The organism is Rhodococcus sp. GB-02, assembly GCF_053470465.1.
In genome coordinates this window covers 1-57,542 of sequence record NZ_JBPUKE010000005.1, presented here as the reverse complement: position 1 = coordinate 57,542, position 57,542 = coordinate 1, and the positions used below count along the sequence as shown (strand labels likewise).

The window sequence follows — 57,542 nt, the reverse complement described above, 5'->3', positions numbered from 1 at the left end:
GCCGCGACGGCATCGAGGTCAGAGAGCGGGGCAGCGGGGTCGGAGTTCAATCGTGCGAGCACGGTGTAGTACTCGCTGATCTTGGCGAGGGCACCTTCTCCTGCTTGCTGTTCAGGTGATTTTCCCGATCCAGGGGGGCCGGTAAAGGTCGGGCCGCTGCTGGTGTTGAGGGTGCCGGGCTCCGGGCTGAGGATGCTGCAGCTTGCGGTCAGGCAGGCCGCCGCAGTGAGGGTGAGCATGGCTGCGATGCGGCGGTTCATGATGCGGCTCCGATGCGGTAGTCGGTGGTGGTGTCGAGCTGTCTGAGGAGTTCGTTGGTCTCCGGGTGTGCGTCGACTTGCAGTTCGTCGAGTTCGCTTTTGAGGGTGTCGATGAGGGTTTGGGTGGTTTCGATGTCCCCGGAGAAGTGGGTGGCGATGATGGCCGCTCGCCAGCAGCCTTCGTGAGCACTGTCGACCGCGAGGCCGGCCCGGGCTGCCTTCCCTGCGGCATCGAGGTCCTGGGTGACCTGTTCGCCGCGGATGTAGCGGCCGGCAAGCTCTTCTGCGACGTCGGTGATCGCGGAGATCATTTCCTGCTTTATGTGATCTGCCCACCGGTAGGCAATCGGGTCGTCGCTGGTGAAGGGCTGACCGGTCACCAGCGCGAGTGCGGATTCAAGGCGTTCGGTTGTCGTCGTCGCAGGGTGAGCGTCGACGAGCTGGTTCCAGTAGTCCCAGTCTGTGGTCACTGAAGGGTGGAGGCGAAGTGGCGTTCGGCCGGTTCGGTCTCCGGACTTGATGAGCGCTGCGTCCCCGGTGTCGGTATCTCCCATCCAGCTGCGCAGTCGTGTGACGGCTTGGTTGCGGCGGCTACGGAGCCGCGCGTTTGCCGTCTTCGCTTCTTCGGCAGTGCTGGCCGCGTTGACGAGTTCGACGTCGTGCGGCCACATCTTTGCGGTGAGCTCACTTGCGGGCACTCCGCCGTCGCTGAATGCCAGTAGAGCTGCGATTTCGGTGAGGCTTCGCGAGTTCTCGCGGTCCGTCGAGCCCGGAGTAAGTGGCGCGAGGGTGGGTTCTCCGAGGACGCGAATCCAAATGTGTGGAGCCGCGGGAAACTCGGGATGGGACGCAACAATCTCGGTTTCGGTCTCAGCCGCAGAGTCGGTGTCTATGTCGATGTCACCGACTGTCTCGGAGTTGATTTCCTCAAATACGTTGTCGTCGTTCCGAACTACGGTGAAAGCCGCAGGGTCGGTACTGGTGATGAGATTCTGAGTCGTGATCTCGCAGTCGAGACGTGCCCCCGCCCAACCGAAGTCCGCGGCCTCCGGTTCGACAGCTGGGGAAGAATCATGGGCGGTGGTGGCATACAGACTGACAATGCTCTCGTAGCTGCCTTCGTCGAGTGTGGTGACAGTGAGCTGTGCTGATGCGATACCTGGGCGGACCAGTGTTGCAGTCCCGTCGTCGGCGACATCCAATGTCCAGTCGGAGCGAGTGTTCGAGTTCTGCGTTGTGACTGCGGCGAACGCGATCCGCGGGGCGTTCTGGGCGATCGAGGTCAGGATTTCTGTTTGTTCAGCTGTCAACGGGTCGGAGATGAGGACGATTTCCGGAGCAGTCAGCTCGCTGGTCTCGTACACGCTCCGTGCATGCGCAATGGATGCAACCTCGTTCTCGTCGAGGATGCCGGCGTCACGTTCGAAGTGGCGAGCCAAGCGCGCCAACACCTGATCCGTGTTGTCCGAGTGCGTAATACGGCCAGTGTTCACCGCACCAGGGAGGTCGCCGCAATATCCAACGACGTTGAGATGAAGGGAATCGGCCAGCGGCGATACGGCAAGCTCAACGGCCATCGCGCGAAGTACACCTTCGGTGGCGGTTGGCGTGCCGGTGATGGAGAGATGCCCGATTTCCTCCAAATTGAGCATCAGCTCTCGTCCATCGTCGCTCGTTCCCATCGCAGTCAGGGCTGGGTATGGGCTGACGTCGATGTCCGGAACCGAACGAGGGAACGCCCGTGGGTCGACCATCCACGTGTCGTCGTCTGATTGCATCCATGGCTGAGGCAGAGAGATCTCCTCGAGCAATCCGAGCTCGATCGTGTCGTCACCGATGAAAACGGCAAGGAGACTGGGGATGGAGATCTCGTTCGTTCGGCAGTACTGCGCGAGGTTCCGCAGTGCAGTGTCGACATGGGCCGTGGTCAGCGGATCGACGGCGGCAGTCAATGCCTGTTCGGCAAGAATCGCTTCCTTTGCAGGCAGGGCGATGCGCTCGCCGCGGCGGCGGCGATGCTGTTGTTGCCGACGGCGTAGCGCGAGGTGACCGGTCAGGCCGGCGGCGGCGAGCGCGGAGATACCGAGGGCGATGTAGACGACGTCGGACGAGCTGGAGGAGTCGTCTTCTACCTCGGCGCCGATAACGGATGCTTCGGCATCAGGAGCCATATTCGCAGGCATCTGAGGCTCGACGGGGTCGAGTTGCCAGTTCGGTGTCGCTGCAACTTCGGGGAGCGGTTCCGGTGCCGCGTCGGGCACCTGCGCCTGGGGAGCTGGCCCCGGCGCCTCAACCGGCGCAGGTACGGCCGCCGGCTGGGGGGCTGCCTCCGCTGCCGGCACGGGTGTTTGGGCGGACGCGGATGGAATGATCAATTGCTGTCCGACTGTGATCAGGTCACCGGCTGGCGACCCGTCCGCAGTGGTGATCTCAGAGAAACGCAAAGGATCGCCGAGCTCTCGATCGGCGATGTCCCAGAGTGTGTCTCCAGCTTGGACGGTGTAGGCCCCTTGTACGACGTCCTGCACTGCCGCAGGGAGTTGCAGCGTCATTCCCTCTGCGAGGAATCCCGCTTCGGGCACAACGTCTTTGTTCAGTTCGAGCAGTTCGGTGAACAGCCTCCCGTCGCCGAGGTGAGTTTGGGCGAGTCCCCACAGTGTGTCTCCGCGGACGGTGGTCACGGTCGGGCCGGCGGGTTGAACTGCGGGCCGTGCAGCGCGCGGGTCCACCTGAGTGTGGGCGGGGCCGCTCGGGTCTTGCTGTGCGGCGATCGGTGCGTAGGGCGCGGGTGATGCGCTGTCCGCTGGTTGCGAGAGTGCAGGTGTAGCGGTTGCGGTGCCGGCTGTCAGCAGAAGCAGTGCACCACTGACGAGGAAAGTCGCCGTTTTCTGTTGCGACCCGAGAAGCCGGATCTTCGGCGCCTTGACGCCCCGGAGTGTGGCTGCGAGCTCGACAAGGATCGGGAGGGTGAATGTCGCCCATGCGGCCCAGCCGACGAGGGGCAGAAGTGCGACGAGGAGGCTGCCGTCGTCGGGGCTCGAGAGCAGACTTTCGAAATCCGAAAAGGGTATGTCGAGAGGATTTCCACGCAATGCCCACAGTGCTGCGGGGATACCGGCCACGAGCAGAAGCAGAATCAGGAGGTACCCGAGTCCTGCGAGGCGGGATCGAACTGTGCGAGCACTCATGGCCGGTACACCTCCCCTGCGTTGGTGCGGTTGAGGTTCACGGTTGCACTACCCGTGATCAGTTTCGACGGAAGGGGCAAAAGCTTGTTGTCGTAGACGATGCGGGTGGTGATCAGCAATGTGCGAGGCCCGGTGGGGATGACCTCGCCCTCGACACCGGCGTCGGCGAGGTAGCGTTTCGCGGCCGCCACTGCGCGTACGGGGTCGACAACCGTATCGATCCCTCGCGCACTGAGCGATCCGACGATTTGCTGTCCGGACGCGCGGGCGGCGTCTTCGGCGACGTTGTCCGCGCGTTGGGCTGCGGTGTGCATTCCACCGCCGTCGACGATGAGTCCCCACACGAAGAATATGAGGATGGGAGCGAGTATCACGGTCATCAGCGTCACGGCGCCCTTGTCGTGTTCCTCGGGGAGCCTGGAAGTGAGTCGCTTACGCAGTGCAGTAATCATCTGGTGCGCTCCCGGAAGGTGTCGATGGGTGAGATTGCAGTGACCTCGATAGTTCGTCCTCCACTGACGCCGGGCCATCCGAGGGCGTCGTAAGAGACTTCACAACTGACGGTGACTTCGACGGTGGCGGATACTCCTGGGCGAGTGCGAAACCCGGTGGTATCAGCGCTGACGTTCATCGTCGTGCATTTGAGTCCTTGACCATCCATGGAGTCCAGGGCCGCTTGGTATGCGAGGGGGTTGGCTTGAGCGGCGGTACGTGAGAGCGATGCTGCTCGGGCGGCTTCTCCCGCAGCGTGCTCGACCTTTTGATGCGCCTGACGGTTGATGCCGTACGCGTACATCCAACCGAGGAGGACGAGGAGGACGATGATCGCGAGGCACAACTCGATGGTCACATCTCCTCGATCGTTTGAGCGGGCGCGAGCGATCCACTGGCTCAGCTTCATCCGACACCTCCGGGATTGGTCACGCGCTCAGTGGGTTTGGTGTGGTCGACGGTGATGGCGAATTCCAGCCCCGGTACGAGGGACGGGGACTTTCCGGTGATCGTGACCGTGGTCTCGCGGAGTGTCTTGTTCACCGACACGACCGGCGCTTGAAGGTCACCCGATCCGGATTTCGCGATGCACGCGTTCGCTGCGGCGAGGCCGAGCGCCTGGTTCCCTTGCTGAGAACGCGTGGCTTGCAATGCTTTTTCGGCGCAGGTGTTGGCGACGTCCCGTCCGTGGAAGAACAGGGCGGTTTGCAGCATCACGGAGAACATCATCAGGAAAGCGACCATTGCGATGACGGTGACGAGCGTGGTGGGGCCCCGGTCGTCGTGGCGCCACCGGTCGATCAGCTGTTCCAGTGTCATGGCTGTCCGTTTCTCTGCGGTCCGGTTGGCAGGGGTGGGCTAGGTGGCGAGCCCTTTTTGGGCTGCGGTACTGCGGTTGGTGTCGACGCGATTGCGCGCGAACATGGCAGTCCACATCGCGGCAACGACGAGGGCTATGGAGAGAGGGAATGCGGCCGCAAGTATGCCGAGCTGGACTGCGCCCGAGGTCTTCTCGTCCGTGATTACACGGAAACTCCCGAGCGTCAACGTGGGAACGACGAGCGCCCCAACCATGGGCGGCAGATAGAACTTCGCCCCGTCATCCAAGATGTAGAAGGCACCGAACACCAGGAGATAGCTCGTCACTGCCAATACGATGATCGTGATAATCATTGGCCTTCTCCTTCACCCCTCGGGGCTTGTAGGTCTGTGAATTCTGTTCGTATGACGCAGATCCAAATCACTCGTTCAGCAACGAACAATCACGACGGAAGGTGGCGTAGTGATAAACGTAGGAAGCGCCCCCCGCGAGTGCGACGACACCGACTGCGGCCACGGCTCCCCAAAACGGGCCCAATACGCAGAAAGAAAGTGCCAGCACCATAACTGACCACCCCGCCCACAAAATCACTTCCTCCAGCGGTGTCCCACCACCAAGGATGATGAGGAGCAGCATTCCGAACAGCAAGAGAATCGCTACCGCTGTCAATATCGTCATCACAGCATTTCCTCCCGTCCCCTGCGGTTACTGCCTGAGGTCGTGCATCGATAGCGCCGAGCACTGAAGAGCGACGTTGCACTCCATGTCCTCAGCGCTATCGATAGGCCCATGGTTTTGTTCTCCAGCATCCGAACTGCGCTCGGCAGTTTCAGTCGGGGATGGAGTCCGCGCGGGACTGGATCTTCTGGACGACTACGGCGCCGGCAGCGATCGCCGCGACGGCGAAGATTCCGGCGAGGATGACGTACTCGAGGGTGGAGGGGCCGCGGTCCGAATTTTTACCGCCTGCACGCTGCAGGAGGCTGCCTGCGAGTGCGGCGACGAACATCATCGTGAGTGTGAGGTAGGAGGTGATGGCGGCGCGGGTTGCGCGTCGGGTGGTGGTGATGGCTTTGGTGGTCATGGCGTGCTCCTTATTGGTGTGCTGGATGTGTAGCAGTTGTCCTGGACTGGATGAGTCCGGTCGATGGGTCCTTCTTTGTTTTGCCTGTTCAGAGGGCACTCCTTTCTTGTTGTTGGTTAGCCGCTGATGACGGTCACGGCCGGGATCAGGAGTAGTGCCATGAACAGGCCGGCGAGGCCGGCGAGGGGCATGGCGAGCTTCTCTGTTGCCTCGACGGCGGCGGACTGTTCAGCGGAGGTTTGTGCGGAGCGCAGGCTGGCGGCTTTGGCTCGCAGTGAGGTGTAGACGCTGGCGCCTTTGTCGCCTGTCATCGTCATGATGTCTGCGAGGTCGCCGAGTTCTGCGAGTCCGAGCTGCTGCGAGACGCGGGTGAGAGCACTCCAGGGCGCTTCGCCGGAGCGGCCGGCTTCGTACAGTTCCTCGTCGAGTCGTAGGAACACCCAGCTGTCTCCGACTTGGGCGGCGATCTCGAGGGATTGCGTGGATCCGATTCCGCCACGTCGGCATAGCGCGACGAGGTCGATGTAGGAGCTGAGGGCTTGTGCGAATTCGGCGCGAGCGGCAGCGGCGCGGCGCCGAATGTCGATGTCGGGAATCATGAAGAGGAAGACGGCGGTCGCGAGTGAGAGGATCGCCGGCATCGACCATGCCAATCCCAATCCGAACGCGGTCAGAACCAGATTCAGTATCGGGAAGATCAACAGACCGAAGAATGCCGCGACAAGTTTTTCGCCGAGGACGTGCGCCGGATCTTTGTGCAGCAGTGAGAGGTCCGATGTGGGGAGGGTGAGGAATCGACTGTCTTGTAGGTAGGGGTGTACGCGCAGGCCGAGCTTGTTGGCGAGCCCGTCGACGAGTGATGTCCCTGCTGTGCTTGCCTTCTCCGGCGCGGGTCCGGACATCCTGGACATCACGTCGGTGAGGGCAGGTTGGGCTCGCAGGAAGTACAGGGCCACGAGATAGATGCCGATTGTGCCGACGCTGGTATAGACGATGATCGTCATGGTGATACTCATCGCTGCGCTCCTACAAGGTCAGTGCGTTCGACGCGGTCATTGGTTCCGATGAACCGCGGGTAGGTCGGCGGCTTGGTGGCTTGCTTCATCCAGTACAGATCCGCAGCGAAGAGCGTCAGCAGGATCAGTAGGACGATCTGCATGCCGCCTGAACGGTATGGCTCCATGAAATTCGTGAAGGCGAAAGCTGCAGCAAGGACGGCGATGGTGATGATGGTGACCCATTTGGCTTGTGTTCGAGTCGATTTGCGGTCCGCTTCGATGCGCCGGCGGCGGGCGACGGTATCGCCCACGTCTTCGGCGAGGCCTTCGAGAACATTGGCCAGACCGACACCACGCAGTTGCATGGCAAGGAGGAGGGCGCCGCAGATCTTGTCTCCGACGCTGTCGTTGAGGTCGGATGCAAATCGTGTGACCGCTTCGGCCGGTGGGACATTGTTGCGGAGCCTGTTGATGAAGGCAGTGATCTCGTCTTTGAGCGTTTCCGGGATAGGAGTCGAGATGATGGTGTGTTCGATTCCGGAACCAGCTCGCATGCTGCTCGACAAGTTGCGCGTCCATTCGTCCATCGCGGCCAGACGGCGGATCTGGTGTTCCGCTTCCGGTCGGCTCAGGAGGTAGGGCAGACCCACGAGAAGGGCCGGGACGAGGAAGAGCGTGAAGAGCCATCCACTCAGGTAGTAGACGCTGGCACCTGCCACGATCCCTACCGCCAGGAGCATTTGGGTGGTCCCGGATATCTTTACTCTTTCGCCCTTACGTGGACGCTGCCGAGTGGGGGCTGTGGGATCGCGGCGGTCCCTCCACCCCAGGACAAGGCAGCCGACTCCCGCGCACAGAAGCAGGACGAGGAAAACGCCGATTTGCTGGTACATCATGCAGCTCCTTCGTCGTCGAAGAGTTCACGTTCTTCGTCGAAACTCCGAAGAGTGTCGGAGGGGAGGTTCAGTCTCTTGAATCCGCCGGCGAGAAGCTTGCGTAGCAGCGGCTGTGGGATGGTACCGAATACCCCTGTGCCGTCGGAGTATCCGCGGTAGATGGTGGAAAAGCTGGGTAGCTTGTCGTCGCCAGGTTCGACGTAGACGACTTCGGAGACGTACCGGACTGCGGTTGTGGTGCCTTCGCGGTTGACCCTGACCTTCGTCGCCAACTGAACGATCACGTCGACGTGTTCTGCCAGCTGCCGTTCGATGTATTCCGCGGTGGCGTTCATCGGGGGCTCTTGGGCGAGGTTGGCGAGTCGGTCGATGACGCCGCGTGCGGTGTAGGCGTGGGTAGTGAAAAGGCCACCATTGGCTGTTTGGAGCGCCTTGACCAGGGCGAGGATCTCGTGTCCGGCGATTTCGCCGACTACGAGGTAGTCGAGTCCCTGGCGGACGAACTCATAGAGAATTGCGCTCAGGCTGAAGCCGCCGGCGAGCTGTCCGTCTGGACCGCGTTCGCCGCCGCCCATGATCATTTCGGCGTCGACGACGAAGTCTCGCCGGCCGGGCAGTTCGTCGAGGAAGAGTTCTCGTTCGGTTTCGGCCACTCCGATTCGTGTGTGAACGGGGAGTGCGTTGGCGAGAGCGCGGGCGAATGTCGTTTTGCCGAAACCCATTCCGCCGCCGACGCCTGTCGACGCTCCGCCTCGCATGGCGCATCCGAGGATGTGCGCAAGTTCCGGAGGCATCATGTGGTGATCGAGCGATAGTTGCTCGAGGGTGATGTTGGTCAGGCGGTGGATGCGGATCGCGACGGAGGGCCGGATGGTGGTGTACCCCAGGACCGAAAGTCGATGGTTGCCTTGCATGTTGAGTCGAAGCGAGGGATTGATTCTGGAGAAGGGCCTGCCACCGTTATCGGCCCTGGATGCGAGAAGGCTCATCCACTCGAGAAGTTCGTCGCCGCTGTCGACGACGGAAGCTCGGTATTCGTAGTGCCCGTCGGGGTATTTGACGTATACGGCGTCACCGTTGAGGTAGATGTCGGTGATGTCGGGTTCTTCGACGAGATCTTGGAGGGGCCCGAGGCGGAACTGAGCGTCGAAGATCGCCTTGATGAGGGCATGTTCTTGGTCGAGGTTGAAGGCTTCGCCGCCGGAGCGGATCGTCTGTTGGACGTGGTTTTTCACCAATCCGGTGATTGTTTCTCGGCCGTATTCGCGTTCTTCGTCTTCGGTGAACGGCACGACGAGTTTGGTGTTCTTCGGATCGTTGAGCTCTCGGTCACGCTTGGTGCGGTGTTCGCGCAGTAGCTCGGCCGCTTCTCGCTGCAGGGCGCGGACGAGTTGTCGGTCGACCGCGATTTTCGGGGGCGTACTCCGCCGCGACCGCACGGCCTCGCCCGGAGGACTATGGCGTGGTGCTGGAGGTAGGTCGTGAAGGTGGTTGGTGCGGAAGAAATCAGCGGTCTCTGCCGACACCGGGGTTACTGGTTCGGGGGAAGCCGAGTGCTGATCCACGGAAGGAAGCGTCGCGGAGAAGAACGGGAGATCGGTGATGTTCTTGTGCGTACTCTGTGCTGTCTCGTCAGTTGTCATCGTCGGTCTCCTGTCACGGCGAGGCTGGACTTCCAGTCGGCCTGGTGGGTGGCCGCGAACTTTTCGATCTTGGGCCACGTGGTTCGGTGCAGCGCATGGAGATACAGCGATCGGCGGCGGCGCCACTTGGTCAGCACCTCGCCGTCGGAGAAGACCTTCGCGTCCTTCGAATCCGGGATGACGGCGATGACATCGAGTCCCGTGACCTTGGCTACTTCGTCGGCGTTGTATGGAGATTCACCGATGAGGATGAGTCCGAGGCTTGCCGTGGACTGTGTCGCTGACAGTTGTTGACGCAATCCGTTGATCGAAGCGCGCAGTGCCGCCAGCGCCGGACGGGTCGTGCGGGTAACGATGGCAATGGTCGTGGCGCTGACGATCATCTCGACCGGTGAGCCGTGTTGTCCGATCCGGCCGGCGTCGACGATGACGTTGGCATCGTCGACGGCAAGTCCTGCGAGATGGATTCCGAGTGGACTCCAGACACCGCGCATTGCATCGACTTGAGCGGAATGTAGAAGGCCAGGGAGGACAGAGACCGTGGTGTCGGGGAAGGTGATCACCTCGGAGGCCAGCGCTGATTTGAGGCGTCCGTGGCGGTTGGCGTCGACGAGGTTGATCAATGATTTGTCGTGGTATCGGCCGCCGAGGAGATATCCGGCCAGCACGGGCGAGGATCCGATTGGATCAGCTTCGACCAAGAGCGTGTTCTTACTTGGTGAATTCAAGGCCAGAGCGAGTGCTGTCGTGGAGACTCCTGGTGCCCCGGATGCAGAGATGAGTGCGAGGTACATGGGAAATCACCGCACTCGGTTGTCGAGGACGATGGACACGCGCTTGGTCGCAGCCCGCGCGGCGACCCAGTTTGCTTCGGCTTCCGGGACCAGGAGGTTGAGAGTGGTTTCGCCCGCTTCCGCGATCGTGGTCGTCGAGTAGACCTGCGCCTTTGTGTTGATAGGTCCAGTAACCGGCGGGTCATCGCCTTCTCGGGGTGTGTCTACGACGCGGATCATGTCTCCGGGGAGAATTGCTTCCGACGGTAGGTGTGGGTATCCCACGGTGATGCCGACCATCGTCAAGCCTTCTCCGGGCACCACCTGGTCGGTGACGGCCGCGGGCATCAGCACTGTTCCTGCCGGCAATCGAGTGCCGGCACTCATTCCGATGACACGACCTCGTTCACCCGCCGAGAGGGCACCCAGGTCGGCGTCGACGTTGACGGTTTTCACCGTGAGGTCCTTCGATTCGATGATTTGGCCCTGTTGGACGTCGCGCGCGAGGACGAGGACGTCGGTCGTGGCGCGCATCGCGCTGACTGCGGCGAGCATGCCGATGACGGCGACGACGACAAGGGCGACGCCGATTGCAAGGTAGATCGGGCGTCTGCGCACTCGCGCGCGGGTAGTCAGGTCGGGTGGGCTATCCGGGTCTGCGCCGTTGTGTGCTGGTTGTTTGTCACCGGACGAGCGGATGGAATCGATCTTTTTGGTCAGTAGGGATGCCATGTGTGGTGGTCCTTCACAGTGGACGAGTGGACAGGGTGGGCAGGTCGTACGGGGACAGTAGGTCGGGACCTGGACTGGCTGGCGCCAACTGCGCTGCAGAACGGTTTGCCTCGGCTTTTCGGTGGCGGTACGTTCGCCGCAATCCCTGTCAATCTTGGTGACAAATCTAAAAGCCAATCTGGATGGCATATTAGAAGGGTTGCGGCATGGTGTCTAGCGATGGACGGACCAATCCGATGAGCCGCAACGTCCTGCGCGGCTTCGATAAAGACGCATTCGCAGCTGCCCGAAAGGCAGCTCGGATGTCCCGTGGCGATGTCGCCCGCCTGGCGGACACGACCGCCGCGACCATCCGCAACTGGGAGATCGGCGCCGTGTCTCCTCAGATAGATTTCCTGGCCAGAGCCACGAAGGCGTTGAACATCCAAGTCGGCGACGTCGTCGTCACGGATCCGGAGCAGCGCTTTCTCAGTGACTATCGATGCTTGGTCGGACTTACCCAACCCCAGCTCGGCAAAGTGTGCGGGTTGACGACCACGACGATCACGCGCATCGAACGCGGTGAGATCGCCCTCACCGACAAGATCCAGACTGCTTTGGCGGAGGCGTTGGGGATTTCTGGGGAACAGGTGAATCGGGCGTATCTGAAGGCCAAGCGGCGACCTCCTGGAACGCCTGCTTGAGCCTCGCCGTAAACGTGGCATGGCTATCCCCCTCTGGAGCAACTCCGAGGGTCTCCCCACCCCGGTGTTGACTCGCCTCCCTGCTGGTTTCACTCTCCTGCCTGCCACGCAGCTGTGAGTCTTTCGCGAAACAGCACAGCAGGTTTGTGTGACCGGCGCGAGTCTGGCCGGTACCACTAAAGAGTGTTACCTGCGAGTATTGACTTTTCGCCGTAGGTCAGATTTTGGGTGTTTGTCCCGTTACAGATACTCACGAAAGGTCATGCATGGATACCGTTCGACCGCCCAACCTGGGCGATTACCTGCGCGCGTTGCGCACCAGATCCACACCGCAGCACCCGGACGGTCTGACAAGGACCGAATTCGCGGCGAATATTTTCTGGAGCGTGAGCCATATCACGCAGATCGAACGTAACGAATCGCCGAACCCTTCAGTCAAATTTCTGGAAGCGACATCACGGGAACTCGGACTCGATCCGGCCCAGCGCCGACACCTGTACAACCTTGCTCGCCGCACTCAAACGGAACGGGAAACATCGACCACCCCGTGGACGATCGAGCAATACCGATCACTCATCACACCCGAGATGCGCACGGTCATCACAGCGCTCAATCCACATCTGGTGGCTTATCTGGATGAGCGATGGAATGTCATCGAATGCAACGCTGCCTATGATCGCGCCTTTTCAGGCCTTCTCCACGACGGCAATGTTTTGCGCTGGTTCTTCTCCACACCGCAGTCCAAGCAAGTCATGGTGGAGTGGGAAGCCGAAACGACCTTGACGGTGAACTGGTTCCGCGCATTGATGGGACGCTATTACAACCCTGAATGGGCGATCGAAACCCTGGAAGAACTGAGCAAGTTCCCTGCATTTCGGCGCCTGTGGGACAAAGAGGATGTTCGATTCGGCCGACACCAGCCATTCATGCATCTGCGCGATGCCGACACCGGCGAGGAATATCGCGTTCACGTCCAGGTACACACGGAAATGCGTGGTGACTACCCCGTACAGATGTACCTAGGCGTGCGAATCCCGGGAACCGAATAGCTGCTCAAACCTCTACAACCAGCCTGTTTCAACCATCGTCACGAAGGCCGCAATGGTCTCGTTCACGGGCTGCGGGTGGGTCCAATTGGCGGCGTGACCTGCGCCAGGAATGGTGAGGACTGGAACTGCGAGCGGTAAATGGTCGTACAACTGTTTTGCTTTGACCGCAGGCGCGGACATGTCGTGTTCGCCACGGATGATCAACGCCGGCACCTCGATAGCACTCAACCGGTCGACGACATCGTCGCGTTCGATCAAGCACTCTGCGGCCGGCCGAATCGCTCGACGATCGCTAGTCGTCCATTTCTCGATCCACGGCGCCCACGACTCTCGCGAGTCACCACCGATCAATTGCGGTGCCAGAGCTTCGACAAGCGGTTCGATCGGGGCATCGCTGCACCACTGATCGAACATGGCCTTGTATCCGGCTTTCTCGCCATCGGTGCAGGCAGATGCTTCGGTGTCGAGTAGCAGGAGCGCTTGGACTCTCTCGGGAGCGAGCAAAGCCGTCCGTAGCGCGGTGTAACCGCCCTGCGACATTCCGCCGACGATTGCTGTCTCGATCTCGAGATCGTCGAGGACCGCCAGGGAGTCTCGAGCCAAATCCCAATACGTGAATGCGGCGCCGTGATCGGTTGTTCGTCCGTGCCTGCGCGAGTCCCAGGCAACCACCCTGACATTGCCGGCGAGGGCATCGATCTGCGGGGCGAACATCGACGAATCCATGAAGAATCCATGCCCGAGCAGCAGGACGGGCCCCTCTCCCCCACTGTCGGTGTAATAGATATCGGCGTCGGGCGTTCTCACGTTCGGCACGAACCCGATACTAGGGGTGACCTTTTCCGACCGGGGATTCGAGTCCGCTCACGTGCATACACGGGAGCGGTAGATTTTCAGGCTCCGTGGGAAGATCCAGGGCCTCTGCGGGGCGGCGTAGAAGGCGAGGCTTCGGCTAGTCCGGACCGCCGGTAAGTCCGTCGAACACGTCGACTATCCGTGTTCGCAGATTGGGTGAGCCCACATCAACCGAATGAAGTTGAGCCCCGCCAATGAATGTCGCGCACACCTGATCAGATAGTCGGTAGCTTGCGGGACGGTCGCTTATCTCGCCTGACTCTATGGAGCGGACAACCAATTCATCAATGCTCTTGTGCCACTTCATATATGCAGTTTTCCCGCCCGTAACGGATGGTTCGACAGTGAGAAGTAACCCAGCACGCAGGATGGGATCGGCATCGATACGGTGCGCCATCTCGCTGCAGAACCGCACCAGCTGGCGGTAGGGGGACCTATCACCAGCCTCTCCGAGAGCCACGTACTCGTCATTCACCATATCTGACCATCGTTCGATAACCTGTTGTGCCAGTTCCTCTTTGGAAGAGAAATGGAAATATATTGCACCTTTGGTCAGGTTCCCATTTTCGATGATGGTGTTGATACTTGCCGCGGCAAATCCACAAGCATCGAACTGACGTGCGGCGGCGTCGACGATTTTCTCGCGAGTAATCCCCGCCCGTTTCTGCCGTCGCCTTCCTTTGACCGCGCCCCCGACGACGGATGGGCTGGGTGAACCGAAATGACCTGGACTCATCGGCTCTGATTGGACGACGGTTTCACGCATTCCCTCTCACTTTCAGCAGTGTCTTCTCGCTACATCCTGCAGAAACAACGGAAGCATTTGCAATCTGCCTATTGTCAGCGTTAGTGCGCGATTGTGCAGATCGGAGGCCTGACTGATCCGATTCTGTCCTCGCGACCCATTCTCCGATTGCAGTCAGAATCCAACTTCTGGACACCTCTCGGTCGACGGCCACCACCGATGTCAGCGCTTCGAATGCCAGCGTGACGGCGACCGAAAAATCAGGATGCGGAGTGTCCATTGCTTCCAGTGCGATGTCGTTGGCTGCGGAGAGCGCGAGGTGCAGGGCGTCTGCTGAGATCACCGCAGGGTCTTCTACCAGCGCTGTTGTGGATTGGTATGCCGATATCCAGACCTGTGGGTCTAGCGGATGCTGTGCTGCGGCGCGGCACATACGGGCAGCTTGCTCCAGTTCGGACATGACCGGCTCGGTCAGGATGGGCGCGAGCCTGCCAGTCAACCCCCATTGCGAGTCGAGGAGATCGGCGAACCAGTGCCAGCGCATTGATTCCGGTGCGTCATCGAGAGCAAGCTCGACCGTTCCGGCAGCAAGACACATAACAGCGTCGCCGGGTGTCATGGTGTTGAGCGCGGAGGCGAATGTCGTGTTCATGAGCAGGTCCCGTCTGGGGTCTCGGGTCGAGACCGGAGATGTCTGTATATGAATGGAACGTGATGCGATTTGTAATCCGCTGTCAAGAAACGCTTTTCAGCGTCCAAGGGAGATCTTGCCGAGATGTAGTACTTCAGCCGGTGTCGGCAATGTCGATCGGGCGCAAATATCCCTGCGGTTGACTGCCACGGTTTACCTCTCGCCGCAGCTGGCCATCCGCCGGGTCGTATGTGAATGCCCTCCCGCCGGCCCCTGAGAAGAAGAGACCGCGCCGCCGCGAGGCGCGTGCGGGCGCCGATGGCGAGCGCAGCATTGCATCGTCTACATGTTGATTTGGCTTGATGGATCGATCAATCAGAGTGGGACGCAGTATGTCTCGGCTGGATTTGTGGCGGGAAATGCCGCCAGGGCCTACACCGGGGCACCGCGTACTCAGAGTGCGCAGCATGTGGCGCGGCGGGCGGAGTGGTGCCGCGCCATTCCTATGTCCCGACCGAGAACCAGACAACTGGACTCGTCCGACCCTCCGGTTGAGCGCGGCGGACGCGCGAGCGCTCGATGTCGCATCTTCCGGCAATTCCTCGTCGAGCGAGATCGGTTCCAGGTCCCGACCCGACAGGGGCTCGACAGGAGACAGTTCGTCGGATTCTTCGCGAACACCAAGGACTTCAGCGGCCGTTTCCTGTGGGCCACTCTCTTCTGTCGATGAATCGCTGTTAGCCGCTGCATCACGTGCAAGTGCGCGCCGGTAGCGGCTCAATTCGGTGACTGCCGAGTCGTATTTGATGGAAAGCCGTGCCGCGAGCTCGGAAGGAGACCAACCTTGTTCGAACGCAATGCGCACGATCTCGCGTCGCTCGCAGAGGCGTAGCGGCAACTGCTCCCCACCGAGCCGGCGGATCACGACTGCCTCGTCAACGGGAACACCTCCCCCACCGTGTCGCGGTTGAACTCGTTCCTGACTCCGCGCCTTGGGGTTGTCGATTTCGTCGTCGTCCCACCCGAGCGGCGGTACGACGCCATCCGCGCGTGATCGGTCACGAATTTCGGCATCCGGGCCCGGGTGCATGGACAGCTCGTCGTAGATGCCGGCGATCGCCTTCCATAGCTCACTGGGGATGAGGCTCTTGGTCGGCATGCCAGTGACGACGTCGATGTCGACGCCGAGACGAGCTGCCAGGAGACCGTCTCCATAGCCCATTGCGTTCAGTGCACGCAGACGTCGGTGCGCTCCCACAGCCGGCGTGAGATCGCGGCCGCGGCTGGGGTGGAAGGTGATTGAAAGGACGGCGTCGACGACACGTCGTGGTGCTGACGTCGTGGAAGTCTTGCGCAACGCCCGGATGATTTCGACGGGCAGTGATGCAAGTTGAGCGATCAGCTCGGTTGTCATTCCGGCGCACATCAGAGCGTTGACGTGGTAGCGAACGTCTGCGAGGTCGACTGATGTATCGACGTGACGGGCAGGTGTCCAAGCCCGCCCGTCACGTCCCCTGAACCCGATTGTCGCGATGTCTGGAACCACCCGTCGTCGCGACTGGGTGTAGTAGACCGGGCGGGGATTCCGGCTGTATTCAGTCTAGCTACCGACGCTTGGCGTGCAGAGGAACGGCAGCCGCGTCGGCTGCTGGAGATTTCGGACGTGCGTTGTGGTGCTGCGGTGCTGGTGGTCATCGGAAGCTCTTTTCCGTTAGCGGCTGGTCAGGCCGCATGTACGTGTGAACAGTTCGTACTCGAGCGCACCGGGTGGTCGAGAACAGCGAATGCTCGCTGGTTGAGGCCGTTCTGGTATTTATCACTGGAATCTAAACCCGGTATGCAACGATGGTATCTACATCTTCAATAGGATGTCCAGCGATGAACGGACAATCCAGGTGAGACTGCCTTTGAACGGCTTCCAGCCGAAGGCCCTCGAAAAGGCTCGAACCGCGGCCAAGATCAGCCGTGGCGATCTCTCCCGCGCAATCGGCGTGGACCCGACCACCGTTCACAATTGGGAAACCGAACGATCGCAACCGTCGCCTGACCATCTGGCGCGTGCCGCTGAGCAACTCGGCATCCCTCTTGATCAACTGATCGTCGTGCCAGAGAAGAACAGGACGATCGCTGACCTGCGCAATCTCGCGGGAATGACCCAGAAGGATATCGCCGGCCGCACGGGCCTGAGCACCACGACGATCGGCAGGATCGAGCGCGGCGAAGGGACTCTCGCCGATCGCCACGCCACCGCACTGGGCGAGGCTCTGCATGTGGAGATCCAGACGATCCGTGCCGCGTTCATCCGAGCTCGAACCAGACCTCTCCGCCCTCTTCCCAAGACCAGCTAGCGCGCATCCCGGACCTGCGAGTTTCCTCACCCTTGATCACCCACTCGCAGCCGCTGCTGACGACGACGATCAACTGCCTGGCGTAAGCCGCTGACCGCCAGGGCTACCGCTACCGCAAGCACTGCAGCGACGACGATGAGCCGGCGGAGATCGAGGCCAGCGCCTTCCGCGCCAGGAAGAGCCAGCAAGGGCGATTCCGTTGCGGCGATGATCATGTTGTGTTCGAGAAGCCAGGCCGTGACCCTTGCCGACATGGCCGGAATGGCGCCGACGACGATCCCGAAGATCAGTGGGGCTGCCATCAGCAGGGACATCTGATCCGCGTCAGACAGTCCTGCCGCGTTCGCCGTACCTGGGGTGGGCCGCTGGGGTTCTGACTGGCTCTCGAACATGACCGATCTCCTCGTGTCGCCGGAATTGGGCTTCTACGAGTAGGAAGATCCGGTCGAGACGTCCTGTGTGACACGCGTCGGCAAACAAATTTCGGACCCTGGGCGGCGCACGTGACGGGCGGGTGATTGACACGCGTGCGGTCTTCGTCAGATGCGGGGAAGTATCACTGAAACTTCATTTTGAATCTTCAATAATTACACCCAAAGTGATATTATTGGTGCATGAAAGGTGATGATCGCTTCCTCGCGCTGGCTGACCTCGCCCAGGACCAGTGGGGCATGTTTACCTCAGCGCAGGCCGCCGAGTCGGGCGTTAGTGCGCAACACCTCAAGCGGTTGGCAGACCGATTCATCCTCACCCGCATCAGACATGGCGTGTACCGGCTGACAGGGACGCCGATTCACCCCACCGATCACGTGCGCGCCCAGTGGCTTGCACTCGACCCGACACGCTCGGCGACAGAGCGCATCGGCAGTGCCGATCCCCGCGGGGTCGCCTCTCATCGAACGGCTGCCGACTTGAGACAACTCGGCGACATCGATGCTGACATTGCAGAGTTCACCGTTCCGCGCCGGCGCAACACACGTAGCGACGGAGTCCGTTTCCACGTCGCCACACTGGACCCCACGCACTGGTCTCTACTCGACGGCCTGCCCGTCACGACGACAGCAAGGACGATCGTCGACCTCGCATCTTCTCGAACAGACGGTGGACACCTCGCTGGCGTGGTGTGGGATGCATTGCGCACCGATCAGGTCTCGCGGGGACAGTTGGAGTCCGAACTGCGCCCATTTGCGTACCTCTACGGCGCACCCCTCGGTGACGGAGCAGGGTTGATCGCCGCCCTCATCGACGATGTCGCCGCCTCGGACCTGAGGTCCGCACCGACCGATACGAGAGCCTCTCGCCAGGAGGAAGCCGCTGGCGAGGTCGGGCACGGTCCCGGCGTCCTGAATATTCTGCGTGATCCCGCCCTGCCCGCCGCACTTCGCGCGCTGCGTAAACAAGGAATCGTATAGTGGCACAACACTATCCGTCGGCAGCAGCATTTCACCGGGCACTGCTGGCGCGCCTGGGAAGCCAGGCAAAAACATCCGGTCGCACGACTGAGGAACTTCAACGCGAGTACTTCACCCAGCGGTTCCTGGCGAGGGTGTTCTCGTCACCTGATTCGCGGTGGATCCTCACCGGAGGCGGTGGGATGCTCGTTCGCATCCCTGGGGCCCGTCACAGCCAAGACGTCGATCTGCTTCATCCCGGAACAGACATCATCGGTGCCGTCGACGAACTACGAGCTCTCAGCGTCCGCCCGGACCTGGACCGGTTCACTTTCGAGATCGAGGCGAAAGGATCACTGACCGGCGTCAGTCGGGGTGCTCAATTGAAAGCAACCGTTTATCTCGGTACTACGCGCGTAGGAAACTTTCCGATCGACATTGCGATCGAACGCACCTTGATCGGACCGGTGGAGCGACTGCAGCCGCGCCCCGCCGTCGAGATCGCAGACGTCTCGACGCTGCCGGCCTTCACGGTCGTACCTATCGCTGACCAGATCGCTGACAAACTGTGCGCGATGTACGAACTTCACGGGCCTCAGAAGGTCACTCCCTCAACGCGATTCCGTGATCTCGTTGATCTGCTACTCATCATCACCTCATGCACGGTCGACGCCGAAGACACTGTGAACGCACTACGGGCCCAACAAACCCGCCGCGTGCTCACACTCCCCCACACGCTTGCATCTCCCGGGCCGAGCTGGGCCGCCGGCTATCGTGCACTCGCGTCGAAGACATCGTTGAAATCCGAGCTTCATACGCTCGACGACGCACTCGCCGAGCTCAGCCGTGCACTGTCTCCATTGCTGTCGGGGCGGAGATCCACAGGGACATGGGACCCCGCCGCGCGGCAGTGGGTGCCGGCCGAGCTCGACTGAGGTCACACCAGTTCAGGTACCTGAACAGGCTTGCGGATCGAGACGTAGGAACTGTCCGGAATCGCAAGATCGCCCACCTCGTCGGTGTCACTGCGCCAGGTCAACGAGAGCAACGAGTCTTCGATGATGTCGGGCTCGGGTTCGGTGTCGACAACGACCCACTCGTCGGTGTCCTCCATCAACAACAGATCACCCAGTGCCACGTCAGCGGCGCGAACATCCTGGACAGGTCCGTATTGGTCCTCGTGTTCGTCTCCACTGGCGAATGCATAGTCCGATTCCTCGCTTAGAGCCGCATCATCGACCGCCTCCTTGACGACGGTGAGTCTGGTTCGGGTCTGGTCGAGGTTCGACTGTTCTGTTCGGATTGCAGGATCGGCCAGTTTGTCGAGAAACGCCGCCGCAGCTGCGGGATCGTTTTTCGCGAGCGTCGGCCTGCGGTAGGTGTCGAGGTCGACGAAGTCCGCCATCGCTGGTCGCTTCGTCGGAGTTTCGGGCGCCCCCAACAGACCCAACAATGCGGTCGGCGATGCGATTCGGCGATCGGTATCGCGGTTCATCCGTGCTCGCTTGAGTACCGGGTCGAGGTCCGGTCGGTCACTGGCAAGGACCCAGTCAGCGGCGACGTAGTCGAAATAGGTCAGAGGTGCGGGTTCTGACGTTTCGTCGGAGGCGTCGATGTCCGGGAGAGATTCCGGAGGAACGATCAGCAACCGCGGGTGTCTGGTCACCGGTGGCCGGAGCCTGTCGAGGAGATCGGCGTCCGGAGTACCGTCACGGGTCTTTCGTGGATCCGGCACGCGGTAGCACTGGATTTCGAGCGGCTGATAGTTGTCGGTGACAGTGGTGCCTCGCCCGCGGCACTTGCGCGGAACGCTCGTGCCGATCGTCGGAGACTGCCACATCATGGTGGCCGCTTGAGGTGAGAGCCGTCCCATGGAGATGCGCATCGCGAAGTTGTCGCGCATGTCGCCGAGGAAGTAGATCGCGTCGGGACGCTGAGTACCGAAGACCAGATGCACTCGCGAGGTACGCGCTTTGCGTGCCATCGACGCCAGCATGGCGAGCACCGGTGGTTGTCTCGGGCCGCCTTTCGGTTTGACCGAGGTGTACCAGTCTTCGACATTGCCGCGGAATTCCGCCCACTCGTCGAGGAACACCAGCACCGGTTCGAAATCCGCTTCCGTTGCCTCGCCGGTGACGATCTTCTGGTAGCGGTACTCCATCAAGTCGCGTGCACGATGCACCATCGCAACTTGCTGCTCGATGGTCGTGGCGACCACTTGGACGTTGGGCCAGTCCTGGAAGCCGAGGAATTCGACATATTTTCCATCGAGCACCCAGATCGGCCATCCGCGGCGCGAGAAGTTGACCAACAGGTTGTGTGCCGTCACTGTCTTGCCGCTACCGGGAGGTCCGATCAGCATCAGATTCGGATCGATCGCGGGGCGCCACACCACCTCGTTGCCGTCTTCGTCGACCCCGTAGGGGATCTCCACCGAGTCGTAGCTGGCCAACAAATCGACATCCGGGTCGATGTCCGGGGCGGGCAGCCAAACGCTGTCGGGGAACGCAGCACGTTGCTCGAACGTGACCTCGTCCGTGTGATGGTTCCACTTTGCACGCCAGCGTCCGGGGAACATCGCATTGATCGCGCGTTCGACACGAGTGCGATAGCCATCAGACACGAGCTTCGATCCGATTTCGTGCCGCACCATCATGGAGGTGACTTCACCGGTCTTGGTATCGACATCAATCGCAGTCACTGTTGCGGTCGGTCCCAGCAGTTGCCCGACATAGCGTTTTGCACGCGCCACCGCTTCACTGTCAGAGGGCTCTCGTTCCGGCTCCGCTGCGGGTGTGAAGATCAACCGCCGACGGTTGGGATCGTGCTCGGCGAGCGCAAAGAACCCCCACCCCTGGTCTTCGAAAACCTCGCAAATGTCGTCGAACCATGTGTCGTCGTTCAGCGGCTGCGCCGACGTGTAATACACGGTGAGTTTTCCCGGCACGCCCGGAGTCCCTCCGCTCCACTTCGATACCGACAACACCGCCCGCGTCGCTTCCGGGATGCCCATGACGGGGCAGAGTCGTTCGATTACTTCGTCGACCTCGACATCGCGCAGTTGTTTTTTCTTCCCCGCGACTCCGGCGTACACCGCGCCTATCGACAGTCCTGCGGCCGCCGGAATGGACAAGGCGGCATACCCGAACAGCGGCGCCCCGGCGCCGACACCCACCGCCGCGCTTCCGAGACAGAAGCTGTCGCGAACCCAAGTCCGCGACCGCGCCGGCAGTGAACTTATGCGAGGGGTACGAGCGAATCTGGCGGGAGCCTTTTCCTGCGCAGGACTCGTCATCGCCGACCCCCGATCACCCGACGGCGATCGAATCCGGTCTGCATCTGCATGGCGCTCCTCCTGTGGTCGGCCAACCGCGCGCACGCGCAGTTGCCTCGAATGGTTCTTCTACTCACAGGAAGATCCCGCCAACCCGAGCTGAGTGACATCGCGGCCGAAGAAATCTCTCTCCACTTTCACTCAAGCCGGAACAGCTACGTGTAAATCCGACACCGCCCCGCATCAGATGCACCACGAGTGAGATGTTCATGGGAGGCATCCCATGGCACTCCCACGGCAACTCCCCTTCGCGGAACTCGTAGAACAACTCGCGCTCACATCAATCGCGAAATGACACCGTCACCCCTTGACACGTGGGTTACGCTCCGAACAGCGCAACGAAGTGAGCATGGATCGGAGCGACCCCCGCGTAGGGGATAAATTCTCTCCCCGGCAACTACACCGATTCGCGCTGCTCAGCAGGTTGCGGGGCTCCGGAACGAAGATCCGAGCCGTCCATCTATCCCACGCCTCAGCCAACAGACAATCTGAAAAGAACCTTCTCCCGTGGGCGTCCCAAGCCCGTCCCCTTAGCCAATCAACGGCCACGCACCTGTTGTTCAACAGCCTGCGATGTGTCCGGTCGCGAGCCGTTTCGCGCGAGTCTCACCCACACAAGTTCGAGCAGATTCCCGCATCGCAAGTTTCGGCACACAAGTGGGGAACGTCCCCGCCGGTCCTGCAGATGCCTTTCGACCCTGACCCAGGGTCGACGGGTCGCGCCTAGGGTTCCCGGGCAATGGCTTCAGGTCAGGTCCGCTTGCGGCTCGCGATCTCGTCGGAGAGCCGCTGCACATGGGCGGCGTCCGCGTCCCTGGCAAGGGCGACGTAGTGGTCCATGACGGCCGGCCGGTAGCGCAAGGGCAACGTCTGTCCTGGGGCGAGTCGTGTCAGCTCGGTGATCGTGAGGTCTTCGTCTGCGATACCGCGGAACGAGATGCCGTCGGCTGTCTCCACGTCGAACATCAGGACCACGCGTGGATTGCTGTTGACCTCCCGCCAGTCGACGAGAACGCCGAGCGCAAGCGCCCCCGTCCGCAGTTCCGCATTGCGCTTGCGTGCATCACTGCTCATGAGCGGGTTCGGGGCGACGCCCGGAAAGTCGGGCCCGACGCCGAGCGATTCCCGACTCAGGTCAGGCCTGAGCTTCGACATCACATCGTCGAGCGTCATCTTCGAATCGTTGCGCTTCTTCTTCCAACCGAACATCCTGACCCCTCCCTCACAGCGGCGCCGGAATCTCGGCCTGGAGCTTCGGCGCTCGGTGCGATCGTAACGGCCGGCATTGCCCGAATCAGACAGATGCCCGACGCAAAAACATGCCGATGCCGACTCGTTGGATCCAGCGCGGCGATCTGCGGTGGTCTCCAGGTGGCGGGGTTCGACGCTGATGTTCGGATCCGAGCACTGGCCGTTATTGCCAACGATCATTCGAGCTGGTCAACGTACATTGCTGGCGAGATCCTGCAATCCGAAAGTCGTCATGAGCCCGACCTCGCGGAGATCGCGTGGTCGAGCTGTGGCAACAACACCGGGGCGAACGGATCGAGCAGTGATTTCCTCTCCGGATCGCAGCCAGAGCGTTAGTGCGGGAGGGGAGCCAGCATTACCCGCGCGGATTTGAAGCGATGCAACAGCTGCGCCGTCAGTTTGAGATGTCGGGGCCTAGTGTCCTGCGCCGGTAGTAAGTTTCCGATATGGCTCTCGGAAACGAGTTGGTCGCTCGCATCGAGCGGACCGTGGACTTCTACGGTCCCGGCCGTCCGATTCCGGCAGACGAGCTTCACGTGCGATTGCATGCACTCGACATCGTCCCCGACAAAGACTTCACCGAGTTCGTGGGACGTTGGGGCGGATGCTTCGTGGGCGTGTCAGTGCACGCATGGGACAACGCCGAGCTTATCGGTCGTGAGACATGCATCGAGCTGACCATGGGGGCGCGTGACGCATACGGCGCCCTCATCGACGGGGTGGTGTTCGCTGACGACGGGTCGGGGAATCCGATCTGGATCGCTGCGGACGGAAGCGTGCGCTTGGTCGACCATGACAACGCGAACACAGTTGTTCGACTGGCTGCCAGTTTCCGCACGCTGTTGGAGGAGAACGTCGACGACTGACTCACGAAGGCATCCGCGCGATTCCGGCTGCCCCTCGTCGCCCTCGCAGGCTGCATGTCCGCGGTGGTCGCCCCAACGACCGTACCTGTCACCGAGATGATCGAAGGCGTTGCGGCTGGGGCCGGCCTACGGATACACGCATGTCGCCCCCTCGACGGGGCACTAGTTCATCGGACGGCTACTGCGCTTACACGCCAGACGCCGATTTTGACGGCACTCATGTAGACGGCGAAGGTGTTTTTGCTCAGTTCTTTTCCATCAGGTCCGGTGGCAGTTTGTGTCACTGCGAGCACACGGGAAACTTTGGCTGGTTGATCAGCAGGGTGTTCGTCGCCGGCAATGCTCGCTGTGGCAATGACGATCGCGTGGTCGTCTGCCCAGTTCTGCCATTGCTTACCGGTGATCGGTGCAAGCGCAATGAATGAGTCGGCATTCGCGGCGTAGTACCTCTCGTCGAGAAGTGGCGCCGCCCGTTGAGCTGCCGCGGATTGGTTTACGTCCTTGCCTGGGGCGTAAGAGAGCATGGTGCGAGCGACGGCGAGCATGACCGATTCTGCATCGTTCTCGTTGGCTCCGGCCAGTGTGTCGGGGAGCGCTGGAGGCGGAGTGGTGGTCAGGGCTGGAGGGGCGGTCGGAGGCGACGGAACTGTCGTCGGCGCCGAGCCGGATTGGCTACCTTCAGCGAGGACGTCTGTCGATGGGAGTGTGGGTACCGTCCACGAGCTGTCGGCCTCGGCACTCGTTTCCACCGGATGATCTTCGGGTTCGTCGCTTCCTCCGCACGCTGTCAGTACCAACGCGGCAGATGTGAGAGCAGCAAGAGCGAGCGAGCGATTGCGAGTAATCATTATGAAGGTTCCTATCCGAATCGTTTGACGTACATCTCTTCGCCGGCCCAGCCGGAGAGCGGCATGATCGAGACGCTTTTCCCCGATTCCGGGGCGTTGAGCAACATGTCCTGACCGTTTTCGGTGCCGTAGAAAATGCCGACGTGATGGGTGTCGCCGCCTGCGCCGAAGTAGATCAGGTCACCTGGGCGCTTCTGGTCGAACGGAATGTCTTGGCCGCGGGAGTCGTACAGCTGGCCGGGGTTGGAATGACTTCCGGTGAAGTGAGGGAGCAAAATTTGGCCACCGGAGGCTTGGTAAACCGCGTACAACGTCAAGCCTGAGCAGTCGAAGCCGACCTTGTTCGAATCGCCGTTCGCATCTCCTGCCCCGCCACCATCACTGATGCCTTTCGTTGGACCGTTCTGATCTCCGCCTCCCCACGCGTACGTTGTTCCGATCCATTGGGAGGCCGCAGCGATCACGTTCGCTCCGAACGGCCCACCCGGCTTGAACTGAGGTCCACCGGGGTTCGAGGTCCCAGGCGCGCAGGCGCCGCCGTCGATGATCGTTGTTGCGGCGCCACCCTTGACGATGTCTGCCAGCTCCTGCGGCGTCAGGTCTTTACCTGAACCTTTGAACTGCGAAGCTAGTTGCCGAGCGAGCGTTTCGTCGTCGGCGTATGCCTCCGGGTGAGCCGATCCCTGCACGGTTTGGGCGGCGACGGTGACTGGCATGGATTGCCAGCCCGAAACTTTGAGCAACGCGTCAAAGAATTTGACGTTCGCCGTTACGGGGTTCATCAGGTCTTCCGCGGTGCCCCAGATGCCGACTTGTTGTTGGTATTGATTGACCGAGAGGTGGTCGCTTCCGACGCCGTCGTGGGGATATTGCAGCGACTCGGGCACGTTGGAGCTGGCGAGCATTCGGTAGGTCGATTCCTGGCTCATGGTGGCCAAGGCAACTACGATTCCTTGATCAGGAACGCCCATGGACTCGCCTATGGCGACAGCTTGTTTCGCCAGCGCCGTTTGGCTTGCGTTGAGACCGCCCGTGCCGGCGGGGGTGGATTTCGCCACCAACTCTGCATCGGGCTGAGTTGGGGCGGAGGCTGCTGCAGGGGAGGCGGTTCCTCGTTGCTTGAGCCAGGGAACCGGGTCGACTCCACCGCCCATCGACCATTGTCCTGGGTAGATACCAAAGTGCAGGTGCGGACCGCTGGATTGTCCTTCGCTGCCGACTTTGCCGATGAGTTGGCCTGCGGTGACCTTGTCGCCGGCTTTGACGAGCACTCCTGCTGCGGTCATGTGCCCGTAGAGAGATTCGACGGTCTGCCCGTCGATGGTGTGCCGGATGCGGATCCAGTGTCCGTAGCCCGAGGCCGGTCCAGCGACGACGACTTCACCGTCTCCTGCAGCGTAGAAGGGGGTATCCAGCGGGGCCGCGTAATCTTGTCCGTCATGCATTTCGCCTTCTCGCATGCCGAACGGCGAGCTGATCGTGTACGTACCTTCGGCCATCGGAACTGCCAGAGATCCGGGTTTCAGACCTACCAACGATCCGTCTGCACGAATGTCGGTACCGGTCGGCTGACCGCAGGTGGTGTCCTCACCGGTGAGGGACAAGATGACGAGAATCGGCGCCATCAGCACGACCATGCACACGATCGGCACGGAGATGAGGATCCACCACCACTTCTTCGACGAACTTTCCGAATCGGGGGACGGTGGTGCGGCGAGGAGCGTCATCAGCGAGGCCGCCGGGTCAGCGAGCTCGGCTGCGGGGTCCTCGCGTTACCCGCTCCTGCTTGAGCTGCCGCCGCCATCAGTCCGGCAGTTCTGGAGCCGGATCCGGTGGGAATGTTGACGGCGGGAACAACTGGAGCGGCGGGCGGACGTACCGGCGCGGCGGTCGGCTTCGGCGCCTTCGGGGCGCGGGTGGGAGTGGTGGGCAACAGCAGCGGCGCACCGGAATCGGTGGTGAATTCGCGGAAGGACCGACCGTCTGGTGCAACAGTTTTCGAAGCTGAACTGCGAACTCGTCCACGCTCCGGAGCAAGACCCGACGGCGCCGTGCCAATCGACTTCTTGATGCCCGGTTTGTCTGCGACAGCCGATTTCGAAAGTCGACTGCGCACCGCGGCCGCCGCGCTATCCGCACCGGTTCCACGGCTCGGTGAGCTCGTAGAGGACCGTGAACCCGAGGACTGTGAACGGGCCATCGTGGCCGGGTCGGAGAGATTGTCGATCGACTTCTTGGCCTTCTTCGCTCCGGAGACTGCTTTCGTGCCCGCCCAGACTGCGGCGGCGACGCCTCCCGTTACCGCAGTCGACGTCGCTGTGCCAGCTACTGAGCCAACGGCCTTGGTTGATGTAGTCGCTTTCTTCGCGATCTTGCCTGCGCCCTGGACCGCGGCCTTGCCGCCACGGTAGATCTGCCGGCCCTGCGCAGCCATCAACGCGATATCTCGACCCGACGTAGGGGTAGATCTGGTGATGGATGTCGGTGCGGCATCGGGTCGCTTCGCCAAAATCGACGCCAGACTGTCCGACATCCGTTGCAGACCCTTGATCGCGCGACGGAAGAGGAGGAGTGCGACGATCAGGAAGATGTCGACGAAGAAGACGGTGCGGATGAGATTCGATTCGTCTGAAGCGAAAAGGTCTTGGACGACGAGCACGTATCCGACCAGGAAAACTATGGAAAACATCATCTGCAGCAGCGACATCGCGACGTTGGCGATCGTGCGCCAAAACTGTCCACGCATCGACGGTGCGATGGCAACAACGATGCCAGGGATGGATTTGATGGCGTTGCCGATCGAAACCCCTGCAGCGAGAACCAACCTGCCCGCCAGGTAGATCGCGAAGAGCATCAGCAGAGTGCCGGCGAAGATCAAGAAGAGCAGACCCATCGCTTGACCAGGGCCAGGATTGTCGGCGTATTGCTTCATCGGACCGTCATCGCCATCACACGCCGCGATCGCGTCTTTGATGCGATCTTCAGGCTTGTCATCCGGATTGAGCAGATCCAGGGCCGCCCCCGCGCCGGGAAGAATGTCACCAACCTTCTCTTGCACCTTGTCCATGACCCCGGGCCCGTCCGGGGTCGCGGCGTAAGCCTCGTCGAATTCCTTGACGCACTTGCCGTTGTTGTCCGGCGCATCAAGCACGACCCCGAAGTTGATCAGCTGAGTGGGCTGGCGCAGGAAGGTATCTACGAGGGTCGATTTGATGGTGTCGATCTGCTGATCGGCGTTGCCGCTGGTATTTCCACCGTTCGCCAGTCCCGACGCGACTTCGAGTCCGGCATCGCGTGCAGCGAAGACCAGGCCGTCGTTACCGACGACCCGGTCGAGGGGGTTGGCGAGAAATCCGACGGCCGCGGCCGCGATGACACACGACATGAGCAGTTCGTAGATGCCCGTGGAGAAGCGCCCGCGTACGAACCACACGGCCACGCTGAATCCGGCGATGGTCAACATCAGTGGGGTGAGCGCGAATTGGTCGGTGATCGAGGTGACGGAGTCTGCGATGGTGCGGACCGGCGTGAGAATCATTTCGATCCAGTCGAAGGACAACGCGTAAGTGATGAACCAGATCGCCGTCGCCATCATGAATCGGAAGACCTCGTATTCGAGGGTGATGATGTACGCCCAGATCATTCTCCAACCGCCGCCCATTGAGGCGTTGCCCTTGTCGATCGAGAGGAAGTAGCTCCAGGCGTCGATTCCGTGCGTGTCCTTGAGCGCCATCCATGCGAAGAACGGTGATGCACCTCCTCCTCCGCTGGGGTCCGCAGCCGCGGGCGTAGCGAAAATCAGCAAAAGTGCACCAAGAGCGTGCCATCCCGCGGCCACCCGAATGAGCAGGCGGCTCCACCAGCGTGACCACAGCCAGCGAGAGATCGGTTTGCTCACGTACATGATGACGACCAACCAGGATTCGGGAATCCACGCTTGGGCGATCCGGCTGGCGGAGTGCAGGAGCCAACGCAGTGAGTGTGTGACCGCGGCGCGGACGCTGAAGTACTCGCGGGCTTCGGGACTGCCCTCGACAGCGTCCTGGTCGAGGGGGTGCGCCGCGGTCGAGGTCATGCCTTCACCAGCTTCTTGTTGTCTTTCGGGGTAGTCAGCGCGGCTTCACGGCGCGATTCGGTGGCGGGGAGAAGAGTTTTGATGCGGCCGACGTTTCCGCTGCCGTCTCGCATGTAGCCCTCGCCTCGGCGGTGCGGCTCGACGTAGCCGTCTTTTCCCGTGACCGGCGCTGTCTGCTCCGTGAGCTCTTTGACCAGGTCTTGGTTCTCTGGGTCCAGGCCCAGCCACTCGATCGCGCGCTTGGCGAGGCCTTCGTCGGTGTGGCGATGAACAAATCGGGTTTTGATGAGGCCGCGAAGTTTCGGCGTCCCGAACGCGCAGTCCTGATCACCTAATCCCACTGCTGCAGAGGACTTTCGGCCTTGAAGTACGAAATCTTCGACAATGTCGATACCGTCGTCGGCGTTGAGAAGGTGATGAGCTTCGTCGACGAGGAACAGCGCCATCTGGTCGGCGTCGGCGAAGCACTGACCGCGGGCGATCTTCGCGATGAGTGTGTAGACGGCGTGACCGAATCGCTTCTCGAGCGGCAGATTGTCGTACAGGTGCTGCTTCTCTGTCTGCAGCTGGGTGGGGAGCTCCACGCGGTGGGTGCGGAAGATGATCGCCGGCGCGGTGATCGGCAATGCCGGAAGGTCTTTCGCGAAGAGCGCTGCGGCATAGGTCAACCGGGCGTAGACGTTCATCTCCTCGCCGAGGTCGTAGGCACCGTCGATCAGGCAGTCGGCGGAGAGGAGGTGCTCGGTGAGCTCGCCAAGCCCTGCGTAGGGGTGCTTCGCGCGATAGGACGGTTCGAGCACCTTGGCCAGCGCCTTGCCGTGCGTTGATGTCGGCTGGATTCGCAGCAACGCCAGCATCACCGATTGCGTCATCTCCGCCGCGATGTTGGGCGGGAAGATCCGCAGTGGGTCGGTGCTGTAATCGGGCTCGACCAGATCGACGATGACCGCATCCGTGACCGCCCGAGCCCAGTTGGCGTATTCACCGAGGTCACTTTGATCGATACCGATGACCTGGCCGCCGCAATCGACGACGTGACCGGCAATCACCTTCATGGTGACGGACTTTCCGGATCCGAGCTCCCCGGTGACAGCCCACGAAGAGGACTGGTCGCGGAGGGACTTACCGAGTATGTCGTTGTGTACCGCACCGATCCGGGCTGCCGTGATGTTCAGTGCGAGCAGAGGTCCGGAACTGTCGCCCAGATCGTTGCGAGTGAACGGCATGTAGGCAGCAAAATGTGTCGAGGTGGTGATGTGCCCGAATTCGCGCACGATCTTCGACGAGGGAACGCCGGGAATCATCGCCCACCACAAGTCCTCTTGAAATCCGAGCGGCGCGACCAGCTTGTAGTCCTGATGTTCAAAGGACTTCTTCACTGTTTGGGCTTCAGCGAGGGCCTGCTCTTCGGTGGGCGCGCCTACGGCAAAAAGCGCTGTCCAGGCGACTTCGACCTCGTCACGGTTGGTTTCGAGAAGCGAGCTGTACTCGGTCAGTGCAGAGGCTGCGATATCGAGAGCGCCCTGTCCGCCTGCCAGCTCGCCTTCCCGCTGCTCGTACTGTTCTTTGAGGTTTTCCAGCGCACGCTTGTTCGCACGCATCACGTCAGCGCCTGCTGTCACCTTGAGTCGAGCAACGAAATCGACGTCGATGTCTCCGAAGTCATCCGCCAGGGAAAAGAATTCCGAGCCGGGAAAGAGGACACCACCGGAGGGCATATCCGCTAGCGCGAGAATCACCTGGTACGACGCCGGCCGATCATCGATGTCGTAGGGCTGGTCGACCTTGAGAACTCGACTGAATGTGGGAACCTTCGGACGCCACCAAGTCGTGGGCGCATCGCGATCTGATTGCGCGCCTTCGTCGAGTCGTGCTGGGGCGAGCGCCGCTCCCGATTTCGGGGAAGGCGTGGACGCGGCGCCAGGCATGTCTCGATCGACATGGAGGCCGCGGGTCATGGAGTGCTGCCAGAGCCAAACCATCTGTGCTGGTGTTGCCGGTCGAGCTTCGAAGACTGCGGGGATATCGGCGACGATGAGATCCGCTTGGCGAATACGCGCCCGGACCTCGTCTTCGGGGACGGAGGTTCGAGGGAGTCCGATGAAGTCCGACAGCGACGTCCATGCCGCGTGCGTGGCGGCTTTTGCCTGTCCTGCGAGTCCGGTCGTTGTCAGGGGGATGCTCAGATAGAACACTCGTTGGCCGGGGCGATAGAGCTCGATGGAGTCGAGGGTCGCTTCGCATTCGATCGCCCAGTCTGTGTGGACGTCGAGATCAACCCCTTCGGTCATCCTCGCCACGACCGCTTCCGCACTCAGCGACGACGCGATGCCCATCAACATCGATTCGCCGGGCAGTGCGCGCACGAGCATCGTGTGCAGAGTCCGGGCGGTGCGCTTGTCGACGTTGGGTCGGTAGCCGTAGTCCATTCCGCTCAGTACGTAGTCGGCCCACACGACACCGGATTTCGTCCACCGGATATTTGCTGCCATCGACAGAGTTGGCTGTTCCATTGCGGCGGATCGCTTTCTACTCGGGGTTTCCGGCGTTGGCCAGCGCAAGGAGTTCCTTGACGCTTGATCGGCCGGGGCGCGGGGCGGGGTCGTTTGGTGAGAGGGCGGGCAGTTCATGTTCATGAGGTCGCGACCGAGTGCCGACAGCGTTGTGTGCGACCGGTACAGATTCAGAAGGGGATTCGGGTTCCACAGCAGCGACGAGTTGGTCCTCGATGCGCGGATCGGCAGTGATGTAGCCGCCGGCGTGAACAAGGTGAGGTGCTCGGATATTCACGCGTTTGCCGTTGATCTTCAGCTTGGCCTCAGGCGGCGCGAAGACGGCCTTTTTGACCCCTTGAGCGACAGATGCTGGGCTTCGGCCGGCCAATCGGAGCTTGCCGACGACGAACACCGTGCCGCCGCAGCATGCGACGAAAAATCCGACGTTCCACGTGATGTTGTCGCCGAGCCACAACGGATGCAGGAGCCACAGGATTGCTCCGACAGCGGCGCCACTGACTGCTTGCGGGACTGTGTAGGGGCCGAAAGGGAGCTTCTTACCGTCGGGTGTGCGGCCGATCAGCTGAGGGATTTTCCGAGCTGTTGTGAAGTCTTTGATGACTTCGACGTTGTTGTCGTCGTTCATGTGGGCACCGACTCGCGTGAGGAGTTCTGTCGGTGTGCTCGTGTGGTCGCGTCCGTTGCCGCGGTGGTTACCTCGGACATCTGCAGTCCTCCTTGTCAGGGTCGGTGAAGGGCGATTCGAGTGGGCGCGCGGTCGCCGTTTACACCGGCAGATCCAGACTCGGGTCCGGCGCTTCTACGACCTGCACGACAGAGATGGCCAGGTCCTCTCCGGTTCGGTCTTTGAGGGAGTCCATGTTGAAGACAACCCAGAGCGCTGCAGCACCGATGAGGGCGGAGACGACCAGCCGGGCGATCGTGAAGGACTGCATCAAGTTCCGGAGAAGGAAGTACAGGACCAGGCAGCTGGCTGCAGATTGGAGGGCGACCTTTCCGTTGTTGGTCAGCTCTCCGATCTTTTCGAAGACACCGGCGGCGACGATCGCGGTGTTGGGGTCAGCGGCGGCGAGTGCGAGGGACATGATGGGTCACCTTTCGGTTCGAGGGGTCAATTTCCTGAAGGGGAAAACAGTGGGACTTCGCCGACAGCTGGAAGCGACGATCCGGGTGTTTGGCTTGGCGCGGGAGCCTGAGTCGGCGCTACGGATGTCGGTGCGGAAGTCGACGGAGCGTTCTTCGGAGTCGACGGGGCCGGGGCGCTCGTGGTCGACGAATTGACTCCGCTGCGAGGAGCAGTAGCGGCAAAGAGCGGCGTTGAGTCGATGGCGCTGACTTCCCAGCGACCGCCGCGGGAAGTCATCGTCAGCGCGTACTGACCGTTGACAGATTCGGCGTCGGTGATCTTCAAAGATGCAGTGATCAACAAGCGCACGACGTCGCCATCTGAACGCGGTGCAGCCGAGTTCGACGCACTGAGATCGACCGAGGAGAGCACATCGGTGAGTGCGATGCTGCGGTATGGCGCCGGGACGATCGGTGCGATGGAGACCCCCGGCGTCAGGTAGCGAGCAACCTCGCCGTTGCCTGTCAGAAGTGCGGCGAGGAACTGGTTGGCCGAGGTTCCGATCGGGTGATTCGCGACTCGGAACTTATATCCGAGTTGAAGGTCTACAGCTGTCGACGGCTGCGCAACTTCGGAAGGAAGTGTGGCGGCGCGCGCACCGGATTCGGTCACAACAACAGGAACTTGGAAGTAGCGCCGAACGATTGTTGCGGAGGCATCGTTGGCGGGGCGTACCGAGACCGATACCGTCACGGCGTAGGTTCGTGCGTCGCGATCGAAGGCAATTGATGCGATGGCGGGGTCCGTCGCAACGTAGAGCGCAGATGCCGGAAGATTCGGTGGCGTGGCAACGAACCGTTCGATCTCACGCTCGCTTCCTCGGCTGCCTTGAAGCCACGTCACGACCAGTTGACGGGCTACATCTTCGGCTTGGGCTTGTGCTGCGGTGTCAATGCTTTGCGCTTCGTTGTCAGTTGCTTTGACGACTGCCGGAGTTGACGACGAGCCGAATACGACGAGCAGCAGTGAGACAATTCCTGCGACGAGAGCGGCGATGATCGCACCGCGAATTGCACGTGTAGTCCACTGCTGACGAAGGCCCCACTGGACTCGCTCTGCGCGGACACGCTCCTCTACTTCATCGACGATCGTCTCGGTGGAATCGGCGGTTGCGGAACCATCCTGCTTCCGTTTCGGAGTGCGCCCGAAATTGTTGATCTTCTTCCAATCAATGTTCATCGGATACCTGCCTCGGACGGCTGCTCTGACGAGTCGAGTTCTGATTCGCCATCCGAGATGTCGGCGCTCATTGCCCGCGCAAGCGCTGCACGAGCGGCCGGCGCCTCTGCGAATACCAACAACGAGAGCGCGGCGCTGGCATCTTCGTCGAATGGGTTTCGTGTGAGAGCCGCAGCGACTCGACGGATCTCCTCAGCAATGGCATGGGCGTAGCCGAGATCGTGCAGTAGCGCTTGCATCGAGTCGTGCATCCGGTCCTCCTGGCGACTGGCGAGTGTGAAAGCCGCACCGATTTTGTGGGCTTCTACTTGTAGGAAGATCCGGGCGCGAAGACCTGAGTGACAGAGCTCGCCAAACTTTTTTCAAAGTTTTTTCCGAGCGCGGTCAGTTGCTTGTTGCCAGAGGTTCAAACGTGCACGTCGATGCCTTCGATGCACGCGCATCTACTCACGGCAAAGCTCGCGGCAACAACATCTCCGGCAACAACAAACACTCCCCTGGCAACAACAAACATGCAGGTCAGAGGCAATATAGGGCTGCTCTACTGGGCGCGAGACCAACCTCGCACGCGCACAGAGGAGACCCGTGGAAATGTCCACCCACGCAGCAACCGCCCCCAGCCATTCGTCGTCCGCCTTGCCGTCCCATGGCGCGGCTCGAGGCGACCTTTACAGCCGTCTGAACACCGAATGGATGCAGCTGTGCGCACGACCCTCAGCAGCGGCAGAGGTGCTCACATGGTCGGTCAATCAGCCGGCCTTGAATCAGGTTCAGGAACTCAACGACTTGGCCGGCGCCCATCGTCTCGATCGCGACGCCGTACTGCTGGCACTGTTGACCCTCCACCAGGAGGGCAGCGTTCTCGCGGGGCGAGCGCTGTTGCAGCTGATGCTCGGGAAGTTGATCTCGTTGACCCGTCACGCGCGGGTGGCCGGCTTCGATTCCTACCACGCTTACGACGAGCGTGCGGCCACCACAATCGCCACTTTCATGTCATTGATAGCCGAGTATCGCCCGTCCGGAGAGAACATTTATGCAGCTCTCTTTTTGCGGACTTTGAAGAAGATCGCACACGAGAACACCTTTGCCGGTGAGATCCCCGCGTCGGATCTGATGGATCGTTCCGATGCTCCTGAGGCGGAAACCGAGAACCCATTTCTAGCCCAGGACTTGCTCGCTTGGGCTGTACGGAACGGAGTCATCACCGGCACCGACCGAGCTTTGATTCAGCGCGCATATCTCGACCAGACCGACACCGATCTGACATCGATCGCGGCTGAGATCGGCATGACCTCGGCCGCACTTCGTCAGCGGCTCTATCGCGCTGTGTCGAAGATTCGGAACAGCGTAGGAACTTCGAATCAGACGTCCGATCATGCACGCTTCGCCCGTGCATCGCGCAGCGCCCGGCCGATCGAACAGGCTTTGTGATGACTCGAACTCTCGACGCAGTTTCGTTGCTGGTGTGCTTCCTGATCGCTGGCTTCGTGATGAAGGAATCGTCACTCCTTTTCGAGACTGCTGGAAGTCTCGACGCAGCGCTACGTATCCCTTCCGTGAGTCATCCCGAACTTTTGGGACAGCTGATGTCGCTCGCTCACCGCGCCGTCTTCACGGTCGTCGACCTTCTGCCGAACACCGTGACCGCACATTCGGGCAGCGGTCTTTCCACTTTCCCCTCGCTGTAATCGATGACGAAAAGAGATCTGTCATGACGACCATCGCTTCCCCATCTACCGACTACCGACGCGCCCGTTCGGTAGGTTCGGCGGCCCTTCTTACAGCAGCCGTGGCGTCAACTCTGCTCACGATCTCAACGCCGGGGACCGCTCATGCCGCACCGGCTTCTGCAGGCTGCCCCACTGCGGAGGTGGTCATGATGACGGGGACGTTCGAGACAGATTCGGGAGCAGATTCTTCGGTGGCGACGGGCCTTCTCAAGCAAGTGACTGATCCGCTTGTTCAGCAGTTCGGAAGCTCCATCAAAGTCACTTACCCTGCCTACGAAGCATCCGCGTTCAACAAGGGCAAGACTTACGGAACGAGTAAGGCCACCGGAATAGAGGCTGCCGCGAAAGTCATGCAGACCCGGGCAGCGGAGTGCCCTAGTACTGTTTTCGCTCTCGGTGGTTACAGCCAAGGGGCGGATGTCGCGGGCGATCTGACGTGGCTAATCGGGCACGACAAGGGTCCGATTCCCGCGGAGAAGCTGATCGCGGTCGGCTTGGTTGCCGATCCCCGACAGAGTCCGAGCGAGGACAACACTCTCGTCGGTCCAGCTGTCGACGGAGTCGGTATTGCGGGGGCGCGGCCAGGCGGATTCGGAAAGACAGCCTCGGTAACGCGGTCGTACTGCGCACCTGACGACCTCTACTGCTCGACGAACAGCAACAAGGACGGCTTACTTGCCGGTCTCGGCCGAGTACTTTCACAGCCCCCTACTGCATCCGGTCCACAGCAGAGTGATGGCTCTCAGCCCAACACAGCGGCCCTGCAGAACGCCCTGGTTTCGGACTACTCGAAGGTTGATCTCCCGGGCCTTGCCGGCAACGTCGACACTCTGCAGAAGCAGCTCCAGTCTGGTTCTCCCGACCTCGCCAGCGTGAGCGCAGCGGCATCCGATATTGCAAACACTCTGGTCCCTGTAGCGGATACGACCAAGTGGGTGACTCAGAATCCCGCCGTCGAACAATCACTCAAGTCAGCGGACGCATCGACGCCCGAGTTCGCGGCCGGCAAGATCGTCGAGACGGTCAAAGGTATCGATGTGGCCGGCGCATTGAAGGCCGCCGATTCGATAACGAAGGCAGTCCAGGGAGCCACAGGCGCGGCGCAGGTGCCGCAGTTGCAGGCTTCCGTCGATGCTCTCGCCAATCAGGTTTCACCTTTGACGTCCACCCCAGCGGATGGGCTCTCCGTTGCCGCGAACGCGCTCTCGATCATCAAGCCGAGTGTCCTGATCGATCAGGTCACCCACATCGGGACGAATGCCTTCGCATTGGCCAACAACATTCCAGCTGTCGCCGACATCTTCACGACTCGGATCCCGCAGATCGTTCTCGATCCCGCGCTCGATCCCATGGCGAAGGTCAAGGCGGTGCACGCCGAGTTCGACCGAATCAATGTTCTCTTCGAACCACTCGTCAAGCTCGCTGCAGGACTGGACTACAAGACCGCAGCATCACTCATCGCGATGATCCCCGACCCGTCCGGTACCGCTCAGATCGTGTCGATGATCGTCGGACTCGTCGGCAACCTCGATATCATCGGTTTGGCCAACTCCGCCGGCGAACTGCAGAAGCAGCTCTGGCACGCGATCGAAACCGGCGATGTCATCGGAGCCGGTCTGGGTGCACTCCCCCACATCCTCGACTTCGCGAAGATCGCGGTAGGCACGCTCGGGGGTGGACAGAAGACTGATCCGGCCAAACTCGGAGCAGCGTCCGGATCGTCGGCGACCGGCCAGCAGCTAACTCAGCAGTCCCAGACAGGGGACCTTGGTGGGCTCGCTTCGAATCTCACCGCGCTGGCAGGTTCTGACGGCGCCGATGCACTGGCACAGATCGGGACTGAAGGACTGAAGTTCGCTTCGTTCATCGGTTCCGGAGCTCACCAGAGCTACGGAGAAATGGTCATCGACTCCGCTGGAACGACCGCTCTCCAAGATCTGACCAATCACTTCCGCGACGCGATTGCGAAAGTGACCGCCTGACTCGCCTGTCCTCAACTCTGCACACAAGGTCAGCAGTCAAGAATGAACCGCACGGCCAGGGAAGGGTCTCGCCGTCTACCGGTGGGGCCCTTTTCGCTTCTCTACGTTTGGCCAAGAGATTGGTTCACTCGGACATTGTGAGTCGTTAACGTCACCGTGCTTGCCGAGTCTCAAGAGTGAACCTCGATGCTGGTGTAGCGGAAGGTCCCAAGGACTCGGCCGGCATCGACCCGCCAAGGTCTGACGTTCGTTTCAGCTCCCCCTTGATGAGTGCAGACGACCGCGGTGGTGTCGAATTCAGCTCCGATGACGATCCCGTCACCCTTGCTGAGAGCTCCTTCGGCAACCCCGGGAAGAGGACTCCAGTTCTCCACAGTTCCGTGGCGAAGATTTTCACGAGCCCATCTCAATCGCTGATCGTGCGCCATGTCTGCAATCTCGCCGGGGTCGCCACGGACGCCGCGGACGCCGCGGAACAAGCGGATCCGCGTAGCTCCATGCCTCTCGTGCAGGTAGTCGGCAAATGTCTTCCCAAACGCCGCCGTCAGGACGAGCCAGTCATTTGCAAGCGAGGGATCAGCGAGGAGCCGCTGGTGTGCCTCAGCAAAACCGGCTTGGCCAGAAGGTTCATCGTTGTCGCGATAGAGATCGAATTTTGGGTCCACCACGGTTATCTCCCGTTCGAGGACGAGCCTTGGGACGTAGAGCCCGACGGGCCGACCGCCAGACTTGATGTCGATCTTCCATTCAGCAAGGCGATGTACGAGGACTGACGTATCGGCGACACTTTCATCGAGTTCACGCGCATTGTCCGCGACATTGCGCCGAAATTCGTCGGTATCGGTACTGAAAATCGCGTCGCCCAACCAGCTTTGAAGTGGTTCACGCTCCAAGAAGTTGCTGTCTCCCCGTTGCTGCGCTTCACGGTGCATAGAAGCGATCCTGCCTGCCAACCACGTCTACTCGCGGGTCCGACGCGCCTCAGAGCAGCACGTGCGGCTGGCGAACCTGCGGTGATGTGGCAGGGACCGATGTGCCTGATCGCCGATTCGCCATTCGAGCGGAGGGAGTTCACCGAGCCGCGTGGGTAGTCCATGGCAGCAGATAGCCTCCACGCCATGCCTCCCCCTTCACCATTCAATGACAGCGGCCACAACTTGTTCGTCGTCCACCTCCATACGGCGGCGACGAGCACTGGCGACCAATGCGTGCGGGAAATTGCAGCAATAGATACCGATAGCGGACGATCGTGGGAGATCGCGCTGGCTGGTGAAGGCGCGCTGGCAGACGACGCTCAAGCTGTCCCTGAACTCACGGCACTGGCGCGCAGCATCGCAGGCCGAGTCACTGGAGGGTTTCACCCGGATGCGCACACGAGACTACTCAGACGTCTGTTCACCGAACTGGGTCTTTCTCCAGAGTGGCACCAGAACTCCGATATCCGTCAGCTGACAGCCGGCGCATTGGGGATCCCACCAACCCATATGCCCACCACGGAACAGACCTGCAATCTATGGGGTGTTTCTGTACAGGCGCGCGAAAGCGCCGTCCAAATGGCTGAAGCGGCGGCAGCGTGCTTTGACGCGCTTGCCTACTTTTCTGCCGGCCACGGACGCCGCATCGTCGATATCCAACTGAATTGAGACAGCTATGACATACCGAATGTCGAGACTGAAACTGCCTGCGGGACTGAACCTGTTCTTGCGGCGACTGCGCTGGCGCCACGTCGCGTTCCTGTGGCTCGTCGCGGCCCTTCTACTGACTTTGATCAATAGGGAGGTTGAGACAGGGACAGTCATGCATTGGGTACTTGCGGTCCCTGTCGCCCTCTCCCCCGTGCTTGTTCTTTCCCTTTGGTTACTCGCAAACAGGAAGCGCTGAAGGCGCCCTCGTCGCTTCCCTCGTCATGTTGCGGGTTCGTCGTCTTTGAAGAAATATCCGGTCAGCGCCGCAGCGATCAGGTGCGAGCGGGATTTTGCGCCCAGTTCCGCCACGAGGTGATCGATCACGTCGAAGTCGGCATGAAATAGTCGGTAAGTCACCTGCGTCTCACTATCGTCACGTGACGTTTTGGCTCGAATGCCCCGGGCTGCGAATAATCCCCCACCGATTCGACCGCCAGGGTAGAGCAGTTCCGGAAGTCGATCATGAGTCGCCTCGATCGCGACGATGAAGATCTGACCGTTCGTCATCCCCGTGCTCGCCCGCATCTCCTCGAGCTTCGCATGGCACCTTGCCGGCACCCGAACACTTGACGACTTCCCTCCCCCATCCAGGTCCGAGGAACGGTCGACTTGCTCCCGATCTTGTTGACCTCCAGAAGGTTCAGCCTCAGCGGGGCGCTCCACATGCGCGGGCACTTCCCGCCCTTGTTCAATTTCGTCGTTGTCACCCTCGATGTACGCGGAAGCGATGCTCTCGAGCGATCGGGCCGCGGCCGAACGGAAGGTCCCGGCGAGTGGTCGGTGCCCTCCAGCCGACTGAGACGGGCCTTGGTTATGCGTGCTAGTCACGTCAATCTCCGATACTGAACAGGGAACGAGACGCGCTCGCTCAAACCTAAAGTGATCTTGCTGAGAGTTATACAGCCCTCCCTGGACAGCTCGGGTGCGACGAGACACCTCACCCAAGACCCGCGAATCTTGCACCCAAGTCATATCCACAGCCGTTAGAGAAACCTATCGGATCATTTCGATACGACCAAGACGTAAGCACCTAATTGCCTACATATGCGGAAGTGGCAAGCTCGATTTCATCACAGAACGATATGCATCGCGTCCCACACGCATCCCAATCTCCCATCAAGTCCAATTCGACTGGCGCTTTATGCGGCATTGGGACGCCTCTGGGACGCCTTCGAAAGTGAGTGGCAACGTTTGCGAAGCAGCTTGGCTGGTATGTCGGTATGACTGGCATGCGATCGTCGGAATGCCTTCAAGTTCCAAACAGGGCGATAAGCATGATTCGTCGGGACGCAACTAGTACTACTGATGACACACCACCGGTGTGGTGTCATCATTGTTCTATGACCGTTCCCGGCAGCGAGATGGGCCTCAAGCTCAACTCTGCATGGGTCGACGATCTCCGCTGGCACCGCGACCAATACAGGCAGTCTCGATTTCAATGGACGAGCAGCGACGCCCTGTTGGCTGCGACCGAGTTCACTCGCGGACGCCAAAGCTTCACCACCCTGTCTGAACTGCGCGAACTAAGCCAAGCGCGACGCTCAGCCGCCGCATACGCCACAGTGTGCCAACGGGCATTCGGCGAGGCCGCCAGACATGCGCGCAGGGGCCTCGAAACGACCACATCCTGGTCCGCAGTTGCTCGCGAACTGGACACGACTGTGGTCACCTGCTCGGCGAGTTCCCACTTTTCGATCTGGTCGCAGGCGCACGAACGCACAAATCCCCAGGTAGCCCGGGTGCAAAAGATCGTCGACGGGCTCTATTTCTCTAATCCCCTGATCCGCGCGTGGGAGCTCAAGCAGCTCTGGGACCTATATGCGGCTGCCGAGGACATCCTCGAAGACACTTTGGTCGATCTAGCCGTCGAACTCGACGGATTTCGCCGGGCTGACGACATCGCTCAGGCCGCAGATGTCCGCACCGTCGCCGGCCTCGGACATCGCATCAAGTCACAGCGTGCACAGCGGGGGGCCATCGGCGATCCACGACGAACCCCACATCAGTACAGCTAAACAGCTATTTCACGCACACCTTCACGCAAAGCAAGCCATGTTGAATCACGCAGAGTGAGTAGTGAGTCCGGGCTCTAGAATTCTGATCACGCACCCGGTCACCCTCGCCTACAAGCAGGCGGATCCGTACGCCAATTGGCAACTGATTCCGCCTGTGGCACAGCATGTAGACCCGCACCACATGCCGTACGAGAACCCCAGGTGCCACCCCGCACGCAAGCCCATCCTTCTGCACGCACATCATCCTGCGAGCGGTCACGCAAAACATCACGGATGCACACCCGCCCATCAAACCGCTGTGCGCTCCGCACCCGATCATGCGGGGTCTCACGCATAGAGCCACGTTGTATCTCCCGTGTTATTCCACGCAGACATGCACGCAGAAGACCACGTTTCTTTACACGCCATTTGGTCCGCGTGTCTTCACGCATCATTACCCGCATTTCTTCACGCATGATTTCACGCAGTGCCTCACGTAGTGACTCACGCGCGTTCACATACGTGCCCACCTGCGGTTACATCGGCATGCAAACACGCGGCCTCGCACGCGGTGCCGCATGCCGATCCACATGCCTGAACACATACGGCCCCACACGCGTGGCATACCGCGAGTTGTCCAGGACCCCTGCTAACTTTCCTTACAGACCACTCGTCAGAAACCAACGTCCATTGGGAGAACCACCATGTCTGTAGATGCCGTTCCAACGACACCCACTCATCAGCAACTGCCTGCCTGCTTCGGATTCTTCAACGGTAAAGGGGGAGTGGGCAAGACCTCACTCTGCGCGAACACCGGAGGCTTACTCGCTGCCGGCGGCTACCGGGTTCTCTTGCTTGACTTCGACCCCCAGGCCAACTTGTGCCGCGACCTCGGGTTCGTGAAGGAGGACGGCGTGCCCTTGTTCTCAGCCCTCTTGAGCGGGTCGGCACCGCCGATCATCCAAAACGTCGGTGGTCGCGAGAATCTCGACATCGTTCCAGGCGGCCCGGCAATGTTCGACCTTGCCGCAGTCATGGTGTCCAGGCAGCAACGCCAGGGAGGCAAACGACTAGGACAGCTTCTACTGGCCATGTTGCTGCAAGTGGCCGCAGACTACGACGTCATTATCTTCGATACCCCTCCGACGGATCTCACGATCATCGAAGCAGTGATGGAAGTAGTCCACGCTGTGGTCATTCCAATCCGCGCAGATGATGCCAGCCTCGACGGCATGGAAACGATCGCCGGCCAGTTCTCGGCAGCACGAGACGGAGATCCGGAACGAAACCTTCCTGCCGTGAACCCCCAGCTCCAACTCGGCGGGATCTGCCTCTTCGGCGTCAGCTCACGCGCAACCAAACTTGACGCAACGATTCGGGAAGCAGTCGAGGAGATGATCGGCGATTCGGCCCCGACTTTCGAATCTCGGATCCGCACGATGGAAACCACCGCCTTCGACGCGCGACGCCAGGGACTTCTGGTGCATGAGCTCGAGGAACGATCGGCCGGGGAAACCGCATCACGGATCGCAGCGCTGAGGAAAGGCACGAAACCGAAGGATCTGATGCTCTCGCGAAACGCCTCTGGCCTGGCCGAGGACTACTCGAACCTCACCCGCGAGATCCTCGTACGGATGTCGACCATCACCGCTGAGAGGGCTTCGGCATGAGTGAAAATAGGGTCCGCAACCGCAAGAGCATTGCCAAGTCTTTCGCCCCGAAGCCCAACCGAGCAGAGGGACTCGCTGGTCTCTTGCCCCCGGCCGGCGGGCTGCAGCCTCGCCGCGCCGCGAGCCCACAGACACCGGACACGGCTCAACCCCAGATCGACTCCACAGCTCCTCACCCGCCGGCTCCCAAACGAGTCACCGACGCCCCTCAACCCGCCGTCTCGGCGCCTGAATCTCCAGTGCGGGTGCAGCCGATGGAACCCGAAGCTGTCACCGCTCCAGTCGCACCACCCCACGCGACTCCTGTTGTAGTCGAACCTGCACCCGCAGTCACCGAAGCGCCGCCAGCCCAGATTCTGGAAGAAGGAAATCCGCCGGCTGCAGATACCTCGAAGGTGACTGTCACGGCCTACCTGGATCGCAGCACTCGCGACGCCTTGGTGAATCGTGCCGCCGAACGGCGATGCGATCACGCCGATGTTGCCATCGAGGCATTCGACGCAGTAGGCATCGAACGACTGCGAGCCCTCTTTCAACCCGTAGCAGGCAGATCGTCCTCAGGGATTCCGGTCCATCAAGAACCGTTCACGGTCAAGGGGCCCGTCGAGACCTGGTTCCGATTCACCACCGCTCAACGTGACTGGCTTGACGAGCAAGTGAAGGTCGTCGGTTCCAAATCGCGCAGCCGATTACTCGCGGGCGTCTTGTCGCTGCACCTGCGGTCGCCCGCACAGTAGTGGTGAACGGCCTCCGAGGAGCAAAAAGTAAGCCTCGGAGGCCGTCTCTGCTGTCAGGCCCACATGAACGGCAGCGGAGGCGGCATCGAATTTCCAGGCTTTCGTAGCCTCGAAACGGATCGTAGATCTGGGCGAGCGCAACGGCCGATTCGTGTCTTTGAAGCCGCTCCCCACCCCGCTCCCCACCCCGCTCCCCACCTATGTGGGGAGCGGTTTTTACCTTCTGAACTGCTGTTTTGTTCCACTCCCCCCACTCCCCACCAACTTCGCAGATAGGTCACACGTAGTAGTGGGAAGTGCATGCCTCGCTAGCCTGACTCCGCTCCGACTCAGCCCGTCCAGGTCTCGCGACATGATGCGCACGAAGATTTGTTGACCCCATCTGTCACACGGCGCGGGGCACGCGGATCTTCCTCTAATCAGAGGCATTCCTTGCGAGGGTTGAGGGGATTTCAGACATGAGCAGCGCCATGCACGACACGCTGACACCGCCAGCGTCACCGTTTCAGAATCAGTTTCGATTTACGCTCATCCCATGGGACGACCAAGTAAAGGCGCGCGCCGGTGCCTCTCCGTGCGCGCACCCCTCAACCAGGCCGAGGTCTACGAACGTCGAGCAGACGAACTCGGGATCGATCTCGGGGACTACTGGGTGCTCGTCATGGCGCGCGCCTCGAACCTCGACATTCCTGACTACATCCTCAAGAAGTTGGATCCGGAGCGACTCCGCATCCACGACTCCCGCTATGCACTTCATCGGACGCAGACTGCTCGCGACGCGGCCGACGGCGAACTTTCGGTTCCAGCATGAGTTGGCCCTAGACAGCGAAAAACCCCCACTGCTTTGCCGGCCGGAGGGGGTTCTTCGATTCGATTTCAGTCCCGGGAAGCGACTTGCGACGTCACTTTCCGAACTTCACTTACTCAAGTCCAGAGGACTTATGGCCATTCTAACCAAATCCCGAGCACACTCGCCATCCTTGGCGACGAGTGTCGTTGAGGCAATCGCATGACGGCGGCTGCAGCGAGCGGCGCAGCGACCGGCCCTATGTCGTCGTTCGACCGCGTGCGCAACGCGGTCGACTCCAATGGCGGGGTCCAACACCGAGGCCCTCACGAGTTGATGGCCTTGTGCCCTGTCCACGCGGACCGACATGCGTCTTTGTCAGTGAGCTGGGTCAACGGTCATCGCGGCGGCATGGTGCTTTTGCACTGCCACGGCTGCAACGCCTCTGCCACGGAAATTGCCGAGGGCCTGGGCCTGACCATGGTCGATCTGTTCGACGAACCGCTTCCTGAGCGCGATGCACTCACTCGGGTCGGCCGTTCGACCCAGCAACGGAGTGCGGGCCGACGACGCCCTAAAGGCGGGCGGTTGCCAGCTCGAATCGCCGTAGCTGCACCAGCCCCAGAGGTTGAGCACAGCTGGGATCGAGTCAAGGTCTACCCATACGTGTCTGCGGACGGCACCGTCGTCCAAGAAGTCATTCGTGAGGAATGCAGTTCCTGTGACCGCGCACGTCACAAGCAGTTCCGGCAGTTGTTTGTCAGTGCCAACGGCACCCGACTCAAGCGCAAGCCCGAAGGTTTCGAATCTGTCCTCTATCGACTTCCCGCCCTGTTGTCTGCCTTGGCCGACCGGTCACCGGTCTGGTTGCTCGAAGGGGAGAAGGATGTCGAGACCGCCGAGAATTTGGGTCAGGTCGCGACCACCAATGCGCAGGGTGGGCTGAACTTTCCCGTTGCCTGCGCTGAGCTCTTCGAAGGTGCAGAGGTCCGCGTCGTTCTCGATCGAGATGGCGCCGGATGGAAGCGCGGCATAGAACTTGCGTCATTGCTGGGCGGAGTCGGCGCCCAGGTTCAACTGTTACTCCCTGCCACCGTCACCCCGAAGTCTGATTTCACCGACCACGTCGAAGCTGGGCTGTGGTCGGACGAGGACGAGTGGGGTGGGTTTACTCCGGTCCGTCCAGGAGAAGTCGCCGCACATAGCTTCGCTGCTGACGTGGTCGAAAAGCAGACCCTTGTCGAGGTCGCGCTCGCCGAGGCTGCAGCGCGTGTCGATCTAGCTGACACGCAGGTCGAGTCCGACGAAGAGTTGGTACGCGCTCAGCGCTGGGCTCTGGAGGCTGAGCGCCGTTTTGAGCATCTGAGCGAGCTCGTGGACAAAGTCGTTCAGCAGGCAGCCGAGGAAGGCACCGAGTGGGCCGGCGAAGCCGTCGAGTCCGCGACGATTGCTTGGAATGCTGCACGGGTGGCGGCGCGAGCTGCTCACGAGATCGCAGGCGTCGCGATCCCTCCACTGCTGCAGGATCCGGAGCTCGAACCCACGCCAGTCACTGAAGCTGGCGCGGACGAGGCCACCACAGCGAACGGCCCGTCTGCGACGTCGGTCGTGGTTCTCAATGGCATCCGCGGAACCAATTTCATCGCCCCTGTCTATCGAATCATCGAAGGAAACCTCGTCGAGATCGTCACCAGGAAAGACGGCGATCAGCAGGCAAAACTGGTGCTGGACATCGATGCTCGCATCGTCGAGATGGAATATCTCGAAGTCACCGACGATGGGGTGGACGTCGACGAGCCTGATTTGATGGGCCGCGAAGCGATGGCCGGTCAGAACGAAATTAACCCAGCCTCGCCGCAGGAGCTGACTGCGGTAATCATCGGATACACGCATCCGGACAGCCGCGAGTTTCTGCGGATCCGGATCCCGGCAAAGGAGTACCGGGACTGCGCGTGGGTGGAAACTCTGCCAGGCCCTCCTGCTTACGACAGCCGTCCTAGCGGCGTTGCAAAGCTTCGTGACGCACTCAAAGGCGCTGGCGGACGCGAGATTCGGCGCGTTGTACGGTATCGATCCACCGGATGGCGACGGGACGAGCAAGGAAAATACTTCTTCGTACACGCAGGTGGTGCCATCGACGCAAATGGCGGACGAGTGGCGCCGGTCCTCCTGACCGGGCCTTTGAGGATGTACGACTTGCCGGCACCCAGTCCGGATCCTCAGCGGATCCGGGAGGCGTTTTTGCTGCACTCCGCCTCGATGCTCGAACGAACACCCACCCGAGTCTCGGCAGCACTTCTCGGCCACGTCTTCCGGTCCGCGCTCGGCCCGAACCCTTGGGTGCTCGCTCTGATCGGCTCCCCGGGCAGTTACAAGACCTCGATCGCCTCCCTTGTGATGCACCACTGGGGAGAAAAATGGGACCGTCGGCGCCCAGCGACATCGATGTCCGGCAACGGTGACACCTTGAATGCGTTACGCATCAAACTCAACGCCGCGAAAGACGCCTTGTACTGGGCAGATGATGTCGCTCCGACACGCGATTTTGGTGCTGCACAGAAGTCCCTCGAAGAGTTCGCCCGGCTCGTTCACAATGGCGAGCAGAGGAGCCGCAGCACCAGGGACGGTCTCGGAGTCCTCGATGGCACACCGCCGCGGGCGTCAGCATTGATCACGTCTGAAGTCATGCCGCGCCCTGGATCGGGAGCCCAGCGAATGCTGGTCGTCCCCCTTCAGGCTGCCGAGATCGACCTCGAAGAGCTCAAGCGGCTCGACGGCGCCGACTCTCGGCACGGGCGGGCTCTCCTGATGGCAAGCTTCTTGCAGTGGCTGTGCCCACGGCTGGAGGAAATTCGCGAAGAAGCATTCGCCGAGGGAAACACCTACGGCAACCAGCTGCGCGATAGTGGCGAAAGCGTCCGTCAGGCAGATGCTTTGGGCTCCTTGTGGGCTGGATGGCACGCGATGTCACGCTTTCTCGTCGATATCGGCGCCTTGACAGAAGGGGAAGTTGCGCAAACAGGCGACCTTGTCACTCTCGGATTGTCCGATGCCGCAACAGCTTCGACCGACCCCGATCTTCCGATGCGTACCGGCGGACGAGTGCGCGAGCTGCTGGTACACGCATTGCAGACTGGTTTGGCGTTTGTCGAAGATGTCGAAACCGGGGAAGCGCCGGAATGGCCGTTGGCCAGCCGACTGGGTTGGCGCCGAAGTTCGATGGGCGTCAGCAACGACGGAGCTCAGCGGTGGCGCGAGGAAGCCCGCGGTATCCGTCTGGGTTATGTCGTGTCGAACCCTCGGCCGTGCGACGGGGACCCACAGCTGCTTCTCGAATTGACCGGACTCGAGCAGGTACTCAAGGCCGCCGGCGGAACGATGACAGACGGACTGCAAATCGATCGCGGTACGGCGTCGAGGGCGTTGTACGACGAAGGTGTGCTGATCGCGGAAGAGCGAAAAGGACGGATGCCTCGCTACACCGTGCAGCGCATGATCAAGTGCGAGAACCGGCGTCAGCGCATGGTCGCTCTCCGGCTGGACAAACTTTTCGGCAACGACGGCCCCGACAATATCGATCCCGAATCCGGATGGGGCGGACCAACGGACCCGACGCCCGATGATCAGCCCACCGACCAGCCGACTTCGAGCCACTCCGTGATTCCGGATCTCTTCGAGGGCTGGCTGAGTAGTCCAACCAGTCCAGGACACGGAGTAGCTTCGACTGATTCGTCCACCGAAGCAAAGAGCCTGACCAGCTCGATTACCGACAAGGAGCCTGAAATGGCGATTGAAACCGATGCAGAGGGATTCTCCGCAGACGGGTTCCAGATCTCACCTACATCTACCTGCGCTCTCTGCCATGGCGACGAAGCTGGCTGGGAGATCGACGGACTCGTGATGCACCTCCCGTGCTGGTGGCAGAGCACCGCCGCTTCTCGGGCGATTGCAGCTGGCACAACCGGAAATCAGGAAGAAATCACGCCAGCTCCCGAACCTTCACCGCCGGTAGCGCCGGCACCGAAAGACACTGAGACTCGCACGAAGGTAGTGAAGACGACAGGCAAGGAGAAGGCGGCCGCGTTCACTGCGCCTGCTGCAGTACTCGATGTCGACGGAGTGTGGCTGCCGGACGGCAGTCGTCACGAGCTGGCTACTCCGATCGCTCATGTCGGAGATGTCGCCGAGTTGGTCACGACGCTGAATCTCGGGACGTGGACGTCTGACACGTGGTCTGTGCCTGGTCAGATCTGGATCACCGATGCGATGGCCCAGAAAGTTGGCATTGACACCAGCACGTTGGGAAAACGCAACAGGAATGATCGACTCAAGGAGCTGTCGGCCGAATCTGCATTTGTGACTGATGCACTGGCTCAGGGGTGGCAGCTTGGCGGGCAGCCGGGTGACCGGCTAGGGACCTGGACTCGTGTGTGGCGAGGCGAGGCACGCGGCGTGTGGGTAGCTCTGATCTCCGGGATGAGCCAGGACCCGAAAGAGATGCCCGTACTTGGTGACTCTCCTACCGCAGCAACGTTGGCAAGGCGGCTTGCGTTGTTGGCCGGGGCACTCCGATTCCCGTGGGCTGTGAGTCCCGCATCGACCGGGATCGACTTGATGATCGCTGCACGGCCCAAGGAATGGAAGCGGATCTTCGCGCCGTCCGATTCGGATTTTGCGAAGAAGTTCCAGATCTTCGAAGCCGATATCGACTGGTCGCGGACTCTGTCCGATGCCGAGGCGAAATGCCGCTATGTTCATGCCTTCGATCGCGGCGGTTCCTATGCTGCCGGTATTGCTGGTCTCGAATTGCCGATCGGGGAGTCAGAGCATCACCCAGATGGGATGGTGTTCGATCGCAAGCTTCCCGGGTACTGGCTGATCGAGATCCCCGAAGCAGCGGACTGGCGTTACCCGAATCCCTTGAATCCGATGGGGCTGTCTATCTCCGAACCGAAGTGGGTGACCACTCCGACTCTCGAACGCGCTGCACAACTCGGTTACGAGCCGGAGATCTTGGAAGCGTTCGTCTGGCGAGATCACGGGCGAGTTCTGGTGCCCTGGTACGAACGCATTCGCGATGCGCGAACCGCCTTGGATATCGAGGGTGACACCGACGCACTGTTGGCACGTGAGCAGAACAAAGTGATCTACACGCACACCATTGGCATGCTCAACTCCGACATGCATTTGGCCGGGCGACCCGGCTACTCGCCCGAGCGACACCACCACATTGTCGCCAAATCTCGCGCGAACATCATGTATCGGATCGCGAAGATCGGCGAGGACAGCGGAGTGTGGCCTGTAGCGGTCACCAAAGATACTGTCCTGTATGTCTCCGACGAGCGCGATCCACAATTGGCATGGCCTGGAGATCAGAAGCAGTTCGGACGAGGGTTCGGGAACTACAAGCCGGAAGGATCGGCACTGTTATCCGACCACCTGCAGTATTTGGACGGCCAAGGCTATCGGGGAAAGTCGGAGCTGATTGCCCCGAACGAATGGGCAGCTAGTGCGGAGGGGAGTGATTCCTGATGGCACGCAACCCACTCAGTAGGGCGTCGTATTCGCGCATCGCAGACAGTCTTTCCGACTTCGGGTCTGTCGTGGCCGGCCGAATCAACATCTCGCGAGCAGCCAAAGAGCTTCGTGTCACTCAGACTGCCATCCGGGAAGTCTTGAGGGGGGAACGAGGAAAACTTCAGGGGGAGTTCTTCGGGAAGTTGACCGGCCGGCAAGGGGCCGACATTTCCGGACAGCCAAATGCGTCGAACCTGAAGGCTCAGCTGCTGGCCGCTTACGGACCGGGAAAGCGCAGCGAAATCAACACCGCTGCAGCGGCACGTGATTTGGGTGTCTCCAAACGAACAGTCGAGCGTTGGCTGGCTCCCGAGGGCCGACAGCGAATTGCGAAGCCACGCACCGAAACCCTGAATGCACTGGCCCGCAAAGCGAAACAATCCGCGTCCACTCGAACCTCACGTAAAGAAGCGATGTCGAGCGTACGCAGCAGCGCACGAGGAAAAGCACTGTCGAACTTCGGTGGGAAGATCAAGATCGACGCCGTACAGGGGCCCGGCACCCGAGAGTATGCGCGCGACCGAATGATCACCTTGGCCCTGACACCCGACCAGGTTGAATCCATGTGGAGCGCCTACGAAAATGGGGGCGACAAGGGAATGATCAATTGGATGAACAGCCGAGCCCAAGACTATGTCGGCGGCTGGGAGTTCTACCAAATCAATAGCTTCGACGTGGAACGGTAAGCGAGCGATGCCCTCTCGGCGAGGACCGCGGTGGACACGCAAGCGACTCGAAATGATGCTCCGGACTTGTTACGGCGAGACCGAGCGCGGGGGAGTGGACGTCGCGGTCGTCGCCGAGGCTTGCAGGGTTTCAACGCGCACCGTGCGACGGTGGCTTTCTGGCACCAACCGCCAGCTTGCGGCGATCCCTTCTGCTCGGTTGGCGCAGTTGCGTCTGCCGGCGCCGGATTCGGAGCTGCGCAGCCAGCAACAAGCCGACTATGCCCGTGACGCCATAACCTCGATCGCACTACCAAAAGGTCGAGGAATTTTGCCAGCGTGGCGTGATCGTGGATGGCTCGATACGCATGTGGTTGCGATCGTGGACCTCGCGGGCACGCCGTGGCGGCAGGTTGTCATCAGTAACGGTTCAGCGCGGTCGGTGAAGGAGTTCCGCCGTAGAGGCTCCATCGTTGACCTCACGACGCTGCCGACCCGTTTCCATGGTGTTGTACTTGCCCACGAGGTCCTGCAGGAGGTGGAGCCATGGCGTGTGCACCCTCGCTCTGAAATCCTGCCTCAGGGCCGAACCCAGGTCTGGTCCGATGACGCGCCGGCTGTCGATCTTGCGGTGTTAGCTGTGGCGAGAGAACTGAAATGAACGGCAGATAAGGACATGAACATGAATCCCACCAGCAGTGCAATCGAAGCTCGCGTCAGCGCGGTCCTGTCCGAGTTCTTGATCGATGAACAGGCAGGGGCGTCGCCGGCCGGCGCGACTGATGTGTCGTGGCCGGCGGAGAACATTCCGTCGTGATCGAATCCGTAGGCCCACAGCCTTGGCAACGCGTCAAAGATCCACAGTCATTGCCGACGGCATCGAAGCCGGCGCTCCTGGCGGGGCACTTGCGCGACCTCGATGACGAAGCGTTAGGCCGGTTGATCCGTGACCACCTCGTGCCGCTCGACTCCGAACGCGGATATCGGGTGCGGTGGAACAGTTTCTGGGCGGCCTTGGGTTTCGACCCAGTTCTACGAGAACGTGCCACCACTATCATCAATGGGTTTCTGGACCTGGCCGAGTCCGCGCTCGCGGCAGATGATCAGGATGCCAATCAGGCCAAACGGACCGGGAAATTCTTCGACCGATGCGAAGGTGCATTGGATCGCATTCTCAACCGCGCAGACGAACCACTGGCTTGGGCCGGCGCCGCCGCTGCATCGTTCAATCCGGCTGCACGGATCGTGATCGACAAGCTGATCTCCGCCATTGATCAGCACCGCCGCGATTGCGACAATGAAAACCTCTGGGCGGCACTCGATCACATCAAAACTGAAGATCTAGGCACTTCAGCACCGCGGCTCCGTCGCTCTCAATATCGAGAGTGACGGAGCCTGGTTTCGAAACTCGACCTCTTGCAATCCTCGGCCCTAGCTGGTGAGGTTCACTCAAAGTTCCCGTTTTGCGTCATATTCAGCGATGGCTCGTCGCACGTCCGCAGACACGTTTTCGCGGAGCATGCCAACCACCTGGTCAGTCTCGACATCAGGTGGTGATGAATTGATTATGTTCGCAACCATCTGCGCCACCAACGTCCCTTCATTTGAGAGAAGCCGACTAATCAGCTTGAGGCGGATAGCATCTCCATCTTCCGGCGTTGTTCGGGCTATCTGATTAGCGATAACGGCGCGCACCCACGGATCCCTGTCTCGGGACATCGCCACGAGCGTGTCGTAGCGGCCAGACAGTCCCTTGCCGACAACAACCTCGACCGCCGCTGCACGCTGATGCGCGTTGCCCTGCAAAAGATCCCATAGTTCTTCATCTGAAATTGCGGCTGGACGAAGGGCAGCCAATGCACTCGCTGCCCGGCCTCGAACATCTTCATTTCGGAAGAACGGATGGGTCGACGGCGGTGTAACCATCAGATCATGGAGCGGCGGGACGAGCCTGTCGACCACTTCAGTAGGGATACGCTTGCTATGTCCCCTCAAACCCTTCAATGATTTCGTCAGGTGAGCACGGAAAGGCGAAGGGGTAGTGAACAGTTCCGAGATAGGTTCCCACACAGCAACTTCTGGATGCCAGGCGTTAAGCAGTATCAGCGTTGCCGCGAAATCTGAGCCTCCAATGTTGAGGTTTCCGTTCGTCAGATCAAGAATTTGTTGTTCAATTCCCGAGACTAACTTGTCGATCACCGTCTTCACCGTATCGGCGTCAAGATCTCGAACGTCGCCGAACGCATCGAGAGCTAGGACATTCCCATCTCTAAGTTTCTCTCGAATCCTCTCCCTATGAGTGGGGTCGCCCTCAGCTAGGACGCGGTCGATGGCTTCCTTTACCTCTGAGCTGTCTTCGTTTCGCGCGGCCAATGCCGCTCTGTCGTCATCAGTCCATGCGGTGGTGGGAATGTTATTGATTACTGCGGCCCAGTCATGCGCAGAACCAATATCGCTTTGTTCTGGCAAGTCTTTGATGTACTCAATCACTTCGCGTAGCGCATCGGCCGAGACCACTGGCGCGAGGTTTTCCAAAGTATCCAGGAGGACATATTCCAGGGAAAAACTCGGTTGTAGTCGTGATGCCAACCCCCCGAGGTCGCTCAGGTTGGACAAAATCCATCGAACATGTTCGTCGGCCTGCGCTGGTTCGAGAACATCAGAGGCGGTTGAGACCAGTTGAAGGTCTGCGTGCAGCGAGGTCCGGGTCGCCCTATCGAGTTTCACCTTGCCTACGGCTGCGCGGACAGCTTCTGCCGGCCCCACTCGGAGTAGATGACGCGCAACTTGTGCAACCACTTTCTCCTCACTAGCGTGCCGCAGCGCTGATAGGGATTCAGCAAGATCGTCCTGCGATCTGTACGAAGTAAGAACGTGCTGGGCCAGTAGTTTATGAGAGTGCTGCCAGGATGAGTGATCCGCCGCCAGCCCAGCGAGCAGAGCCGCGGCTCGAAGCCTCAGGAAAGTCGAGTCAAATTCGGTGCTCTTCGATTCGCCCACCCACTGTTGGAACAATGAGTCGAAATTGCTCTGAAGGCCGGCGGCAACCTCTTGATTTCGCCACCACGATGCAAGGGTGTCCCGCCCCTTGATCAACTCACCAATATCGGAGGCCCACGGGTCCAGCCTGAAGATGAGGTCCGCGCCGGACCCTGTGATTGCCATTGCCGTGGGATCGTCAACTGCAGAGGCGCGGACCTTCTGCACGTCGAGGGCCAACAGCCGAGCGCCTTCCAGATCGCCAAGTTCCGCCAGGCACCGGGCCTTATGCAAAATCAGCCAAGCCTGATCGATGGGCCTGTATTCAGTACTCGAGAGGGCGCTCTCGATTACCCGCAAGCCTCCTTCCGGATTCGCTTCTTCGACCAATAGCGCACATGCGCAAACTGCCGCTGCAGCGCGGTCATGCGGTTCTGTGGCCTCCTCAATAATCTGCTTGAGGGGATCAGAGTCAACATCCTGAGAAGGAATCGCTCTGTCATCACCAAGCAAAACGTCGTGCAGGGCTGCGTAAAAACGCCAACCCCATTTGTTCGATTTCCGACATTGTTCAAGGTCTGGTGCCGGGCTATTTTCAAGGGATGTTTTTCTCCTGCTTTCGGGTTGCGGTACCAGATCGTGTAGTCGCATCTTGACCAAAAGCGCGACGGCCTCCTCCGAGCTAAGTTCCGCCACTTCCAAGTTCGGGTGTGGGGCCACCAATCGTGGCGCCAGCATGGCGTAACGAAGCCGATCAGCCGCCAGGACCTTCACGCCACCCCATGCGCTCCCTTCCCATTGCGAACTGATCCGCCCTTCGGTGGCGACCTCCAAGAGCTCCGCGGCGTGATCCGCGTCAACGGTGGAATGAGCAGGAACGAGGATCTTGGAGCCCTTACCCGTGCTCACGACGGCGTCCTGTGTCACGTGAACCCAATACAATTTCTTGGTGGTCTCGTCGCACAGCAAAAGGATGAACGGAACCGCGTAGTCGAGCCAGTACTTCACGTGTTCACTGTCCGCGTCACGGAACCACCATCCGACGATATTTCCGTCATCATCAGTCTCCGGCTCATCGAAGAACGAGGGGCCATACTTCACTTGAGCTCCCACGAGTGCACCGTGATCCATGAGATCGGCGGTTCGCGCCTGCAGCAGAAGATCCGAGCCCACTTCGCCGGCAGGATTTTGTGCAACATGCCAGTCAATTTTAAGGAACTCCAAAGTGGCGAGCGCTTCCCCGATATTCCCTACCTGGGTGGTCCTACTTGCTTTCATTCTCTGTTCCCGCCCTCACTCAACGAATTTCATCTTCTGCGATAAAGAAAAGCACATCCTGCGTGTATGTCCCCGGCACCGGGTGCGGCGGGGACATACACGCAGGTGAATGCATGTTTTTGTCGGATATCGAGGGTAGGTTTGGAGGTGTCCAATTGCTGACGGGCGGATTGACCCCCTGCCCCATTGTTAGGTCGGAGATTCGAAGTGACGTTGACGATTTCGCACACTGCCGCGGATGGAACGCTGATTGACGGGACCTCTCGCGGTGATGGTTCCGGAGATGTATTGGCGGCGCACGGGTGGAGGTGGTTTCGCAGTATCGGTTTCTGGGGGATCCGGAGCAGTAGGGATCGGGCTCCGAAGGTTCGCCTGATCGAGATGACTGCAGAGGCGTTGCGCGCGAGTGGTTTCGATGTCGAGATTGATATCGACTCGACAGCGCGGCCGACGGCCGAGGTCGAGGCCGATCGCATTGATCGTCAAGCTGCTCGGGTGGAAGCGCTCGAGCTGAAGGCGGGGCGCCGGTCAGAACAGGCGGAATCGGCGTGGGAGGCAGAGCAGCGCGCGGACCACCGCGAGCTCGACGGCCACGAGCGAACGCTCTTCGTGGTGCGTGGCGTGAAGCAGATCGAGAAATTCCCTCCGGACGAGGGCACCTACCGTCAGTCGCTGATTACCCGCATCGCCGAGCGGGCCGAACAGATCACCTATTGGGAAGAAATCCGCGCCCAGCAGATCGCGTCAGGTCAGGCCAACAATTTCGGGCCGGACACGATCGCGAAAGGAGATCTGGTCAGGTGCTCGGGTGTCTGGTATCCGGTAGTTCGGGTCAACAAGAAATCTGTCACTGTTCCGGCGAGGATAGGCGGTGATTGGACGGACACTATCCCGTATCACAAACTTGCTGGACACAGACAGGCGAAGGAAGCCGAAACAGCTTCGGCCAGTTCATCTTCCATCAAGGAGGTTCGGTCGTGAACAGTCTTCGGGACGAGATTCACAGCGGAGAGTTTCGGCAGTCGCGCCACTATCCGGTTGCGCGTTCCGTGGAACGTGTTGCTGCCCAAACATTTACGCGACTCAATCCCGACACCGAGTGGCCACCGGCTAACGGCCACTTCGCGGACGTATACCGCCTCGCCAGCTGGCGCCTGCTCACACCGCTCGAGACTGTCGCCGCTCTCGATTACGAAACCCTGACGGCGAGCTCCTGGGCCGCTCTGCCGGACGATCAGCGCGAAGCCTGGTTCGAGCATGTGCGCGGCACCAATTCTCGTCTGTCACGCACCCGGATCGGCAGATTCACGGCCGAGGCGATCACTGCCCCTTAGCAGCTAAAACCACGGGAGGCCGGCGCTTTGCGCCGCCTCCTGTGTCTATGCCCCCGGCACCGGGTGCGCCGGGGACATAGACACCGGTCAAAGCGCCTTTTTGTCGTATGCGTGGGGTAACTTTCAAGTGTTCGTCAGTCCAATCCATCGGGTGAATCTGACCAGTTCGCCCACCGACCCAAAGGGGTTCCGCAATGCCAGCTTTCCAAATGACCAGCCCGTCCGATGTTGTCGCCGGTGCCGTGGCTATGGGTGGCCATCTTCCCGAGGACGAGTTGGTCATCATCACCCTCGATGTGCACCCGTGCAGGGTCGCCATGCTCCCCCTCCTCAACCTGCTCCCTGGCGTGTCGGAGGGAATTCTGAGTTCCTTGCGTGTGACACCAGCTCTGGAAGAGTGCCAATCGATGCTCGTGGTTGTCTTTGGCACGCTCGAACGGGGCAATGACGTAGCCGAAGCGCTCGAAGCATTTCGGCCCGATTCAGTTCCGCCTGTGTTCGTTTTCACCGATGGTCTGGTACGCCGATGGACGGGCGCGGGATCACTTGCCGCACAGTCGGGTACACCCGTCGATCTCGCAGCACACCCGCTGATCACCGAAGCGCTGTTTGAGGGAACAACGATTCTCAAAACCCGCAGCGAGATCCGAGCAGGGTTTACAGCCGCACAGCACGGTCCGGAACGCGCTGCGGCGGCCTCACGGGCCTTCGGCGCCAAGCGCATCGTTCTACGCGCCATGGAGCCACAGCGAGCGGCCGATCGGGTATTCGATCTGGCACTTTCGCACTACCTGGACGGCACGTCACAGCATGGCATTACCGTTACCGATGAGCACGCAGCCGTTATTGCTGCTGCCATGCATGACGTGACGGTGCGCGATCTGTTGTTCGCACACATCGACGAAAACAATGCCGATGCAGCCGCCGAGGTAATGCGGCAAGTCGGCGCACTGTTGCCCGAGGATTTGGCCGGTCCGCTCATGGTGTTCGCCGGAGTCTTCAACTGGGTCAATCGCCGCTCTGCGCTGGCACGTGAAGCACTGACGAGCGGCCGCCGACTCGACCCGTCCCACAGCTTCGGGAAGATGTTCGAGCAGGTTCTCGACAACGGTCTGCACCCCGCGATCTGGGAACAATTGCGGACTGCGGCAGTTCTGGCACATCAAACCCAGGCGCAGTAGATAACGAATCGGTGGCGCAATGCATTTCGTGATTGCGCCACCGATTTTCTTTGCGCTGCACCGAATGGAGCCGAGCGCCGATTCCTTTTCGCCGCGATTTTCTAAATTGCGTTTTAGCACAACGGAAACACCCGCAAGCCCGGCCGCGCAGCGGCGGGAA

53 protein-coding genes (1 of these 53 running past the window's edge) are annotated in these 57,542 nt (G+C 60.8%); 23 read left to right on the top strand and 30 right to left on the bottom strand.

Annotated features, from left to right (window positions below; translation table 11 throughout):
* From ACSW29_RS29240 to ACSW29_RS29180, 13 genes are all read right to left on the bottom strand, one after another.
* Positions 1–260, bottom strand: partial view of a hypothetical protein gene (locus ACSW29_RS29240; protein WP_011331682.1) — the beginning only. The gene continues 307 nt to the left of window position 1, outside the view; 260 of the gene's 567 nt are visible here — the first part of the coding sequence; the start codon lies at positions 258–260; its stop codon lies off the left edge, out of view.
* Positions 257–3,448, bottom strand: coding sequence for a LysM peptidoglycan-binding domain-containing protein (locus ACSW29_RS29235; RefSeq protein WP_011331683.1), 3,192 nt, complete (start codon positions 3,446–3,448; stop codon positions 257–259). The genes ACSW29_RS29240 and ACSW29_RS29235 overlap by 4 nt, the downstream gene beginning before the upstream one ends.
* A complete protein-coding gene (locus ACSW29_RS29230; RefSeq protein WP_011331684.1) occupies positions 3,445–3,900 on the bottom strand; it encodes a TadE/TadG family type IV pilus assembly protein in 456 nt (151 codons plus the stop codon). The genes ACSW29_RS29235 and ACSW29_RS29230 overlap by 4 nt, the downstream gene beginning before the upstream one ends.
* Complete coding sequence (locus ACSW29_RS29225) at positions 3,897–4,349, bottom strand: pilus assembly protein TadG-related protein (RefSeq protein WP_011331685.1); 453 nt, start codon at positions 4,347–4,349, stop codon at positions 3,897–3,899. The genes ACSW29_RS29230 and ACSW29_RS29225 overlap by 4 nt, the downstream gene beginning before the upstream one ends.
* A complete protein-coding gene (locus ACSW29_RS29220) occupies positions 4,346–4,759 on the bottom strand; it encodes a hypothetical protein (RefSeq protein ID WP_011331686.1) in 414 nt (137 codons plus the stop codon). The genes ACSW29_RS29225 and ACSW29_RS29220 overlap by 4 nt, the downstream gene beginning before the upstream one ends.
* Before the next feature lie 39 nt (positions 4,760–4,798).
* Positions 4,799–5,113: a hypothetical protein gene (locus ACSW29_RS29215; RefSeq protein ID WP_011331687.1), complete on the bottom strand. Its 315-nt coding sequence runs from the start codon at positions 5,111–5,113 to the stop codon at positions 4,799–4,801.
* Positions 5,114–5,180: 67 nt separating this feature from the next.
* On the bottom strand, positions 5,181–5,438 hold the full coding sequence (locus tag ACSW29_RS29210) for a hypothetical protein (RefSeq protein ID WP_041814177.1): 258 nt from the start codon (positions 5,436–5,438) through the stop codon (positions 5,181–5,183).
* A gap of 151 nt (positions 5,439–5,589) precedes the next feature.
* Positions 5,590–5,844 (bottom strand): hypothetical protein, encoded by a 255-nt coding sequence (locus ACSW29_RS29205; protein WP_011331689.1) that lies wholly within the window; start codon positions 5,842–5,844, stop codon positions 5,590–5,592.
* Positions 5,845–5,960: 116 nt separating this feature from the next.
* A complete protein-coding gene (locus tag ACSW29_RS29200; RefSeq protein WP_011331690.1) occupies positions 5,961–6,860 on the bottom strand; it encodes a type II secretion system F family protein in 900 nt (299 codons plus the stop codon).
* A complete protein-coding gene (locus ACSW29_RS29195; RefSeq protein ID WP_228233078.1) occupies positions 6,857–7,738 on the bottom strand; it encodes a type II secretion system F family protein in 882 nt (293 codons plus the stop codon). Before ACSW29_RS29195 ends, ACSW29_RS29200 begins: the two co-directional genes overlap by 4 nt.
* Positions 7,735–9,381, bottom strand: a complete 1,647-nt coding sequence (locus tag ACSW29_RS29190) for an ATPase, T2SS/T4P/T4SS family (RefSeq protein ID WP_041814175.1) — start codon at positions 9,379–9,381, stop codon at positions 7,735–7,737. Before ACSW29_RS29190 ends, ACSW29_RS29195 begins: the two co-directional genes overlap by 4 nt.
* The gene (locus tag ACSW29_RS29185; RefSeq protein WP_011331693.1) at positions 9,378–10,175 is read right to left on the bottom strand and encodes a hypothetical protein; all 798 of its coding nucleotides are present in this window, start codon (positions 10,173–10,175) and stop codon (positions 9,378–9,380) included. The genes ACSW29_RS29190 and ACSW29_RS29185 overlap by 4 nt, the downstream gene beginning before the upstream one ends.
* Before the next feature lie 6 nt (positions 10,176–10,181).
* Positions 10,182–10,886 carry an SAF domain-containing protein gene (locus ACSW29_RS29180; RefSeq protein ID WP_011331694.1) on the bottom strand — a complete coding sequence of 235 codons (705 nt, stop codon included), beginning with the start codon at positions 10,884–10,886 and terminating at the stop codon, positions 10,182–10,184.
* A gap of 236 nt (positions 10,887–11,122) precedes the next feature.
* On the opposite strand from ACSW29_RS29180, the gene ACSW29_RS29175 reads away from it, so the two are divergent.
* Together ACSW29_RS29175 and ACSW29_RS29170 are read left to right on the top strand one after the other, a co-directional pair.
* Positions 11,123–11,569, top strand: coding sequence for a helix-turn-helix transcriptional regulator (locus tag ACSW29_RS29175; protein ID WP_041814173.1), 447 nt, complete (start codon positions 11,123–11,125; stop codon positions 11,567–11,569).
* Positions 11,570–11,835: 266 nt separating this feature from the next.
* Positions 11,836–12,618 (top strand): helix-turn-helix domain-containing protein, encoded by a 783-nt coding sequence (locus ACSW29_RS29170; RefSeq protein WP_011331696.1) that lies wholly within the window; start codon positions 11,836–11,838, stop codon positions 12,616–12,618.
* Positions 12,619–12,630: 12 nt separating this feature from the next.
* Here ACSW29_RS29170 and ACSW29_RS29165 read toward each other — a convergent pair whose 3' ends face one another.
* The 4 genes from ACSW29_RS29165 to ACSW29_RS29150 form a co-directional block, all read right to left on the bottom strand.
* Positions 12,631–13,434 (bottom strand): alpha/beta fold hydrolase, encoded by an 804-nt coding sequence (locus ACSW29_RS29165; RefSeq protein ID WP_011331697.1) that lies wholly within the window; start codon positions 13,432–13,434, stop codon positions 12,631–12,633.
* 136 nt (positions 13,435–13,570) lie between these two features.
* Positions 13,571–14,239 (bottom strand): TetR/AcrR family transcriptional regulator, encoded by a 669-nt coding sequence (locus ACSW29_RS29160; protein ID WP_148209135.1) that lies wholly within the window; start codon positions 14,237–14,239, stop codon positions 13,571–13,573.
* Positions 14,232–14,870, bottom strand: a complete 639-nt coding sequence (locus ACSW29_RS29155) for a hypothetical protein (RefSeq protein ID WP_011331699.1) — start codon at positions 14,868–14,870, stop codon at positions 14,232–14,234. Before ACSW29_RS29155 ends, ACSW29_RS29160 begins: the two co-directional genes overlap by 8 nt.
* 133 nt (positions 14,871–15,003) lie before the next feature.
* Entirely contained in the window at positions 15,004–16,263 is a 1,260-nt protein-coding gene (locus ACSW29_RS29150; protein ID WP_269578090.1) for a hypothetical protein, read from the bottom strand.
* A 481-nt stretch (positions 16,264–16,744) separates the two neighbouring features.
* Here ACSW29_RS29150 and ACSW29_RS29145 point away from each other — a divergent pair, with 481 nt between their 5' ends.
* Positions 16,745–17,197, top strand: coding sequence for a helix-turn-helix domain-containing protein (locus ACSW29_RS29145; protein ID WP_041814230.1), 453 nt, complete (start codon positions 16,745–16,747; stop codon positions 17,195–17,197).
* A gap of 26 nt (positions 17,198–17,223) precedes the next feature.
* On the opposite strand, the gene ACSW29_RS29140 is transcribed toward ACSW29_RS29145, so the two are convergent.
* Complete coding sequence (locus ACSW29_RS29140) at positions 17,224–17,589, bottom strand: hypothetical protein (protein ID WP_011331702.1); 366 nt, start codon at positions 17,587–17,589, stop codon at positions 17,224–17,226.
* Between the two features lie 222 nt (positions 17,590–17,811).
* Here ACSW29_RS29140 and ACSW29_RS29135 point away from each other — a divergent pair, with 222 nt between their 5' ends.
* Both ACSW29_RS29135 and ACSW29_RS29130 read left to right on the top strand, forming a co-directional pair.
* The gene (locus tag ACSW29_RS29135) at positions 17,812–18,609 is read left to right on the top strand and encodes a type IV toxin-antitoxin system AbiEi family antitoxin domain-containing protein (RefSeq protein ID WP_011331703.1); all 798 of its coding nucleotides are present in this window, start codon (positions 17,812–17,814) and stop codon (positions 18,607–18,609) included.
* Positions 18,609–19,523, top strand: coding sequence for a nucleotidyl transferase AbiEii/AbiGii toxin family protein (locus ACSW29_RS29130; protein WP_011331704.1), 915 nt, complete (start codon positions 18,609–18,611; stop codon positions 19,521–19,523). Before ACSW29_RS29135 ends, ACSW29_RS29130 begins: the two co-directional genes overlap by 1 nt.
* 2 nt (positions 19,524–19,525) lie before the next feature.
* Here ACSW29_RS29130 and ACSW29_RS29125 read toward each other — a convergent pair whose 3' ends face one another.
* Both ACSW29_RS29125 and ACSW29_RS29120 read right to left on the bottom strand, forming a co-directional pair.
* Entirely contained in the window at positions 19,526–21,883 is a 2,358-nt protein-coding gene (locus tag ACSW29_RS29125; RefSeq protein WP_173362653.1) for an FtsK/SpoIIIE domain-containing protein, read from the bottom strand.
* Positions 21,884–22,672: 789 nt separating this feature from the next.
* Positions 22,673–23,131: a hypothetical protein gene (locus tag ACSW29_RS29120; RefSeq protein ID WP_041814171.1), complete on the bottom strand. Its 459-nt coding sequence runs from the start codon at positions 23,129–23,131 to the stop codon at positions 22,673–22,675.
* A gap of 488 nt (positions 23,132–23,619) precedes the next feature.
* On the opposite strand from ACSW29_RS29120, the gene ACSW29_RS29115 reads away from it, so the two are divergent.
* On the top strand, positions 23,620–24,039 hold the full coding sequence (locus ACSW29_RS29115; RefSeq protein ID WP_011331707.1) for an SMI1/KNR4 family protein: 420 nt from the start codon (positions 23,620–23,622) through the stop codon (positions 24,037–24,039).
* Between the two features lie 167 nt (positions 24,040–24,206).
* Here ACSW29_RS29115 and ACSW29_RS29110 read toward each other — a convergent pair whose 3' ends face one another.
* The 8 genes from ACSW29_RS29110 to ACSW29_RS29075 all read right to left on the bottom strand — a co-directional run bounded on the left by ACSW29_RS29110 (position 24,207) and on the right by ACSW29_RS29075 (position 34,034).
* Positions 24,207–24,887: a hypothetical protein gene (locus tag ACSW29_RS29110; protein ID WP_011331708.1), complete on the bottom strand. Its 681-nt coding sequence runs from the start codon at positions 24,885–24,887 to the stop codon at positions 24,207–24,209.
* Between the two features lie 11 nt (positions 24,888–24,898).
* Complete coding sequence (locus tag ACSW29_RS29105; protein ID WP_011331709.1) at positions 24,899–26,614, bottom strand: peptidoglycan DD-metalloendopeptidase family protein; 1,716 nt, start codon at positions 26,612–26,614, stop codon at positions 24,899–24,901.
* Positions 26,614–28,962 carry a hypothetical protein gene (locus ACSW29_RS29100; RefSeq protein WP_011331710.1) on the bottom strand — a complete coding sequence of 783 codons (2,349 nt, stop codon included), beginning with the start codon at positions 28,960–28,962 and terminating at the stop codon, positions 26,614–26,616. Before ACSW29_RS29100 ends, ACSW29_RS29105 begins: the two co-directional genes overlap by 1 nt.
* A complete protein-coding gene (locus ACSW29_RS29095; protein ID WP_225320451.1) occupies positions 28,959–31,454 on the bottom strand; it encodes an ATP-binding protein in 2,496 nt (831 codons plus the stop codon). The genes ACSW29_RS29100 and ACSW29_RS29095 overlap by 4 nt, the downstream gene beginning before the upstream one ends.
* 37 nt (positions 31,455–31,491) lie before the next feature.
* On the bottom strand, positions 31,492–32,103 hold the full coding sequence (locus tag ACSW29_RS29090; protein ID WP_011331712.1) for a hypothetical protein: 612 nt from the start codon (positions 32,101–32,103) through the stop codon (positions 31,492–31,494).
* A 139-nt stretch (positions 32,104–32,242) separates the two neighbouring features.
* Entirely contained in the window at positions 32,243–32,563 is a 321-nt protein-coding gene (locus ACSW29_RS29085; RefSeq protein ID WP_011331713.1) for a hypothetical protein, read from the bottom strand.
* Positions 32,564–32,589: 26 nt separating this feature from the next.
* A complete protein-coding gene (locus ACSW29_RS29080) occupies positions 32,590–33,783 on the bottom strand; it encodes a conjugal transfer protein (RefSeq protein WP_011331714.1) in 1,194 nt (397 codons plus the stop codon).
* Positions 33,780–34,034 carry a hypothetical protein gene (locus tag ACSW29_RS29075; protein WP_011331715.1) on the bottom strand — a complete coding sequence of 85 codons (255 nt, stop codon included), beginning with the start codon at positions 34,032–34,034 and terminating at the stop codon, positions 33,780–33,782. Before ACSW29_RS29075 ends, ACSW29_RS29080 begins: the two co-directional genes overlap by 4 nt.
* A gap of 340 nt (positions 34,035–34,374) precedes the next feature.
* Here ACSW29_RS29075 and ACSW29_RS29070 point away from each other — a divergent pair, with 340 nt between their 5' ends.
* The 5 genes from ACSW29_RS29070 to ACSW29_RS29050 all read left to right on the top strand — a co-directional run bounded on the left by ACSW29_RS29070 (position 34,375) and on the right by ACSW29_RS29050 (position 39,138).
* On the top strand, positions 34,375–35,214 hold the full coding sequence (locus ACSW29_RS29070) for a hypothetical protein (RefSeq protein WP_011331716.1): 840 nt from the start codon (positions 34,375–34,377) through the stop codon (positions 35,212–35,214).
* Positions 35,214–35,471, top strand: a complete 258-nt coding sequence (locus tag ACSW29_RS29065; protein WP_003944214.1) for a hypothetical protein — start codon at positions 35,214–35,216, stop codon at positions 35,469–35,471. Before ACSW29_RS29070 ends, ACSW29_RS29065 begins: the two co-directional genes overlap by 1 nt.
* 23 nt (positions 35,472–35,494) lie before the next feature.
* Complete coding sequence (locus tag ACSW29_RS29060; RefSeq protein WP_011331718.1) at positions 35,495–37,495, top strand: cutinase family protein; 2,001 nt, start codon at positions 35,495–35,497, stop codon at positions 37,493–37,495.
* 266 nt (positions 37,496–37,761) lie between these two features.
* Positions 37,762–38,268: a hypothetical protein gene (locus tag ACSW29_RS29055; protein WP_195791983.1), complete on the top strand. Its 507-nt coding sequence runs from the start codon at positions 37,762–37,764 to the stop codon at positions 38,266–38,268.
* A gap of 345 nt (positions 38,269–38,613) precedes the next feature.
* Positions 38,614–39,138 (top strand): hypothetical protein, encoded by a 525-nt coding sequence (locus ACSW29_RS29050; protein ID WP_241199226.1) that lies wholly within the window; start codon positions 38,614–38,616, stop codon positions 39,136–39,138.
* Positions 39,139–39,399: 261 nt separating this feature from the next.
* Here the strand turns inward: ACSW29_RS29050 and ACSW29_RS29045 are convergent, their stop codons facing one another.
* Positions 39,400–39,705, bottom strand: coding sequence for a hypothetical protein (locus tag ACSW29_RS29045; RefSeq protein ID WP_228233025.1), 306 nt, complete (start codon positions 39,703–39,705; stop codon positions 39,400–39,402).
* An 815-nt stretch (positions 39,706–40,520) separates the two neighbouring features.
* Between ACSW29_RS29045 and ACSW29_RS29040 the strand changes: the two genes are divergently transcribed.
* The 9 genes from ACSW29_RS29040 to ACSW29_RS29000 all read left to right on the top strand — a co-directional run bounded on the left by ACSW29_RS29040 (position 40,521) and on the right by ACSW29_RS29000 (position 51,999).
* On the top strand, positions 40,521–41,195 hold the full coding sequence (locus tag ACSW29_RS29040; protein WP_041814162.1) for a hypothetical protein: 675 nt from the start codon (positions 40,521–40,523) through the stop codon (positions 41,193–41,195).
* 683 nt (positions 41,196–41,878) lie between these two features.
* Positions 41,879–42,844, top strand: coding sequence for a ParA family protein (locus tag ACSW29_RS29035; RefSeq protein WP_003942441.1), 966 nt, complete (start codon positions 41,879–41,881; stop codon positions 42,842–42,844).
* Complete coding sequence (locus ACSW29_RS29030; protein WP_011331722.1) at positions 42,841–43,581, top strand: hypothetical protein; 741 nt, start codon at positions 42,841–42,843, stop codon at positions 43,579–43,581. Before ACSW29_RS29035 ends, ACSW29_RS29030 begins: the two co-directional genes overlap by 4 nt.
* A gap of 535 nt (positions 43,582–44,116) precedes the next feature.
* Positions 44,117–44,392, top strand: coding sequence for a hypothetical protein (locus tag ACSW29_RS29025; RefSeq protein ID WP_011331723.1), 276 nt, complete (start codon positions 44,117–44,119; stop codon positions 44,390–44,392).
* 198 nt (positions 44,393–44,590) lie between these two features.
* Positions 44,591–49,900 carry a telomere-binding protein gene (locus ACSW29_RS29020; protein WP_011331724.1) on the top strand — a complete coding sequence of 1,770 codons (5,310 nt, stop codon included), beginning with the start codon at positions 44,591–44,593 and terminating at the stop codon, positions 49,898–49,900.
* Positions 49,900–50,631, top strand: coding sequence for a hypothetical protein (locus tag ACSW29_RS29015; RefSeq protein ID WP_003942446.1), 732 nt, complete (start codon positions 49,900–49,902; stop codon positions 50,629–50,631). The genes ACSW29_RS29020 and ACSW29_RS29015 overlap by 1 nt, the downstream gene beginning before the upstream one ends.
* Positions 50,632–50,638: 7 nt before the next feature.
* The gene (locus ACSW29_RS29010) at positions 50,639–51,271 is read left to right on the top strand and encodes a hypothetical protein (protein ID WP_011331726.1); all 633 of its coding nucleotides are present in this window, start codon (positions 50,639–50,641) and stop codon (positions 51,269–51,271) included.
* Positions 51,272–51,292: 21 nt separating this feature from the next.
* A complete protein-coding gene (locus tag ACSW29_RS29005; RefSeq protein ID WP_256922265.1) occupies positions 51,293–51,427 on the top strand; it encodes a hypothetical protein in 135 nt (44 codons plus the stop codon).
* Positions 51,424–51,999: a hypothetical protein gene (locus ACSW29_RS29000; protein ID WP_148209133.1), complete on the top strand. Its 576-nt coding sequence runs from the start codon at positions 51,424–51,426 to the stop codon at positions 51,997–51,999. Before ACSW29_RS29005 ends, ACSW29_RS29000 begins: the two co-directional genes overlap by 4 nt.
* 60 nt (positions 52,000–52,059) lie before the next feature.
* Here the strand turns inward: ACSW29_RS29000 and ACSW29_RS28995 are convergent, their stop codons facing one another.
* Positions 52,060–54,867, bottom strand: coding sequence for a DUF4365 domain-containing protein (locus ACSW29_RS28995; protein ID WP_011331728.1), 2,808 nt, complete (start codon positions 54,865–54,867; stop codon positions 52,060–52,062).
* 495 nt (positions 54,868–55,362) lie between these two features.
* Between ACSW29_RS28995 and ACSW29_RS28990 the strand changes: the two genes are divergently transcribed.
* The 3 genes from ACSW29_RS28990 (at position 55,363) to ACSW29_RS28980 (ending at position 57,382) form a co-directional block, all read left to right on the top strand.
* Positions 55,363–55,848, top strand: coding sequence for a hypothetical protein (locus ACSW29_RS28990; RefSeq protein WP_229757331.1), 486 nt, complete (start codon positions 55,363–55,365; stop codon positions 55,846–55,848).
* The gene (locus ACSW29_RS28985; RefSeq protein WP_011331730.1) at positions 55,845–56,201 is read left to right on the top strand and encodes a hypothetical protein; all 357 of its coding nucleotides are present in this window, start codon (positions 55,845–55,847) and stop codon (positions 56,199–56,201) included. Before ACSW29_RS28990 ends, ACSW29_RS28985 begins: the two co-directional genes overlap by 4 nt.
* 194 nt (positions 56,202–56,395) lie before the next feature.
* Positions 56,396–57,382 (top strand): DUF4192 domain-containing protein, encoded by a 987-nt coding sequence (locus tag ACSW29_RS28980; RefSeq protein WP_011331731.1) that lies wholly within the window; start codon positions 56,396–56,398, stop codon positions 57,380–57,382.
* Positions 57,383–57,542: the final 160 nt, after the last annotated feature.

Coding starts and splice junctions, on each gene's coding strand:
- ACSW29_RS29230 (WP_011331684.1), bottom strand. CDS start 3,900: ATGATTACTGCACTGCGTAAGCGACTCACTTCCAGGCTCCCCGAGGAA.
- ACSW29_RS29095 (WP_225320451.1), bottom strand. CDS start 31,454: ATGGCAGCAAATATCCGGTGGACGAAATCCGGTGTCGTGTGGGCCGAC.
- ACSW29_RS29180 (WP_011331694.1), bottom strand. CDS start 10,886: ATGGCATCCCTACTGACCAAAAAGATCGATTCCATCCGCTCGTCCGGT.
- ACSW29_RS29195 (WP_228233078.1), bottom strand. CDS start 7,738: ATGATGTACCAGCAAATCGGCGTTTTCCTCGTCCTGCTTCTGTGCGCG.
- ACSW29_RS29090 (WP_011331712.1), bottom strand. CDS start 32,103: ATGAACGACGACAACAACGTCGAAGTCATCAAAGACTTCACAACAGCT.
- ACSW29_RS29100 (WP_011331710.1), bottom strand. CDS start 28,962: ATGACCTCGACCGCGGCGCACCCCCTCGACCAGGACGCTGTCGAGGGC.
- ACSW29_RS29210 (WP_041814177.1), bottom strand. CDS start 5,438: ATGACGATATTGACAGCGGTAGCGATTCTCTTGCTGTTCGGAATGCTG.
- ACSW29_RS29060 (WP_011331718.1), top strand. CDS start 35,495: ATGACGACCATCGCTTCCCCATCTACCGACTACCGACGCGCCCGTTCG.
- ACSW29_RS29225 (WP_011331685.1), bottom strand. CDS start 4,349: ATGAAGCTGAGCCAGTGGATCGCTCGCGCCCGCTCAAACGATCGAGGA.
- ACSW29_RS28995 (WP_011331728.1), bottom strand. CDS start 54,867: ATGAAAGCAAGTAGGACCACCCAGGTAGGGAATATCGGGGAAGCGCTC.
- ACSW29_RS29160 (WP_148209135.1), bottom strand. CDS start 14,239: ATGCGTGAAACCGTCGTCCAATCAGAGCCGATGAGTCCAGGTCATTTC.
- ACSW29_RS29015 (WP_003942446.1), top strand. CDS start 49,900: ATGGCACGCAACCCACTCAGTAGGGCGTCGTATTCGCGCATCGCAGAC.
- ACSW29_RS29200 (WP_011331690.1), bottom strand. CDS start 6,860: ATGAGTATCACCATGACGATCATCGTCTATACCAGCGTCGGCACAATC.
- ACSW29_RS29055 (WP_195791983.1), top strand. CDS start 37,762: ATGAGTGCAGACGACCGCGGTGGTGTCGAATTCAGCTCCGATGACGAT.
- ACSW29_RS29040 (WP_041814162.1), top strand. CDS start 40,521: ATGACCGTTCCCGGCAGCGAGATGGGCCTCAAGCTCAACTCTGCATGG.
- ACSW29_RS29115 (WP_011331707.1), top strand. CDS start 23,620: ATGGCTCTCGGAAACGAGTTGGTCGCTCGCATCGAGCGGACCGTGGAC.
- ACSW29_RS29155 (WP_011331699.1), bottom strand. CDS start 14,870: ATGAACACGACATTCGCCTCCGCGCTCAACACCATGACACCCGGCGAC.
- ACSW29_RS29150 (WP_269578090.1), bottom strand. CDS start 16,263: ATGACAACCGAGCTGATCGCTCAACTTGCATCACTGCCCGTCGAAATC.
- ACSW29_RS29135 (WP_011331703.1), top strand. CDS start 17,812: ATGAAAGGTGATGATCGCTTCCTCGCGCTGGCTGACCTCGCCCAGGAC.
- ACSW29_RS29110 (WP_011331708.1), bottom strand. CDS start 24,887: ATGATTACTCGCAATCGCTCGCTCGCTCTTGCTGCTCTCACATCTGCC.
- ACSW29_RS29050 (WP_241199226.1), top strand. CDS start 38,614: ATGCCTCCCCCTTCACCATTCAATGACAGCGGCCACAACTTGTTCGTC.
- ACSW29_RS29120 (WP_041814171.1), bottom strand. CDS start 23,131: ATGTTCGGTTGGAAGAAGAAGCGCAACGATTCGAAGATGACGCTCGAC.
- ACSW29_RS29010 (WP_011331726.1), top strand. CDS start 50,639: ATGCCCTCTCGGCGAGGACCGCGGTGGACACGCAAGCGACTCGAAATG.
- ACSW29_RS29080 (WP_011331714.1), bottom strand. CDS start 33,783: ATGAACATTGATTGGAAGAAGATCAACAATTTCGGGCGCACTCCGAAA.
- ACSW29_RS29125 (WP_173362653.1), bottom strand. CDS start 21,883: ATGACGAGTCCTGCGCAGGAAAAGGCTCCCGCCAGATTCGCTCGTACC.
- ACSW29_RS29105 (WP_011331709.1), bottom strand. CDS start 26,614: ATGACGCTCCTCGCCGCACCACCGTCCCCCGATTCGGAAAGTTCGTCG.
- ACSW29_RS29205 (WP_011331689.1), bottom strand. CDS start 5,844: ATGACCACCAAAGCCATCACCACCACCCGACGCGCAACCCGCGCCGCC.
- ACSW29_RS29020 (WP_011331724.1), top strand. CDS start 44,591: ATGACGGCGGCTGCAGCGAGCGGCGCAGCGACCGGCCCTATGTCGTCG.
- ACSW29_RS29170 (WP_011331696.1), top strand. CDS start 11,836: ATGGATACCGTTCGACCGCCCAACCTGGGCGATTACCTGCGCGCGTTG.
- ACSW29_RS29030 (WP_011331722.1), top strand. CDS start 42,841: ATGAGTGAAAATAGGGTCCGCAACCGCAAGAGCATTGCCAAGTCTTTC.
- ACSW29_RS29070 (WP_011331716.1), top strand. CDS start 34,375: ATGTCCACCCACGCAGCAACCGCCCCCAGCCATTCGTCGTCCGCCTTG.
- ACSW29_RS29045 (WP_228233025.1), bottom strand. CDS start 39,705: ATGCGGGCGAGCACGGGGATGACGAACGGTCAGATCTTCATCGTCGCG.
- ACSW29_RS29235 (WP_011331683.1), bottom strand. CDS start 3,448: ATGAGTGCTCGCACAGTTCGATCCCGCCTCGCAGGACTCGGGTACCTC.
- ACSW29_RS29085 (WP_011331713.1), bottom strand. CDS start 32,563: ATGTCCCTCGCACTCGCCGCCGCTGACCCCAACACCGCGATCGTCGCC.
- ACSW29_RS29025 (WP_011331723.1), top strand. CDS start 44,117: ATGGGACGACCAAGTAAAGGCGCGCGCCGGTGCCTCTCCGTGCGCGCA.
- ACSW29_RS29065 (WP_003944214.1), top strand. CDS start 35,214: ATGACTCGAACTCTCGACGCAGTTTCGTTGCTGGTGTGCTTCCTGATC.
- ACSW29_RS29220 (WP_011331686.1), bottom strand. CDS start 4,759: ATGACACTGGAACAGCTGATCGACCGGTGGCGCCACGACGACCGGGGC.
- ACSW29_RS29005 (WP_256922265.1), top strand. CDS start 51,293: ATGAATCCCACCAGCAGTGCAATCGAAGCTCGCGTCAGCGCGGTCCTG.
- ACSW29_RS29035 (WP_003942441.1), top strand. CDS start 41,879: ATGTCTGTAGATGCCGTTCCAACGACACCCACTCATCAGCAACTGCCT.
- ACSW29_RS29175 (WP_041814173.1), top strand. CDS start 11,123: ATGAGCCGCAACGTCCTGCGCGGCTTCGATAAAGACGCATTCGCAGCT.
- ACSW29_RS29140 (WP_011331702.1), bottom strand. CDS start 17,589: ATGTTCGAGAGCCAGTCAGAACCCCAGCGGCCCACCCCAGGTACGGCG.
- ACSW29_RS29215 (WP_011331687.1), bottom strand. CDS start 5,113: ATGATTATCACGATCATCGTATTGGCAGTGACGAGCTATCTCCTGGTG.
- ACSW29_RS28980 (WP_011331731.1), top strand. CDS start 56,396: ATGCCAGCTTTCCAAATGACCAGCCCGTCCGATGTTGTCGCCGGTGCC.
- ACSW29_RS29075 (WP_011331715.1), bottom strand. CDS start 34,034: ATGCACGACTCGATGCAAGCGCTACTGCACGATCTCGGCTACGCCCAT.
- ACSW29_RS29185 (WP_011331693.1), bottom strand. CDS start 10,175: ATGTACCTCGCACTCATCTCTGCATCCGGGGCACCAGGAGTCTCCACG.
- ACSW29_RS29190 (WP_041814175.1), bottom strand. CDS start 9,381: ATGACAACTGACGAGACAGCACAGAGTACGCACAAGAACATCACCGAT.